Below are 41,829 nucleotides of genomic sequence, written 5' to 3'. Positions count from 1 at the left end.
TTGCGCTTGTCTAGTTCATCTCGTACGGCTTTTCTGACTACGAAATAGAGGGCTATAAGGGTAATTACCAATAAAATAAGAGGTACAAGAAAGTACCCTAGTATGACTATTAGCTCTGCCGAACCTATCATGGCTTTTCCTTAACAAGATATAAGTTACGTTCAAACAGTTATCACCAGTCGGCCCAAATTCGCTGTGAAGTCTAAGAGCGTGGGCAAAAACTGGTGATGCTGTCTTAATGCTTGTTTGAGTCTATGAATATACATAGATATCCTCTGTATAGATATTTTGTGAAATATTCCTATACCTTGCGGAAAATGTCAAACGCGCATGGACGTCCTCATAAACCAAGGCACGTTGCGTTGCTTGTGTACGCTTGGCGCAAACTTGGCTGCAGACTGCTGCAAGCTTGGCAGGATTGTGGGCATCTCTTGAACTTTTGCATCTTATGCAGCGAAAGTGACCTCTTGTGCAGTGCGAGAATTTGACAAGTAACTTCTTCAGGAACAATCGAATTCCCGAATCTGATTGTTTAGAAGAAGGAGAACCCTATGGATGCGTATGGTGCCAGCTCGAGTCTTGTTGTGGCTGAGGACGTTGTTGAGTCTGTAGATAAGAGAAGTCCTCTCTTACCTCCAATGGCTCCACCAGAGTTATCTCGAAGCGATATTGTGCTCATCGTGGGCGAGCCAGGGCTTATGAAAACTCAACTTGCAAAGCGTCTGATTCAGCGTCGATCTTCAGATGCTCCTCAACCTTTACTTGCCTTTCTCAAAGCCAATTCTCACGAACTTGCTAATAGACTTGAAAGCACGCTCTGCAAAGCTAGGACTACAGCCCGCAAGCAGAAAGATCAGTTAGTCTGCGTACTATTTGATGATTTCCCTGCCCTTGATGAAGAGACGATTGATAAGGCCGCAGAGCTTATACGGGCTGCTGCCGTAGAGGGAGTCACCATACTGATAACACTTTGTCCAGAAGCAGAGCAGCTCTGCGAGGAGCTTCCAGAAGCGTATGTGCTTGCTGGTCGTGAATTGCTTTACCGCATGCCACTACAACTTAGTGATTTAGCGCGGCGAGCTTGGAGTATGACTAACGGCATTCCATTGCTTGCACGTGCGCTTGCGCATGGGGTGGATTTGTATGCTCCACGCTACCTTGAATCGCTTCAGCGCATCGTCATGATGTCCTTGCGCAACGGAATACCTCTATCAGAGTTACGCATTCGCTATGCGATGATGCTGCTTGGCTCAGGTAATTTTGAGCAACTTCGCCAAATACTTCCAACAGCCGACGATGAAACCCTTGCTTGGATGCAGGCGGAAGCTCCTTTCTTTCAAGTCAATGTTTATACGGGCACATTTTGTTGCGCGGGAATTGACGATATTTCACTTTTTCGACTTTGCTTTCCGAGTCTGCGGCAGTATGCAGGACTTTATGCTGACGTTGTTGAGCGGGTTTTTAGTGTGTTGTGTCGAAGTCGCAACTTTGTGCGTGCTGGCATCTGCGGTGCTCTGCTTCCCACGACAGATAGCCGGAGCAAGCTGCTTATGCCTTGGGGAGCTGAGCTTTGTGCAGCAGGGGCATTGGGTGTTATCAAAGACTGTCTTGCAGCAGCTCGACAACTTTATATGAAAGAAGAAGTGGGCTACTTGGAAAGTGCTGCTGCATATGCCTTGATTGAGCAAAAGCAGATTATAGCTCGTCAAGCCTTTGCTGCAGTATTAGACCAACAGAAAGCAAAGCAAGCAAAACTGCAGTTTTGTAGCAATTCAGCGCTGCTGTTGCGTATGCTTGCGCAGGGCCGTAGTCTTGCTATGGGAGATAAGCTTGTAGGCATACATGAAAAAGCAGCAAAAGTGTATCCAGAGTTGTTGTTGCATCTAGAGCTGAGACAGCTGCTTTTTGAGGGTCAGTTTCATCGGGTTCTTGCGCGCTTTACCGAAGAGTCAGCGCAGCCAAATTGCAAGAGTCTGGTTGAGATGTTGCTGATTAATGATTTGCTACTTGCGACTGCTTTTGGTGGTGAGTCCGTAGGAGACGAGCTTAAAGCGCTGCTTGTCAAGGTGGAACAAACACTAGCCCATAGCAGATCCCAACGCTTGATGGACTACCAACTGGCGGTAAGTGAGTTGGTGGCGATTGCTGGTGGCTCTTGTAGCTCAGGTCGTTTAGAGCGTGCAGCAGCACGAGCGGAGAGTATGGGCGATCGTATGCTGCGAGCGGTGTTTTCTCTAGCTTTGGCACTTAGTGAGTTGAGGTGTGGCAATCTGTCGAGCGCGCACGTAAGAGCGCAACGGGCAGTTGATCTAGCACAGCCATGTGAGTTTGACTATATAGATAGCTGCGCGAGACTGGTTGAGGCTGTTATTGCGGCGCTCGCTGGAGACGCGGAGCCACTGCGCTGCATGGCAGAAAAGAAAGATGAGAAAAGCATTCCTCACGACCTCGCTCGTCTATTACTTTCGTTTGGCGCTGACGTTATAGCGGATGGTAGTTTTCATATTGAGTCTTCTTGCCCACAGGATGAAAAGACACATAAGATTGAGTTGCAGGTGCTCAGTTGGGGCAAATTGCAAAGTGATGCGTTGTGGCTAGTCAGTTGGCTTATCAACGGTTGTGCAGAGATCTCCCAACTTTGTAGACTCAAGATGCCTAGACACTGGATTGCGGCGCTGCCGCCACTCTCAGCTTCTACTCAAAAAACAATTTCTGTTGCAGCCACACGCCATAGTACTACCCCTCCTGCCCGGACAGATAGTTCTCACTTATCGCAAGGCTCGCACACCGCTGAGCAGCCACACTACCACGTTGTTATCAATCTATTGGGTGGACTCTCTGTTAGTGTTGATGGCCATCCCATTGAGATGCGAAAGTTTAATCGGCGTCAGTCAAAAGTGTTGCTTGCCCTGCTTGCGGCAAAAGAGAATCATCGTATGCGTCGTATAGAACTGGCAAATCAAATTTGGCCTGATGCAACTCTAGAGGTGGGCATACAAAGGCTCTACGAGGCTATATCTGGTGCACGCAAGGCAATGGAGTCGCGTTATCGCGGCTTTGAACCCTTTTTGACAAATAAGGCGGATGGCACCGTAGCACTTAACCCCGAGGTGGTTATTTGTGATATCGATCGTTTTGTAGAAGCAGTTCATAGTTGTGCGGTAAATGATGGGATTGCAGATGAGGTAATCAATGCAGCCTGTGAAGCTCGTGACCTTTATCTAGGTGATATGGACGTGACAACCATAAACCCTGAGCCTTGGCTTAGCTTGCGAGCAGAAAATCTTTGTTCGATGTTTGTTGCCACAATGGTTACTGGTTCTCGTACAGCACTTCTTCAGGGGAAATTGCAACTTGCCATACAGTTTGCGCGTAGTGCCGTCTCGGTGCAGCGTGACCGCGAAGATGCTGTTACGGTGCTTATTGAAGCTCTTGCAGCAGCGGGCCGTTCGGGAGATGCGCGCGATGCTTATCTGCGTTTCTGCAGCAGGGTTGTTGGCTCAACAGGACTACCGCCTTCTCGCGAACTCAGGCGACTTGTTGCCGATCTCATACCAGAGCCCAAGCAGTCCTCCCATAACCATATTGCTCGTGAAGATGACATAGGGGCATGATTTGAAACACAAAATAGTCAAATTAATGTCATAAGAACGAAGAAATTGCGTGATGAAAGCGCTTATTTGATGGGAACGCGCGTTTGTGGGTCGCATAGGTGTCCAAGACGCGATACCTTAGTGCTCGTTTGAGAAATTGGATGACCCTAGGGTCTCGGGCTTACGAAAGGCGCGTATGCCAAACTTCTTCTCCAGTCTCCTCAGCCGCGGAGCCAATAAGCAGCTTCGCGAGCTCGAGAAAATCGCTGCGCTCGTGAATGATCGCGAGTCAACATATCAAGCAATGGACGACTCTGAGCTCAAGTCCCAAACAGCGCTCTTTAAGGAGCGTATTGAGCAGGGCGAGAGTCTCGATGATTTGCTCCCTGATGCCTTTGCGGTTGTGCGTGAGGCGTCTAAACGTTCGATGGGTATGCGTCATTTTGACGTGCAAATCATCGGTGGTATTGCCTTGCATCGAGGCATGATTGCCGAAATGAAGACAGGTGAGGGTAAGACGCTTGTCTCTACGCTGGCAGGCTACCTGAATGCACTTGCAGGCAATGGAGTCCACATTGTTACCGTTAACGACTATCTAGCAAAGCGAGACTCCGAATGGATGGGTCGTGTGTATCGCTATCTAGGTATGAATGTGGGCTTGTTGCAAAATGGCATGTTGCCCGCGCTCAAGAAGCCTGCTTATAACGCTGATGTTACCTATGGTACCAACTCTGAGTTTGGCTTTGACTACCTACGTGACAATATGGTGATGCGTGCTGACCAGCGGGTCCAACGCGGTCATCATTTTGCCATTGTCGATGAGGTTGACTCCATCCTCATTGATGAGGCGCGCACGCCTCTTATTATCTCGGGCGCAGGTACCAAGTCAGCCAATACCTATAAGGATTTTGCTCGCGCTGTTCGCGGCCTGATTCGTGGTGAAGAAGCACCAGCTGATCCTCTGACAGGTGAAAAGCCCGAGCCTACGGGCGACTATGTCATGGATGAAGCAAAGCGCACTATTACTGTGACCGATCGTGGTCTTAAAAAGGTTGAGCGCGCACTGGGTATCGATGATATTTATGCTGATATGTCTGGTCAGCTGGTCAATCATTTGCAGCAGGCACTCAAGGCGCAGTATATGTTCCATCGCGACAAGGACTATGTCGTGATGGATGGTGAGGTCAAGATTGTTGACGAATTCACGGGCCGTATCATGGAAGGCCGTCGTTGGTCCGAAGGCTTGCATCAGGCAGTTGAGGCCAAGGAAGGCGTTGCTGTCCGCGAGGAAAACCAAACCATCGCAACCATTACCCTGCAGAACTATTTCCGCCTATACGAGAAGCTCTCGGGTATGACAGGTACGGCTGTTACAGAAGATACTGAGTTTCGCGAGATTTACAAGCTGCCCGTTCAGGCTATTCCACCCAACAAACCTGTCATCCGTAAAGATCACGACGATCTGATTTATCAGACAGTCAATGCAAAGTTTGATGCGGTAGCCGATGAGGTTGAGGAGCGTCATGCTCATGGCCAGCCCTGTCTGGTGGGTACGGTTTCTATCGAGAGTTCCGAGCGTTTGTCTCGTACGTTGAGTAAACGTGGCATTCGTCATGAGGTTCTTAACGCAAAATTCCATGAGCGCGAGGCACAGATTGTTGCCCAAGCTGGTCGCGAAGGTGCTGTCACCATTGCTACCAATATGGCAGGTCGTGGTACAGACATTTTGCTCGGCGGCAACCCCGAAGAGATGGCCAAGGAATCTCTGCGTGAGCAGGGCATTGATCCTGAAGAAGTGAGCGCCGAGCAGCTTGCTGCGGCCACCGCAGAAGCAAAGAAAGTTTGCGAGATTGAACGCGAGCACGTACTTGCAGCAGGCGGCCTTTGCGTTATCGGTACCGAGCGTCATGAGAGCCGTCGTATCGACAACCAGCTCCGCGGCCGTGCTGGTCGTCAGGGTGATCCTGGTGAGACGCAGTTCTACCTCTCACTTGAAGATGATCTAATGCGCCTCTTTGGCGGCAACCGCATGGATCAGATTTCTGCTTTGATGACCAAGGCGGACTTGCCTCCCAGTACACCCATTCAACATCGTATGGTGTCCAAGGCGGTTGAGGGTGCCCAGCGCAAGGTTGAGGAAGTCAATTACGCAATGCGCAAGAACGTCCTTGACTACGACGACGTTATGAACAAGCAGCGCCAAGTCATCTACGAGGAGCGCAATAAGATTCTGGATGGCAAAGACTTGGTTGCTCATGTCAATGAGGTTACTGAGAGCACGGTCAATAGGGTGGTAGCAGAGCTTTGTCCTGCTGATGCTGAACCCGAAACCTGGGATCTAGGCGGTCTACGCTCTTGGATTGAACAATTAACGGGCCGTGAGGATACGCCGGTAACTGATGGCGAGCTTGACATTGATGAGCTTGAGGAAAAAGTTTGCGCTTTTGTGAGTGATTGCTATCAGCGTAAAGCGGATACCCTTGGTGACGAGGTGCTCAAAGCGCTCTCTATGCAAGTTATGCTGCGCGTAATTGATACTCGCTGGATGGGCTATCTGCAAGACATGGATTACCTCAGGACTGGCATTGGTTTGCGTGGCTATGGTCAGCGTGATCCGTTGGTGGAATATAAAAGCGAGGCCTATGCTGCTTTTACCGATCTGGTGAATACGATGTACGAGGACTTCCTTCGTACCATCCTGCGCCTACAGATTCGCCAGGCTCCCACCCAGCCCGTCGCGCAGCCTGCAGCCGAAGAACCCGAGACCTTGCGCGGTGCACATTTCTCTGGCCCTTCTGAGGTAGATGGAGATAATGGCAGCACAACAATGCGCCACGCTCGCCATTCTTCGTCAAATCCGCATGCAGATGCAAAGCCTGCCACCTATCGCAAAAGCGATGATCCCTACGCAGGCGTTGGTCGCAATGATCCTTGTCCCTGTGGCTCTGGTAAAAAATTCAAGAATTGCCACGGTAAGAACCGCTGACACAGCTAGTTGACTTTGTTGCAAGCCGGGTGTGGCGTCGACTCTGACGTCAAGCCCGGCTTGTTTGGCGCTGTGAAAGTTGGGGAGAGGGGCAAAAATGATAGATGCAGCTACGTTAAAAGAGCTTAAAAAACGCCTGGATGATATTGAGGGCTATCTGCATATAGATGAGAGACGCAAGCTTATTAGTGAGCTTGAAGAGCAGAGCGCAGTTCCTGGTTTTTGGGACGATGCAGATGCTGCCCGCCAGACCATGGAGCGTCTGACGCAGGCTAAGTCCGATGTCTCTGCTTTACAAGAAGCGCGAAGCCAACTTGACGATGCTGAAGCAGCGCTTGAACTGGGTAGTGAGTTGGAGGATGAAGAGACTCTTGCCGAGGCAGAGCAGCTCGCAGCAGACCTTGCCCACCAACTAGATGAGCTAGAGCTTGCTAGTTGGTTTAGTGATGAGAGAGATCATGGCGACGCTATCGTCTCTATTACCCCCGGCCAAGGCGGTCTTGAGGCGCAAGACTGGTGCCAGATGCTGCTGCATATGTACCTGCGCTATGGTGAGCGCAGGGGTTGGAAGATTACGGTTAACGACGCTCCTTCTGCCGACGTGATAGGCATCGATCACGCGACCTTTACCGTAAGCGGACATAACGCTTACGGGATGCTGCGTGCAGAGCATGGTGTGCACCGTCTGGTACGCATCTCTCCAACTGATGCAAAGAAACGTCGCCAGACTACCTTTGCAGGTGTTGAGGTGTTGCCTGTTTTGCCTGAGGATATTGAGTTTGAAATTGACCCCAACGATCTTCGTATTGATGTGTACCATTCATCGGGCCCTGGTGGTCAGGGAGTCAATACGACCGACTCAGCCGTGCGTATTACCCACCTCCCTACAGGGACGGTAGTTACCTGCCAAAACGAACGTAGTCAGATTCAAAATAAGGCAACTGCAATGGGTATTCTTCGCAGCCGTCTCTATGAGCTTGAACAAGCCAAGCGTGCAGCAGAACTTGATGAGCTGCGTGGTCCCAAGCGCGATATTTCTTTTGGGAATCAGATTCGCAATTATGTCTTGTATCCCTTCCAGCTGGTAAAAGATCCACGCACAGGAGTGGAGACGGGCAACGTAGAAGCAGTATTGGAAGATGGTGATTTGGATCGCTTTATTGTGGGTTACCACAGATGGGCGGTTGGGGGAGGCGAAACCTCATGAGTAGAGTAACAACACGGACTCCCGTGCCTGTAGCAAAGCTGCTAAAGGATGCAGCCTATATCTTTGTGGGATCGCTGATTTACGCCATCGGTATCGACTGTTTTGAAGTGCCTAATGGTCTTGCCGCAGGTGGTCTTACGGGCGTGGCAACAATTTTTTATGCGATCGCCAAGGACTATGGCATTCACTTGCCCGTGGGTATTCAAACTATCGCAATGAATGTGTTGCTTCTTATCTATGTGGAATTTCGCACGCATGACCGTAGCTATGTAGCTCGCTCGATTGCAGGTATTTTAATCTCGGGTATTCTTACGGACGCCCTGGCGCCTATTTTGCCCAACCTTGCGTCAAATGATTTGTTGCTTGCTTCACTTTGGGGCGGCGTGCTTGTAGGTGCAGGTATTGGCATTGTTTTTCTTTCGGGAGGAAATACCGGAGGCACAGATATTATTGTGCAGATGATCGCCAAACGTACTGGATCGCCTGTAGGCACTGTTGCCATTGCGGTTGATGGTGCCATTATTTTGGCATCGATCCCGGTTTTTTCGCTCAGCAATGCATTGTATGCAACGATTGCGTTGTACATTTCTGGTCAGCTGATGGACATGGTAGTCGATGGTCCGCGTACCGAGCGGGCAGCTTATATCATCTCTGAATACCACGATCGTATTGCCAATGAAATTATGTATAACCTTGGTCGTGGCTGTACCGAGTTGCAAGCACGTGGTGTTTGGAGTGGTACGAGCCGTCCGGTACTTTTGTGCGTTCTTGGTCGTAGTGAGACCATGCGTCTCAAAGATATTGTGGCGCACATTGATCCAGATGCGATTGTTATCATCTCCGAAGTGCACGAAGCATTTGGGCAGGGATTTGGCCGCATAGGGAATTAAGCCTCCCCTTTGCAGAAGCTGCGGGTCAAATGGCCTTCGATGAAGATACTATTGTGGTGCTTTGTAACCATCGCCAGAAATGCTGGCGATGGTAGTACATTTTTGTTTAGTTTTGTTTAGGCAAGATTCCTGTGAAAGGGGACCGCAATGAAGTTTTTCATCGATACCGCAGACCTAGACGAGATCCGTACTGCGGAAAGCTGGGGCGTCCTGTCTGGTGTTACCACCAATCCGAGTCTTTATGCTAAGACTGGTGGCAAGCTCGCTGATTTCCAGGATCACATGGTCAAAATTTGCGAGATTTGTGCCGGCCTTCCTGTTTCGGCAGAGTCTCAGGCAAAGACCACAGAGGACATGATTCGTGAGGGCCGTGAGCTTTCCGCTTTGGCTCCCAATATTGTGGTTAAGCTTCCCATCTGCGAGGAGTCTCTTCCTGCAACTCATGTGCTTGCCTCTGAAGGTGTTCGCATCAATATGACATTGGTGTTCTCACCCACGCAGGCTTTGCTCGCCGCTGCTGCTGGTGCTCGTTACATTTCGCCTTTTGTTGGCCGTTTTGACGATATTGCTGAGGATGGTATCGAGCAGCTGGCCAACGTTGTACAGGTTATCAACAACTACGATTGGTCTGGTAAAAACGTCGACAATCAGGTTGAGATTATTACTGCTTCCGTTCGTACTCCCAACCACATTACCCAGGCAGCCCTTCTTGGTGCCGACATTGCTACGGTGCCTTTTGGTGCCTTGAAGAAGGCTATCAAGCATCCTTTGACCGATCAGGGTCGTGCTAACTTTGACAAGGATTGGCAGAAGGTTTTGGATGCCCAGTAGAATTTGTACGCGCTTCTCTTACGAAGGGATGTGTCCTGAAATGGACAATATCGAGCTCAAGAGGCGTGCAAACGAGATTCGCAAAGGTATCCTGACAGGCGTTCATGCCGCAAAGTCGGGGCACCCTGGTGGATCTCTGTCTGCGACCGAGATTTTTACTTACCTTTACTTTGAAGAAATGCATGTTGACCCTGCAAATCCTGTAGATCCAAAGCATGATCGCTTGGTGTTGTCCAAAGGTCATTGTGCGCCGGGTCTATACGCTACGTTGGCAGAGAAGGGCTTTTTCCCTAAGGATTGGCTGTTGACTCTGCGTCATGTTGGCTCTCGCCTACAAGGTCATCCCAATATGAATGACACGCCAGGTATTGATATGTCGACAGGTTCGCTGGGGCAGGGCATCTCTGTGGCTGTAGGTATGGCTCTGTCTGCTCAGATGTTTGGCGATACCAATCGCGTGTATGCGCTGTTGGGTGACGGCGAAATTGAGGAGGGTCAGGTGTGGGAGGCTGCAATGCTCGCAGGCAACCACAAACTTGATAACCTCTGCGTTATTGTTGATAACAACAATCTGCAGATAGACGGACCTATCACTGAGGTCAATCCAGCTTATCCTATTGATGAAAAGTTCCGCGCATTCAACTTCCATGTAATTAATGTTGCTGATGGCAGTGACTTTGATCAGCTGCGAGCTGCCTTTACTGAGGCTCGTGAGATTCAGGGTATGCCCACCGCAATTATTTGCAAGACGGTCAAGGGCAAAGGCGTTTCCTTTATGGAAGACCAAGTGGGCTGGCATGGTAAGGCTCCCAATGATGAGCAGTACGCCGAGGCTATGGCTGAGCTGACGAAGGCAGGTGAGGAACTGTGAGCGATGTGCAAAAAATTGCTACCCGCGCAAGTTATGGCGCCGCTCTCGTAGAGCTTGGCAACGAACATGACGATCTTGTAGTTCTTGATGCTGACCTTGCAGCGGCTACTCAGACAGGGAAGTTCAAGGCGGCGCATCCCGAACGTTTTGTAGATGTGGGTATTGCTGAGGCCAACCTCATTGGTGTTGCCGCGGGCATTGCGACAACAGGGCGCGTACCTTTTGCAAGCACTTTTGCGATGTTTGCAGCTGGTCGTGCGTTTGAACAGATTCGCAACTCTGTGGGATACCCTCATCTCAACGTAAAAATCGGTGCTACGCATGCAGGCATTTCTGTTGGCGAAGATGGAGCTTCTCATCAATGTAATGAGGATATTGCCCTTATGCGCACCATTCCCGGCATGACAGTTGTATGTCCTGCCGACGATGTTGAAGCTCGTGCCTTGGTTAAGGCGGCCTACGAGTTTGTGGGTCCCATGTATATGCGCTTTGGACGTCTTGCAGCTCCTGTGATTCACGATGAGACAACTTATAAGTTTGAATTGGGTCGTGGAATTGTCGAGCGCAAAGGCACAGACGTTACCGTTGTGGCCACTGGACTGATGGTAGGCGAGGCTTTACAAGCGGCAGAGGAACTTGCCAAAGCAGGTATCGATGCCGAGGTTATTAATATTCACACTATCAAACCGCTTGATGAGGAACTCATCGTTTCTTCTGCAAGCAAAACAGGTAAGGTTGTTACGGTAGAAGAGCATTCTATTATTGGCGGTTTGGGTAGTGCGGTATGCGATGCTTTAGCAGAGAAGTGCCCCGTGCCTGTGCGTAAAATTGGCGTGAACGATACCTTTGGTGAGTCTGGCCCTGCTGTGGAACTGCTTGTCAAATATGGTCTAAGCGCCCAGAATATCGTTTCCCAAGTTACTGATTTTCTGAAATAGCTTTGTGTCAAATGTGATACGACAGCCTCCTTCGTATATGACGTGCGGAGGAGGTTTTTTTGTTGCTTTATGTCTTAGGGCCTTGCGAGATAGATGGTTCAAGTCTCGACAGTACATTTCCCAAATGGTTCATACTTCGCAGTCAGATGCAGTAAAAGGGCAGGTCATTTTTTCTCAAAGACCGAAGCATGAACCATCTGGGGAAGAAGAGACCGAAACATGAACCATCTGGGAAGACGTATGCACACGAGGCGGTCTGGGGAAACTTTCTTGGGGCTAAAGGCGAGGAAGAAGAACTACTGCGGTGGTAAATGATGCAGAACTACAAAAGAGCTATGTCGCATCCATATGGACAGATTGCTGTTTGCATGAATTACATGCATTTTTGGTAACATATATCAGTCTGTCCATGTCGCGAACAAAACAAAGGAGATCTTGTGGCTCAACACTTTCGCAGCTCAGAGCGACAGGGGATGACGGACCAAGATGTGACAGCTAACGACGAGAAGGTCGTGTCTGAAGTCACGGACCAGACTCCCGTCGAAGAGGTCACACCAGCCCCTGAGGCCGCTCCCGTAATGGATTCTGTTGCTACTGCTGATACTGGTGTCTTTACAAGCAGTGTGTCTGATGAAGAGGTGTCGGCAGCGTTCGATTCTCTCTCATCTGTATCGTCTCATGCAGCAGAGCCTGAAACTCCTGCCTATAATATGCCTGAGACTACTTCGGCAGTGGCTCCCGTAGCAGTTCCTCAGGTACCCGTTGTCTCGACTGTCGAGACTCCTGCCGCACCTGCTTATAGCGATGCCTTCATAGACTCGCCAGCGGTGCCAAGGAATGGTACGCCTACCATCTCGATGCGTGGCGTCACAATGGTCTACCCTGCCCAGCCTAATAAGCCCGCCCTCGAAGATGTGAGTGTCGATATCTATCCTGGCGAGTTTGTCTTTATTGTTGGACATTCTGGCTCAGGTAAATCCACCTTTATCCGCCTTTTGACCCGCGAGCTTCGCGCTACTCAGGGGCAGGTTTTGGTTGCAGGTCAGGATCTCACCAAGATGCGCAATAGCAAGGTGCCCTATCTGCGTCGTCAGTTGGGCTGTGTTTTCCAGGACTTTAAACTTCTGCCTGATAAGACTACCTACGAAAATGTTGCTTTTGCTCTTGAGTGTATCGGCAAGCCCAAGTCTGTCATTAAAGCTCAGGTGCCCGAGGTGCTCCGACTCGTTGGCCTAGGCGAAAAGATGGATAATTATCCCGATCAGCTTTCTGGTGGCGAGCAGCAACGTGTGGCTGTCGCCCGAGCCATGGTTAATCGTCCGCCGCTTTTGGTTTGCGATGAGCCCACGGGTAATCTTGACCCTGCAATTTCGCTGGGCATCATGAAATTGCTTGACCGTATTAACCGTGCTGGTACCACTGTCGTGATGGCCACTCATGACCGCGAGATGGTCGACTCTATGCGCAAGCGTGTTATCGCGCTTGAGGCAGGTCATGTTGTCCGCGACCAGGAGAGGGGAGGCTACGGTTACTATGTCTAACCTCGGCTATTCCATGCGTGAAGCGGTTAAACATTTCCGCCGCAATTTTGGTACCTGTTTAGGTGCCACTATTACTATCTTTTTATCCCTTTTTGTTATCGGCGCTTTTGTGTTGGGCAGCGCCCTTCTTACAGGTCTCGTTGGTAGCGTTGAGGATCGCGTGACCATTCAAGCTTTCCTGTCTGATGACGCAGTCAACAAAAATCTTGATGAGGTCAAGGCTCTGCAAGCAAAGATTGAGGGCTGGAAAGATGTTGAGCCTCCTGTTGTCTACAAAGACAAGGAGACCGCGCTCAAAGAGTATCGTGAGACCATGAGCAATCGCAACGCTGAAGAAGCAGTTGCTGCCCTAGATGGCATCAATCCTGTGCCCGCATCGCTCGTTATCAAGTTGGATGACCCCGAGGAGGTTAAAAAGGTTGCAGATCAGTTGGCGGCTGATCCTGATTTTGCCAAGCTATGCGATGATGCTAAAGATCCCTCAGCTTCTGTCTTATATGGTCGTGAGACCGTTGAGCGTCTCTTTAGTGTAACGCGTTATATCCGTGTCGCAACTATTGCGCTGGTTGTTCTACTTACCTTTGTCGCCTTTGTCTTTATTAACAACACCATCCGTTTGGCCATCTCTGCGCGTCGTCGTGAGATTGGTATCGAGCGTTTGGTTGGCGCTTCTAATAGCTTCATCCGTGGGCCTTTTGTTGCTGAAGCAGCGTTGGAAGCCTGTCTCGGTGCCGTCTTTGCCATTGTTGCTTTGCACTATGGCAAGGCAGCTCTGCTTCCTCGCCTGTCTGCAGCCATGTCCTTCCTATCTTTCAAAATTGCTCCAAGGATAGTGCTGAGTACCTATGGCGCGCTGTTGATTATGGGTGTGCTGCTTGGCTTGCTGGGTTCTGCAATTGCTATGAGGCGCTATCTTAGGGTTTAGTAGTCGGTTGTGATGTGTTGAGCATCGCGTAGTTCAGAAGAGGGGCATATGTCCCGCAAGAGAACTCATAAAGGCCATCGTCGCAACTCCGGCGGTGGCCTTCACCGTTCCCATCAAACGATTCAGGGGACATTGCATGTGCAACGCAAAGGCGTTGCTACCGTGGATACTGCCGAGGGAAGTTTTGGTGTCGCTCGTGGAGGTATTCATGAAGCGATGGACGGAGACGAAGTTCACGTACTTTTTGTGCAGCGTGGCGGACACGAGCGTCTAGCTGTGGTTTGCGATGTTATTACGCGTGCCCACAGTGAGCTTGTAGGCCAATACGCGCCAGCAGATCCATTAGGAGTGATAACTCCTTTGGATGGTCGTCTGGCACGGGATTTTTTTGTATTGCCAGAAGATAGCTCTGCTATGCGTCTAGGTGTTAAGCCAGGCGATATAGTGCGTGCACGCATTTTGGAATATCCTAGCCGCCGTTCGGCAGGTGTTGTGACGATTGATGAACGTCTAGGTACGAGTTCCGAACTCGATTTGGATATCGAGGCATTGATTGCTTCTTATGGCTTGCCGGGACCTTTTCCGGAAGCAGTGCTTACTGAGGCTAAAGCTTTGAGCTTTGATGCTGAAAAGCTTTTGGCAGAGGATGCGTTGCGATGTGACTTGCGGCACTTACTTGCAGTGACGATTGATCCTAGCGATGCCCGTGACTTTGATGATGCAGTTGGTGCCCGCAGGCTGGATGATGGTGGGTTTGAGCTCGATGTGCATATTGCTGACGTGAGCCATTTTGTACCTTGGGGATCTTCAATTGACATTGAAGCGCGAAGTCGTACTTGTTCGACGTATTTGGTTGATCGCGTTATTCCTATGTTGCCCGAAAAACTCTGCAATGACCTGTGTTCGTTGATGCCTGAGACTGACCGCCTCAGTATGAGTGTGTTAATGCAACTCAATGCCCGCGGTGAGACCATATCTTGTAAGGTGACACCTGCTGTTATCCATTCGTCGGCACGCTTGGATTACGACAGAGTTGATCAATTATTGACAGGAGAAATTGCAGCAATAGACCTACCTTGTGCAGAAAAGCTACAGCAGCCAGTGTCAGAAATGCTGCAAATACTCAACCAAATTGCGGAGCTCAGGCGCGAGATGCGTCAATGTCGTGGTTCAATTGACTTTGAGACAAGCGAATCTAAGGTTCTGCTTGATAAGGCGGGACATGCGATTGGCGTTAAAGTGCGCCGGCGCACCGCTGCAACAAGTCTTATTGAAGAAGCCATGCTTGCAGCTAATGAGGCTGTGGCACAAATGCTTGTACAAGCCCAGCTTCCTGCGGCATTTCGCGTACATGAGGCACCAACGAGTGAGGATCTCAAGGCGACCGTGCCCGTCTTGCGCGAACTGGGTGTGCTCAGCGCAGGAGATGAGTCTGCGTTGGTGGCGGGTAGCCCCCATGCTATTCAGGCGGTACTTGATGCTGCGAGAGATAAACCTTCGGCTCCGCTTGTATCAGCCCTACTGTTGCGTGCTCAAAAGAGAGCAATCTATAGGCCCGAAAATCTAGGCCATTATGCATTGGGTGCCGATGCATATTGTCACTTTACCTCGCCTATCAGGCGCTATCCCGATTTGGTGGTGCATCGGGCACTCAAGGCTTTGCTTGCTAAGCAAATAGAAAGTAGGGGGCAACACCAAATTGCCCAGGCACTGCCCCAAATTTGTCGGAATTGCTCTGACCGTGAGCGTACAGCAGATGCGGCAGGAAAAATGTCGCAAAAGATAAAGATGGCAGAGTACTATTCCGACCATATAGGTGAAGCTTTCTCAGGAGTCATTATGGGCGTTGAACGCTATGGACTCTTTGTGACGCTTGACGATACCTTGGCGGAAGGTCTGTTGCCCGTGCGAGCGCTGGGGACAGAATGGCATCTTTTTGATGATGCGCACATGACGCTGCGGGGAGAGGCAAGCGGTCGTGTGTGGCGTGTGGGGCAACGCGTGGCCGTGCGCGTTGTGCGCACTAATTCTGCACGTGGGCAGATTGATTTTGCCTTGGCAAGCGATGCGTGCTGAAACACTGCGAGTCCAGTCGGGTAGACTGTCCTCACATGATGAGAGGAACAAGATGAACGCACCTACTACATTAGAAGAAGAACTCCTGCGAGCAGAAGGTTTGCTTGTCCAAGGTGAGGCTGAGACTGCTCATGCGTTGTTGGTACGTATGGCTGAAGATGCGGAAAGCTATGTTGATGCTAATTGTGTGACGACTGATGAAGTGCAATGGTTTAGCTTTCCGTCGCTGTTTGAGCGCTTGGCATATCGTCGTGTTGAAGAAGATCCGCGCGAATTGCGTGATGTGGGTGAACCGCTGGAGCACTTGTATGGTGACTTGGGACTTGCTGAAGTGCATCTTGGTGACTACGAAGCGGCGATGCGCGCGCTTACTCAGGCTGTGCGATGGAATCCCATGGGCTGTGAACACAGGCTTAATCTTGCAGATTTACACCGCATAGCAGGGAATATGCAGGAGTATCTGGCGCTGACATATTCGGTATTTGAACGCGCATCTGATGTACAGCATCTTTGCCGTGCGTTTTTGAATTTTGCAAATTGGTTTGCAGAGACGGATAAGCCCCAGGCCGCAGCAGCTGCGCTAAGGGCGGCGCGTCGCTTGGATGCACAAGACGGCTCACTTGCTGCAGCGCTGGAGCAAGCACAAGGTACTGATCGCGATCCCGATACCCTAAGTGATGCTGAGGCGCACAAGCTTTTGGCCGAAGAAGGGCTGCCCGATGGTGCAAATGCAGAGATTGCTATTTGCTTGCTGATGTGTGCAACAGATGCGGCGGATGCTGGCCAGCGTGGGCTTGCAACGCAGTTGACTCTGCGTGCTCGCGACTTGGTGGGTGAAGATGCAGCGATGGCCCTGCTACAGCTTATTCGTGCGGATAATACAGCGGATGAGGTTTAGCAGTATGGCTCAAAAGACAAACAAGCGTGATATAAAACTTATCTCGCGCAATCGTTCTGCTCGACATGAGTATGAAATTGAAGAGACCTGGGAAGCGGGCATTGAGCTTACGGGTACCGAAGTGCGCAGTCTGAGGGAGCGTGCTTGTCAGATTTCGGACTCCTACTGTATTGTCCGCAATAGGCAGCTATGGCTGGTGGGGGTGCATATTCATCCTTTTTCTCATGGTACAGTATGGAATGTTGACCCCGATCGACGCCGGCGTCTGCTCATGCACAAGCATCAGATTAACTACCTTGATGAGAAGCTGCGTATTCGCGGTATGGCTATTGTGCCGTTGCAACTTTATTTTGATGAGCACAATCGCGTAAAGCTTCAAATTGGTCTTGCTCGCGGCAAAAAGCTCTATGACAAGCGTCATGATTTGGCTCAGCGCCAGTCCGACTGCGAGATGCAGCGCGCGCTGAAGGAACGTAGTCGGTATTAGAGGGCATGGCGAGTACGTCATAGATACAAGTAAATGCACAGGTATTGCCGCCTTTTTGTTGGCGGCATTTTTTATACCACTTACCGAGTTGGAGGTGTATGTGAAGAGATAGCCCCTCTATACTTTAACTCATCATGACAACCTAACAACATGATGTCTAGAAGATACAAGATTGACACGTGGGGACGCAAACCATGGACAATGGAAAAGTGGCTACCAAACGGGTACTGAGGAACGGCGCGGTAGTGGTTAACTCTATCCAGTCTCAGCCTTATGTTCCAAAGTATTACACGGTTAAAGAGCGTATCTCTAAGAACATAGCTTCCAATAAATATAGGTCAGGTGATGCAATACCTAGTGAGCATGACTTGATGGAGTACTTTGGAGTTAGTCGAATTACGATTCGTCGCGCAATCGACGATCTTGTCAATGAGGGGCTCCTCTATCGCGTTCAAGGTAAAGGTACCTATGTTAGTGGTGAGAGCTTTAGTGAAGATTTACTTTCGCTCATGAGCTGTACTCAAGATATTCAAAACTTAGGAATGACCCCCACGAGGAAAGTCATATCGAGTTCAATTATTGAGCCAGATGCTGAGCGGCGAGCAGTGTTAAATCTTGGTGATGGCGAGACGGTATTTCGACTGGAACGTGTTTACTATGCGGATGATCTTCCCGTGAACCATACGACCACGTATCTACCTAGCCGTCTTTTTCCTGAAATTGAGTATATTGACTTTTCACAAAGCTCTCTTTATGAGGTACTTCAAAAACGATATGAAGTGCAATTGGTTGAGGCGTTTAGGACAGTACAGGCAGTTAGTGCAAATAATGAAATTGCGCAATACCTGCAAATTTCAAAAGCTTCGCCCGTACTTTTCTTTAGCTGTGTAACTACAGGTGAAGTTCGCGGTCGAAAGATTCCAATTGAGACTTTTGACTGTCATTATCGCAGCGACACATTCAAGTTTTATATCAGACAAGTCGCAGGTAATTAGACAGATATTTTTTGGCAGATGGACATCAAGCGAGATGTCTGGTTTTAAACGATACAAAAAGCAGCGAAAGGAAGAGAGAGATGAGAAAAACTAATGTTAGCAGGCGTTCTTTCTTAGGCGGATCCGTTGCATTGATTGGTCTTGGTCTTGCAGGCTGTGGCTCAAAAGATAATTCCAAGACAAAATCTGGTTCAGCAGCTAAAGCTAGTGACAAGAAAGTAGCCATTGTATGCGATGCGGCAGGAAAGAACGATAACGGCTTTAACCAGCAAGCCATTGAGGCTGCTCAAGCAGTCTGCGATGAGAATGGCTGGGAGCTCAATGTTATTGAGCCTACCAATGGCCTACCCGCAGCTCTTGAGACGTTAGGAGAAGAAGGTTACAACCTCGTCTTTAATATGCAATATGATTTTGAAGCTCTCATTAACGGTACTGGTGGTGCAAGCCCCTTGGCGGAGCAGTATCCAGATACCACGTGGGTGGTATTCAACGATAATCCTAATGTTGATAAATCAGGCAAGCTTATTCATAAGAATGTGATTTCTGTTCTCTTCAATATGAATGAAAATTCTTATCTTGCTGGCGCTCTTGCAGTTTTAGTTAATGAGAACGCAGATAAGATCTTTGCAGGCGGCAATTACAAGTTTACCGCTCCAGACAAAACACGTGCAATGGGCTTCATTGGCGGTACCGAATCTAACGGCATTACAGTATTCTCCTATGGCTTTGTTCAGGGTATGCAGCATGAGGCGGAGAAACTTGGTGTGAAATATGACTATTACACCAAGTATGATGCTGGCTTTACAGATACCGCTGCTGGCTCAACGACAGCGGGTACCTACTATGACAACGGTGCAAATATTGTATTTGTTGCAGCAGGCAGCGTGGGTACGGGTGTGACCTCCAAGGCAAAAGAGGTTGGTAAGTTAGCTATAGAGGTTGACGCCAATAAGGATGAGGATCAGCCTGGTTATATTCTTACGTCTGTGCTGAAGTCAACCAATGTGCCCGCGCAGGCGCTCTGTGAGGCGCTCGGTAATGGCAGTATTGCTGAGGTTGAGCGCGTGCAATATTACAACCTTGAATCTGGTGCAGTTGATCTGACCGATTTTGCAACGATTGAAAAGTCGATTACTTCTGATGAAGGCAAGGCAAAGTGGGAAGAAGCAAAGCAGGAGATTGCAACTTTAAAGAAGCAAATTATTGATGGCGACATTAAGGTTGTAAATGCTCAAGAAGGCGAAACATTTGATCCTGCCACTTGCCCCAACGTGAATATTAAGTAGCTAGCTACCTATAAGAGGGGATGATTGCGCTATTGGCATCCCCTCTTATTTGATGCGCTTTTAAGTCCATGTTTTCCACCTCAACCATACGGAGATGTGTGGAGGATGAATATTATCCAAACAATTGGCTTAACAAAGAAGTTCGGTGACTTTGTTGCTAATGATCACATTGACCTCTCGATCGAAGAGGGAGAAATCCGTTGCATCGTCGGTGAAAACGGTGCAGGCAAATCAACATTGATGAATATGCTCTATGGAATGTTACGTCCTACGAGTGGGACACTTCTGCTTCGCGGTAAAGAAGTTCAGATTGATAGTCCTACCGATGCGATTAACCTGGGTCTCGGTATGGTGCACCAACACTTCAAGCTTGTGCCTAGTCTTACGGTCTATGAGAATATTTTGCTTGGAGCCGAGATTAAGAAATCAGCAAATTCTCCGTTGATTGATACACGAAAAGAAATTGAAGTTGTACGCGCATTGATTGACGATTATGACTTTGAATTGAATCCCGAGGATAAGGTTGAAGACATTTCCGTTGGCGAACGCCAGCGGGTAGAGATTCTCAAAATGTTATATCGCAATGTTGATATCCTTATTTTGGACGAACCAACGGCGGTGCTTACTCCTCAGGAAGTTGACGGACTCTTTGAGAACCTTCGCAAGTTACGTTCTCAGGGCAAAACTATCATCGTAATTACGCACAAGTTGCGTGAGGTTATGGCGTTGTCCGACAACGTCACAGTCATCAAAGCTGGAAAAGTTGTTGGCCAGCTTAAAACAAGCGAGACAAATGAAGCAGAACTTGCCCAACTAATGGTGGGCCGTAAGGTGGCCCATGCGGTTAATGACGGCTCAACCCAAGCACCCTCTGACAAAATTATGTATTACGTCGAAAATCTACGTACGATTGATGGGTATGGCAACGAAGTTCTCTTTGGAGTTTCTTTTGAGGTTCATAAAGGAGAGATTCTTGGCATTGCAGGCGTTGAAGGCAACGGCCAATCTGAATTAGTAAGCCTTTTATCAGGGACGATGGAGGCTACAGCAGGAAAGGTCTTTCTTAAAGGCAATGAGATTACCAATTGGTGGCCTGATCAGCTCCGCCATGTTGGGGTGGGTATCATTCCGGAAGATCGAGGTCTGGAGGGCCTCTGTGGAACAATGAGCATTGCTGATAATGCAATAGCAGGCTATCACGATCGGTCTGAAGTTTGTCATCATGGTTTTTTGGATAGCAGAGCGATTAAGGCAAAGCGCGATCTCCTTCTTGAAGCCTTTGCTGTTCGTACGGGTGACGTTAATGGTGATGTAGGCGCTCTTTCTGGTGGAAATGCGCAAAAACTCATCGTTGCTCGCGAGCTCGAAAGTAACCCAGATTTCCTTATTGCATGTCAGCCTACGCGCGGCGTTGATATTGGGTCAGAAGAATTTATCCATGCTAAATTGCTTGATTTTCGTAATGCTGGCCATTCAGTGCTGTTGGTGTCTAGCGAGCTTTCTGAGGTGCTAGGCCTTTCGGACAGAGTGCTTGTTATGTATCGCGGAAAAATCGCCGGTGAAGTGGATCCTAAAAAGGTTACGAGTCGAGAGGTGGGCCTGTTGATGGCTGGCATCTCGGTTGAGGAGCAAAAATCAGAAGGAAAGGAGGTGGGCGATGAAGAGTAATAATCTGAAAAAAGCCGTTTTAAACTCAGCCCTTCCTGTTCTATTTGCCCTCATAATCGGTGCAATTATTATTGCTTACATTGGTGAAGACCCCTTGGCTACATATGCCCTTCTTTTTGAGAAATCTCTACTGACGCCAAAGGGCTTTATGAACACCTTGCACTATGCAATGCCATTAGTATTGACGGGCCTAGCAATTGCAGTGACATTCAAGGCAAATATATACAACATGGCAGTTGAAGGCTCATGTGTTCTTGGCGGATTCTTTGCGGGAATTGTAGGAGCGAGTCTCTCTGCACGGATGGATGCTCTCTCTATGCAGGCTATCTGCCTTTTTACAGGCATACTTTTTGGTGTTCTCTTTGCCCTGCTTCCTGCAGTACTTAAAGCAGTTTTTCATGTAGATGAGATGGTAGTTACCTTGATGCTCAACTACGCTCTCCAGAAGATTTTGGAGTACTTAGCAACTGGTGTATTTCGCGATACTGCCTCAGGTTATGTGTGCACTCCTACAATTCATGCAAATGCAATGTTCAATCGAATGGGCAATTTTCGCATCACGCCCTTTGTATTTATAGCTTTGGCTGCTTTTATCATCATATATTTGGTGATGAAGCACAGTAAGCTGGGCTATGAAATTACCGCAATGGGGAAGAGCGCGACGTTCTCTGAGGCTATGGGTATGCGCACTACCCGCAAAATAATTATTTTAATGATAATCTCTGGGGCACTTTCAGGTCTTGCGGGTGCCGGCTGGATGATGAGTGAAAAATTCAAGTATACCTTGGACTTTTCAGGTAATCCTGGTCTTGGCTGGGATGGCATGTTGGTATCTCTGCTTGGCGGGCATTCACCTATGGGAATTTTGGTAGCAGCTATTCTTTATGCGGCGCTTAAAACTGGAGCAGATAGCATCAATATTTACTCCGCCGTTCCTAAAGAGATAGTTTCAGTTATTCAAGGTCTGATTATTCTTTTCTTGGCCATTAAGTTTGTTGATGAGCGTTTTGGAGTGAGCGGCAAAATCTCCGAAGCAATATATACATATAAAGCTCGTCACAAACAAACTACTTCTGATCAAACTTCAATCCAAGAGGAGGCCTAGTATGCAGCTCCTCAGTAGCATTCTGTACGACACTATTTACCATAGTGCCCCCATTATTTTGTGCGTTATTGGCGGTGTATTTGCCTTTAAAGCAAATGTACTCAATATTGCGCTCGAAGGAATGATGGGTATTGGCGCATTTTTTTCAGTATATGTGACATTTATTACAGGCAATTTATTATTGGGATTTATTGCTGGGGTAATTATGGCGTTGCTCTTTGGTGTGATGTTTTCTTTATTTGGAGTGACTTTCAAGGGCAATGTTATTGTTGTAGGCCTTGCACTTAATTTGTTAGCAACAGCAATTGCAAGTTTCATTTTGGTGCAAATGGGCAAGTCAAACCTCACACTTTCTCATTTTAGTGTGGCAGATCTTCAGATTCATATCCCTTATATCGAATCCATACCACTTCTGGGCTCACTTCTTTCTGGGCATCCCTTCTTGACGTATGTTGCATTCATTGGTGTCTGGCTGACATGGATGCTGATGTATCGTACAAAATTTGGTACCTATGTACGTGTTGTCGGTGAGAATGAAGATGCGGCAAAGAGCCTTGGTCTTAAGACAGATTTGTACAAGTGGTGTGCTGTGCTTATTGGGGCGCTTTGCTGTGGTCTTGCAGGCGTTAATCTCTCTACCGAGCGTTTAGGCCTTTATACGAATGGTATGACTGCGGCACGAGGGTTCATTGCAATTGCCGCTATTTATTGTGGCAGAGGCGATCCTTTTATCTCCTCGATCTATGCTGTTCTCTTTGGATTAGCTCGTTCCCTAGCAATTAATTTGGCTGTTTTTGCAGGCCCTGCAGCAGGACTCTTTGATGTTATTCCCTACATCGTGATGGTGGTCGCGCTCTTTGTGGCCTCCGTTAGCCAGCGCCGTCACGTCAAAGTTAGGGGGTTTGCAAATGGCTAGTAAAACAGCCCTTGCGGCGGTCAATGCAAAAAATCATAACCAGACTGCTCTTTTGATTGTAGATATGTTGCGTGACTTTACTAATCCTGAAGGGCTGGTTTATTACCCACAGAATAGGGAAGTGCTCCCTCGTATCGCTGAAGTTCTAAAGAAATTTCATGATAGTAAGAGGTTGGTAATTTTCCTAAGGCATTTTACCCGTGCAAATAAACCCGATGCCAAATCTTCATCCATGCGTCCTAATTCTATTGAGGGTAGTTGGGGTGATGAGATCGATGACATGCTCAGGGTGGATCCTGAGTGTGATTACATCATCAATAAAAGACGATATAGCGGTTTTTTTGGAACTGATTTGGATTTGGTCTTGCGCGAGCACGGCATAAAAAACCTGGTCATTGTAGGCACCAAGACAAACTGCTGTATTCGAGCTACGGTTACCGACGCGTTCAATCTTAACTACGAACCAATAGTTGTAAGGGAATGCGTAGCAACTAATTCCCAGATAGTAAATGAAGTAAACCTACAAGATATTGATAAATACCTAGGTAGCGTCATTACTCAAGAGGAGCTATTTGAAAAGCTGGAGAGGGGGGAACTGTAATGGCAGGTGATGTTTTGCCAATAGCCACTGAAGTACTGACAAGTGGTTATGTAAGCATGGATCACATGATAAGAGTAAAGACACCTGTGCGCGTTGGATACACTTCCCTCATTTCTAACGCGAGCTGCAACACCATAAATTACGGCGGATGTTCAGTAAATATTGCCTATGCCTTAGCAAAACTCGGTGTTACAGCGGCACCTGTGTTGCGGGTTGGTAATGATTGGGAGAACAATGGTTTTAGGACTTTTCTTGAGAAGGGAAATGTCCGTACACATGCAATTGAAGTTATACCTCATGAAATTACCTCCCTTTCATACATGGTGGAAGACCCAGAAGGGCAACATGTTTGTCTCTTTTATCCGGGCTCAATGGATGCTTCCTATGCTCACAAGTTGCCTGACAAGTTTTTTGAGGGAGTTAGTTTAGCTGTTATTACAGTTGGCTCTCGGCCTGATAATGAAGAATTCTTTCACAAGTGTAAAACGCATAACGTACCAGTGGTGTTTGGTATGAAGTGTGACTTCGATGCTTTCCCGCAAGGCTTTCTTCTCCAATTACTCAGGGGAAGCCAAGTGATTTTCTCCAATGAAGGCGAGCGCGATTATCTTGTAGATCAGTTTGCTCTAGGGAGTATCGAAGAGCTTTTTGAATATGAAGCAAAAGTCATTGTGACTACAAAAGGGGCGAATGGCTCTAGCTATGCTGCAAAACTTCCTGATGGAACGATTGAGCGCGGTAGCTTGGGTTGTTGTCCTGTAGATGAAATTGTGGATGCTACAGGTAGTGGCGATGCTTATATGTCGGGATTTATCTATGGCTATCTGCGTGGCTATGACCTCAAGGATTGCTGTGCTTTAGGAGCTACCCTTTCGGCATTCGTACTTGAAAAAGAGGGTTGCTGTGTAGGAGTGCCCGATGAGGTAGCGCTGCTTGAACGCTTTACGGCTTTCCGCAAGTCAATGTCGTTCAATGAAGGCAAGAATAGGTAAAAGAGGTTTCATATGGGAACACTGTATATGGGCGGAGATTCTAGTACGATTGCGCCTACAGTTATTTTTTCAGGTGACCCTTGGCGCGTTGAAGTTGTTAAAGATTATCTTGATAAGCCCAAGAAGGTTGCTTTTAACCGTGAATTTAATACTTATACCGGCAGTTATAAAGGTATGCCTGTAACAGTGACTTCAACTGGTATGGGAGCTCCTACAGCGGCGGTTGCGGTGGAGGAAATGTATGCATCTGGCATGCGCGTGGCCATCCGTATGGGGACTATTATGTCGCTGGATGATGATATGCTTGGCGATTTTTTTGTGCCCGTAGCTGCTATGAGGCGCGAAGCGACAAGCGATACCTATGTGGATAAATCGTTTCCTGCTGTTGCTGACATTGGTCTTATCAACGTGATGAATGAAGTGGTACATGACTATGGTCATCGCAGTAGCAATGGGATTTCATGCTCTATGGATGGCTTTTATACCCAGATGCATGACTCAAAATTTTCGCGTGAGTTTGGCCGCGATATAAGCAAGACCTTTAACGAGCTTCATAACTTGCATGTAGGCGGGGTCGATATGGAAACATCCTGCATGCTTACGGTTTGTCGTCTCATGGGCGTAAAAGCTTGCTCCCTTACTGTGGCAACAGTTCTTGAAAATCTTAAAGATGCACTCCAAGGGAAAGCGCGCACCGATGCGGAAGATCTGCTGTGTCGTGTCGCCCTAGAAGGTGCTTACCGTTATAACAAGCGCTTTGGCGCATAGAAGAAAGGACATCTTATGAGTAAAATACTATTCCCGTTAAACGGAAAAACTGCCATTGGAATGGTTCATTGCCTAGCTCTTCCTGGCGCTGCGAATTTTGATGGCAATATGGATAAAGTTGTTATGCAGGCAATTGAGGATGCGCGTACTCTTGAGCGTGCTGGTGCAGATGCAGTTATTGTTGAAAATATGAACGATTTGCCTTTGCCAGCAGAGCTTAACAAAGTGGAGGTTGCCGCACTTGCAGCTGTCACTTCTTTGGTCCGTCATGCAGTGTCTATTCCCGTAGGAGTTGATGCAGCTTTCTCCGATGGTGAAGCCGCAGTTGCGGTTGCCGTGAGCGCTGGGGCACAGTTTGTGCGCTGCCCAGTCTTTGTTGATACGGTAGTCAACTTTTGCGGAACGATTGGTCCGTCTGCCCAAATCGTTATGCAGACAAAGGCTCGCCTGCATGCTGAGGATATTTTTGTTTTGGCAGATATCCAAGTGAAGCACTCACGCATGTTGTTGCCCGAGATCTCTATCGAGGAATCTGCAGCTAATGCGGTTGCCTGCGGAGCTGATGGCATTGTTGTTACAGGTTTGACGACGGGCATGGCGACTCCTATGGAGCTCGTCACGCGAGTAAAAGATGTAGTGCAAGTTCCTGTTTTTGTGGGCTCAGGCGTTACCGCCAAGTCCATTGCAAATCAATTGTCTATCGCAGATGGTGCCATTATCGGCACAAATACTAAACCTGGCGGTGTGTTATCGGCACCCGTTGACTATGACCTTGCATACGAGCTTTTTTCAAGTCGCTAGGAACAAAGTTGAGTTTGTAAGCAGTGACATAGCACTGTAAGAACGGAGAGAAGAATATGATGCGTCCCATGAAGCTTGCGGGAAGTGAGCTTATGTTTGGCAAGGGAAGCCTTGAATACATCAAGACTTCCGTATATTGCAAGCGAGCAATCATCGTCATTGGTGGTAAGAGTGTTGAGAAAAATAGAACTCTTGCAAAAGTGGAAGAGTATTTTCACGCTAATGGCGCTCAAACTACGGTCTTTAAAGGTGTTGAGCCAGATCCTCATTTTGCGACTGTTAAAGCTGGCGCGAGTGTAATGGCTGAATGGCAGCCAGACTTAATTTGCGCGTTGGGGGGTGGCTCAGTAATGGATGCTGCAAAGACGATGTGGGTTATGTACGAACATCCAGAACTTGATACGCTCGACAAAATATTGAGTACCAAGCCATTGCCCAAACTGCGTGCGAAGGCACGTTTTATGTGCATTCCTTCTACCAGCGGCACCGCAAGTGAAGTCTCTCGTTCAGTGGTAATTTCTGATGACGAAACAGGTCATAAGCACGGCCTTGGCGATATGGAAATGATGCCAGATATCGCAATCGTTGATCCTTTGGTATCCTGCTCAATGCCCGCACATGTTACTGCGGAAACTGGCATGGATGCGTTGACCCATGCAATCGAGGCACTCGTTTCTAATCGCGCCAATTATGTGTCCAATATTCTGGCAATAGCTGCTGCAAAAGATATCGTTACGTGGCTTCCCAAGGCCTATGCCGATGGCAACAATATGGAAGCTCGCGAAATGATGGCAAATGCTTCTATGACGGCAGGGCTCGCTTTTACTAATGTCTCTCTTGGCATTGACCATTCGATGGCACAAACCATTGCAGGGTTTTTCCCCATGGCTCATGGTCGTATTTGTGCAATCTTGCTTCCTTATACCATTGAATGGAATAGCCAAGATTTAAGAGCAAAGCAAATCTATACCGATTTTGCCGCTCTAATTGGCACTGATAACCTTGCGCAGTATGTGCGTGAGCTGAATGTAGCGGTTGGCATTCCTAATTGTATTCGTAAAATTGTGCCTGATAGAGATGCCTTTATGGCAGTTCTTGACGAGATGGCACGTCTGTCGCTTGCCGATGGTTGCACCAAGACCAATCCCATTATCCCAACGATTCCTCAATTTGCCGAGCTTATAGAAAAAGCTTATCTTGGCTAGAGAAGAGAAAAAGATGAAATTGATTTGTTATTTCTCAGGTGGATACCCCGATTTTGAGAGTGCGGATCGATTAGCTCACGCATATGCTGATGCGGGTGTAGATACCCTTGAGATTGATTTTCCTTCTCGTAATCCCTTTGTAGATGCTCCGTATATTCAGCAACGTATGAAAAAAGCTCTTGAGCATTGTGACGATCTGGATAAGTATCTTGAAGCCGTTGCTCAAATTAAGAGTGAACTGCCAGATAACACTATTTTGCTGACTATTTATGAAAGCAGCATTTTGGAAATTGGCGTTGAAAAATTCTGCGCGTTCTGCCGTGAGAATGATTTGCTTGATGTTATCGTTACTGGTCTTACAGGTAGTGATGTAAAAGACGCTCTGATTGCAGGTGGCATACGTGTTAGCTGCTATGTTCCCTTTGATTTGCCAGAGACTGATGTTGAGTTAGCGCTTTCATCTAATGGTTTTTGCTATCTTCAGGCAGTTCCCACACAGACTCAGACCAATGCAAAACACCCCGATCTTGCATCTTGTATCAACTATCTGAGGAGCTGTGGCTTAAAGAATCCAATATATTGTGGCGTGGGTGTACGCAGTCCAAAAGAAGCAAAAATGGTACGCGATGCTGGTGCGGACGGTGTGTTTGTGGGAAGTGCTGTTCTCAAACTGACCGATGATTTGCCAGCAATGACTGAGTTGATTGGAAAATTCAAGGCAGTTTGTTAATTACATCTACCAAACCATTTTCTTTGTGGGATGTGGTGTGCGCTGAAGGAACGTAGTCGGTATTAGAGGGTGGGAACATTTTTGGTCTGTGTTTAAGAATTGCTCATACGTGGTATCCTACCTGCAAGCGCAAGGTGCGCTAACCGTCAAGAGAGGAGCCATTATGGCTGACGAGAAGACCTACACGTTCCGCTGCACCGTCTGTGGCTATGAAGTTACCATCGATACCCCCGAGCTGCCTGAGGACTATATCTGCCCCGTCTGCGGTGTCGGCGCTGATATGTTCGAGCTGGTTGAGGACTAGTACTTCTTACAATGTGTACGGTAGAGGCGGCCCTACGGGGTCGCCTTTTTTCAATACGGGTGGTTATGATTTTGGCGGCGGTGTGACGCATGACAACAGATAGACTTGAAGCTTTCTCTGATGGCTGCATTGCAATTTTTATTACGATTACTCTGCTGACACTTCAACTGCCAGCAGGAGATACTTATGCTGCTCTATTGGTGCAGGCTCCTGCTTTTTTCTGTTATGCATTGAGCTTCATTGTGATTGGCATCTATTGGGGCAACCACCATCATCTGATTCATACCATCGAACAAGTCTCTGCAAAGATCATGTGGGCAAATTTAGCATGGCTTTTCGCACTGAGTATGGTGAGTTTTGCGACGGGTTGGATGGCATTCCATATGCTGGCTCCACAGACGGTGTCATTTTATGGTGTCATTTTGCTGGCATGTAACCGGACCTATGTTTACCTTGAGCACTGTGTGGTTGAACGCGAACGTGAAGAGGTAAAGCAACGCGGCGCAATGTGTAGCCTTGATGACAAGCTGGGCGAACGCATCAAGGAGCGTGTCGCAATGTGTCTCTATGTGTGCGGCGCTGTGGTAGCGCTTTGGCTTCCTTGGGTTGCTATGCTTTTTTACTTTGCAGTCAACGTTATCTGGTTTGTACCCGACCGTCGCATTGGCTCCGCTGCGGAATAGAATTTTGCAATGGTTTGGCGTGCAATTGCCTTCCTTTTCCCATGGACGGTTCAGCAGGCATCCTCTTGCTCGCAGACGGTTCAATAAGCACCCTTTTACCCACATCGGGTTCAAGAAGCACCCCCAGCAAAAAATTTATCTGCGAAACGCCAGAGCGCAGCGACGCTTTTGAACCTTCTGTGGGAAATCGACTACAACGGGTTCACAATACACCCTTTTGCTTACATCAGGTTCAATAAGCACCCTTGCGGAAATTTTTACCAGCAGTTTTGTGGCGTGTAAGGTACGGTTTTGAACCGTCTGCAATAAACGTTATACAGTGGGTTCAAGAAGCACCCTCTTAGCTACATCCGGTTCAATAAGTACCCACAAAAGAGTAGGCAGCATTTTTGTTGAAGCAGAGCAACGCTTTCGAGCCGTCTTTGGTAAATAGTATATATCGGGGTTCGAAAGGTAGCCTTTGTCTTATGTGTGCGGTTTTATCGCAAAAACGGGGACCGTAAGTTGTTTAGGAGTAGAGACTGAGATTGTGGGAGTGTTTTTCGAGCTGCATAGTGATAGATGGTTCAAGTTTCGACTTTTAAAGGTCCGCCAACTGGGCTTCTATGAGGAGCAATGTCGAAGCTTGAACCATCTGTTTTAAAGCTGCTATAAGACACTAAGCAGCGCTCGGCTATTTCGTAATAACAAATACGTAATCGTATATATTGTCTTCAGGTCCGTTTCCTAGCCGCTTCATACACCTTTGAACTGGCCATATAAGGGAGCCGTCAGGAAGCCTAACTGCAATATTTAATTCCCCTTGTGGGTCTGTGTCATTTGTTTCCCAATGGCCTCCATGTATTTTTATAATAGTTTGTCCAATTAGGCATCCCAGGCCAAATAAAATGGAACCCGATTTACCACTGAGCACGCCACCGGCCTTTGACTGCTCATTAAAAAATCTTTCGATTTCTTTCATGCTGTCCAAGTCATAATCAACTTTATAACCTGTTTTGTTTAGGTTGCTTTTTGTCCACTCAGCATAAACTGGGATATCGTTTATTAACATAGGGCTTTCTTCTTTGGAACTTCTTTCCTTAGAGATTTCTGTTTGCGTGTTTGCGCTTTCGGCTTTTTCTTTTTTCTTGAACTTATCAAATAATCCCATAGCTTTCCTTTCTTCTGGAAGCAAATTTTAGATTGTTCAATTCGTGCTTTACGCGCTGAATGGCGTGTTATTGTTTTGCGGCCGACGGTTGCCCTGCGTGTGATTGATCCATAAAACGAGCTTGAGCATTTAAGAGAAATGCTATACGTGTGGTTTTTACCGTCTAGGATTCAAAGGTGTTTGATTTACAGAGCTGTGATATATGAGCAGAGCTATCTGTATTCACTAGCTTAAAAAGTGCAGTTATGATCTACATTTTTTAGATGAGGCTGCTGAGCAACTGACTGAGGGTAACACGCTTGATATGAGATACAAAAACATATACTCCGAGATTTTTGGAGAAGCTCTTCGGAAATGCCATATTCACCCTGATTGACTTTGGTCTATCTAGCAGCCCGCGTATAGCCTCGCGACGCGGTACGTATTACGGCGTGAAGCTGCAACGTCAGAATTGGTGTGGGGCATATTGTCTTCCGGAGGAGATGGCGAACAGTGGACTCTTTTCGCGAGGGAGCGATGCGCGATGGGCTTTTTCGAGTGGGGGCGGTGGCTCTTTTCCCGCGCTGCCAAAATTTCGCTAGATGGTTCGTTTCGCTAGATGGTTCATCCTTCGGACTTGCGAAAAAAATGACCTGCGATTACGCTTGCTTACCTCGAAACTTGAACCATCTGTGGTTTGTGTCCCACCCATATTCCAAATAGCGAAACTTACATGTGTCAAAAACGCTTTTCATTGGCCAGACGCATGCGTGGCTATGTTGCTGCATGCAGTTTATATATCTTTACAAAACAAGGCTCCTACCAGCGGAAACACTGATAGGAGCCTGAAACGTCATGGTGGAGGCGCGGAGGATCGAACTCCGGTCCAAAGCAACTCCCTGACAGGTGTCTCCAGGTTCAGTCAGCGATTTAATCTTGGATGCTGTACACACGCTGACCAGCGCGCAGTATCCCAGTCGGTTCGGTCTTTGCCTGCGGCATACCGACTACGTCCGCAAACGCATCTCCCTAGATGACGTCACACCGGGGGCGGGAGTATTCCCCGGATAGACGCGCCAGGCTTAATTAAGCGGCGAGAGCCATGGAAGGCTCAAAAGAAAGAACGTTGTCGTCAATTCAATTTTGACTGTACCCCTGTTTTACGTGGCGAGGAGACCACGACCTGCTGCCCATCTCAGAATTACCCTGTCGAAACCAGTCGCCCCCAAAAAATAAGCCGCTGGCACGCAGTTGCGCACCAGTTAAAAAGGGGCACAGGGCCACCATGCGAATTTCAAAGTACCATCGCAGCATAACGCTTTGACGTAGTTTATTCTACCCAAGTGAGCATATATATAGACAGGAGCCAATATGGATACGCAAAATCGCATCGCTTTGGTGCTTGAGGGCGGAGGGTACCGCGGAATTTTTACTGCAGGCGTCATTGATGTGTTGATGGAACGGGGACTTGGCGGGGAGTATGTCAGCGTGTGGGGCACATCTGCTGGTGCAATGAATGCTGTCAATGTAAAGAGTCGCCAGATTGGGCGCACCATGCGTATCATGCTCGCCTTCCGCGATGACCGCCGTTTCATGTCCTTTATGTCTTTGGCAAAAACGGGCGATTTGGCTAGCGGCGAGTTCATCTACGATGAGGTTCAAAACAAGCTCGATCCTTGCGATTATGATGAATTTTTTGATAATCATATTGAACTTTATGCAGTGGCAACTGATGTAGTGTTTGGTACGGCTGCCTACCTATCTGTACGCAGTAAAGAAGACCTTTTGGCAGTGCGCGCTTCTGCATCATTGCCCGTGGTTTCTCGTATGGTGGAGTTTGGTGGTCATCGCTATCTTGATGGCGGTACGAGTGATTCGGTTGCCTTTGAAGCAGCGCTTGGACTTGATAGTGCAACGGGCATATTGCCCGAGGGTTATATTCCTGCAGACCGTGCAATTGTTGTACTGACTCGAGACCGCACGTATCAAAAAACTTCCTCATCACAACGCATTGCCATCCGCTCACACCTCTACGATGACTACCCCTACTATCTTGAGGCTCTTCGTACACGTCATACCCGCTATAACGAGCAGCGCAAGCGTTTGTGGCAGCTTGAGGAAGAAGGGCGGATCCTTGTTATCGCTCCCGATAAGCCTGTAGAAGTTTCTGTCAATGAGCATGATGGAGCGCCCTTGCTCGACCTCTATCTTCAGGGTCGTCGTCAGACAGAGGCGCGCCTTGCTGAGATTGATGAGTTTCTACATCCTGTCGAAAAGAATTAAAAAAATTTATAAAAATGAATAAGTGAAGAGCTGGTTGAATCAACCTAATATTTTGCTAGGTAATATAAAAGCGGTATCCAATAATAGTACCAGTTGATGAGCTTGTATTCCGTTCATGGCAGATTACGACCGTCTGCCGAAATCCACTCGCGGTGACATCAAAGTTGTTTGCATCATTAGGACAAATGCGTGCGCAAAAAGCGCTCGTTCAGTCATCGACGATAGTCGTCGGGTAAGCCCATTCGAAAGGGGTATGCATGTCAACCATCTCTCGTAGGCAGTTTATTGGTACGTCCGGTGCGGTAGCAGCTATGCTCGGTCTCGCAGCATGCGGTGGTCAGCCTGCTCCTTCTGGTTCTGGTAGTGCAGCTGCACCTGCTGGCAAGGGTGGCGGCACCATCACTGGTGGCTCTGGCTACGCAGGTAACAACTTCCACCCTGATACGACTTCCTCTGCATTTTGCATGGGTGTCAACATCAATGTGATGGAAGGCCTGTACGGCTTTGACTTCCATGACTTCTCGGTCTACAACCAGCTTGCAGCTGATGACCCCCTCAAGGTTGACGATACTACGTATGAAATTACCCTGCGCGACGGTGCAAAGTTCTCCGATGGTACTGATGTCAAGGCAGAAGACGTTGTCTCCTCCTTTAAGCGTGCAAGTGCTGAGGGCAATATCTATCAGTCCTTCCTTACTCCCTTCTCTGCACTGGAGGTCAAGGACGACAAGACAGTCACCGTCAAACTTGCTTATCCGTTTGGCCTTATCAAGCAGCGCCTAGCGGTCTTTGGCGTTATTCCCACGTCCATGAGCGACGATGACGCTACTGCAAAGCCGATTTGCACGGGTCCTTGGAAGTTTGACGAAATCAGCGCTGATGGTCTTACTGTTACCTTGGTTCCCAACGAGTATTACAACGGCAAGTTCCCTGCAAAGGATGAGAAGCTTACCTACACTTCTATGGTCGACGATACCGCTCGTGTAACTGCAGCCATGGATGGCACCACGATGGTTATGGAGAACGTCCCTGCTGACTCCATCGATCAGCTTACCGGTGCTGGCCTCAAGGTTGACTCCATCCAGGGCTTCTCTCTGCCCTTCTTGGCATTTGACTGCGCTAAGGATCCTTGGAAGAACAATGTTGCTCGCCAGGCTATCCTCTACGCTCTTAACGTTCCCAAGATGATTGAGAACGTCCTGCTCAACCAGGCAACTGCAGCTAGCTGCTATATCCCTGAGACTTTTGCTAACTACAACAAGGCAGCAAATGTCTATACCTATGATCCCGAGAAAGCAAAGAAGCTTTTGGCTGATGCAGGCGTGACCCCTGGCGATGTCACTCTGAACACCACCGACCATGGCTGGATTGTCTCTATGGCCGCACAGGTCAAGGAAGACCTTGATGCTATTGGCTTTAAGACTACCATCAATACCCAGCAGTCTTCTGCCATCTACGCTGACCTCGTCAGTGCTGAGGGTTGGGGCGACTTCCTGTTGGCTCCTGGTGACCCCTCTTGCTTTGGTAATGATCCTGACCTGCTTATGTGCTGGTTCTATGCCGATGGCGCCTTTACCAAGACCCGTACTTTCTGGCAGACGGGCAACCCCGATCAGTTCAAGGAGGTCAACGACCTCATGGACAAGGCGCGTCAGGAAGTCGACGCAGACGCTCAGCAGAAGATTTGGAACGAGTGCTTCGACAAGATTTCTGAGTATGTACCTCTGTATCCTCTCCTGCATCGCAAGGTTTCCACCGCTTATCAGGCCGAGAAGATTGCCGACTTTGCCGGTATCCCCATTCCTGGCATGGATTTCCTTGGCGCAGCTACCACCGGAGCATAAACTTCCGGCGTATATACGCTGACAGAGAAAGGGTGCCAGTCTCTGTGGCTGGCGCCCTTTTTTCGCAAGAACCTTAGAGGTTTTTGCGTTCTCCCACGGGGGAGACGAGAGTAGACGCGGACAGAAAGGGGCCTCATGAACAACCTCCTGCGTCTCATTGGTAGACGTCTTATTGCATTTCCCATAATGATTATTGGTGTGTCGTTCCTTGTTTTTTTCCTTATGTCATTCTCGCCGGTAGATGAGGCGTATGCGGCCCTTGGAGAGAGTGCCACCACAGAACAGGTGCAGGCATACCACGAGCAGTATGGGCTTGATGATCCTTTGCTGGTGCGTTATGGCCGCTACATGAACAATTTTTTGCATGGTGATTTGGGCACTTATGGTGTCAATAGAGCATCGGTTGCTGAGCGTATTGCCTTGGCTTTGCCAGTCACTTTGCAGCTCACTTTTATTGGTTTGATTATTGGTGCAATCATCTCGTTCATCTTAGGCGTGATTGCAGCACTCTATAGAGATAAATGGCCCGATCAACTGTTGCGTGTTTTTTCAATTGCGGCATTGGCTACACCCTCATTTTGGTTGGGCGTCATGCTCATCTTGATGTTCCTAGGCAAGCTACCCGTTTCTGGTCCTTTGCCACCCTTTGGTACAGCGGGCTACTGGGGACGTATGTTGCTTCCTGCTGTTGCGCTGGCAACTCCGCTTATTGGTCAGATGATTCGTATTGTGCGTACATCTATGGTTGAGGAGCTCGATCGCGATTACGTGCGTACTGCTCGTGCGGCAGGTATTCCCTATGCCACCATCATTAGTCGCAATGTTCTGCGCAATGCTTTGATTACTCCAGTTACCACCTTGGGTATGAAGATTGGCTATCTCATGGGCGGTGCTGTTGTTATTGAGGTTGTATTCAATCTGCCAGGAATGGGCATGACGCTACTCGCAGGTGTTCAGGGCAACATTCCTACGCTGGTACAAGGCGTCACTACCGTGGTCGCCATCGCCTTTATCGTTATCAACATTGTGGTTGACATGCTCTACCTGCTAATCAACCCGCGCATTAGGTCGGTGTAGCCATGAGTAGAAAAGAACAGACAGAAAAGCTGGAGGCATTGGCTGGCCGCAAGCCGAGACTTGGTGGCTGGAAACGTCTCGCTACTCCTTCGAAAGTCGCTTTGATTCTCCTTGCGATTGTTGCAGTAATTTCTATCTTGGCGAGTGTGCTTGCGCCACATAATCCAACGGAGATTTTCTCTGCACGAACCGCTCCTTCCGGTCAGTTCCTCTTTGGTACTGATGACAAGGGGCGCGATGTACTATCTCGCCTTATGTATGGCGGCCGCTACTCGCTTGTTATTGGCTTTGGTTCGGTAGCATTTGCTCTTGTACTGGGCTCAATCCTTGGCGCCCTTGCTGCAGTTACGCGCAAATGGATCTCTGAAGTCATCATGCGTATCTTGGACATTATTATGTCCATCCCAGGCATTGCTCTTGCCGCTGTTTTGGTTTCAGTGTTGGGCAATAGTGTGCCGGCAATTATTGCGTCCATTGGTCTGATGTATACGCCACAGATTGCTCGCATTGTGCGTGCAAATATCATCTCTGAGTATGGTGAAGACTATGTACGAGCAGTCGTGGTGTCGGGCGCTCGCGCACCTTGGATTTTGTGGAAGCATGTCCTGCGCAACTGCATTGCTCCTATCATGGTATTTACGGTGACACTGGTTGCAGATGCTATTGTTTTTGAGGCATCTCTTACCTTTATTGGTGCTGGTATTGTTGAGCCAACTCCTACCTGGGGCAATATTTTGTCTAACGCTCGTGGAGGCGTTTTAGCAGGTCGTTGGTGGCAGGCGCTCTATCCTGGTCTGGCAATTATGCTGACCTCGCTTGCCCTCAATATCTTGGCTGAGGGCATCACTGACGCAATCGTTGCAGCTCCTACAGCTAGTGTTGATGCAAACAACGAATCCACTCGTGAAAAAGATCGTGTTCTCGCTGATCCTGTCTCTGCTTACAAAGCTCAGGCTCCCGCTCTTGCCGCCTCGCTTGCTGCATTGCATGATGTAGAGCTTCAGCGCACCGATCGTCATAAGCCTGACTACAGTGTGAAGCCTTTGCTTGAGGTTAAGGATCTTTGTATCCGCTTCCCACGCCATGGTGATGTCAATGTGGTTGACCACGTAAGCTATGCCGTTCGTCCCGGTCAGACCATGGGTCTGGTGGGCGAGTCTGGTTGTGGCAAATCCATCACAGCTCTTACGGTGATGGGTCTGCTTGATCCGCGCGCAACGGTTTCGGGTGAGATTCTTTACGATGGTCGCAATCTGTTGGATCTGAGCGACAAGGAACGCGAAGCCCTGCGCGGCCACGAAATCGCTATGGTGCCTCAGGACGCATTGTCCTCACTTAACCCGTCAATGCTTATCCGAGCTCAGATGAAGCAGCTCACCGATCGTGGTGGCACGCGCTCGGCTGAAGAGCTTCTTGAGCTTGTTGGTCTTGATCCCAAACGTACGCTTGAAAGTTACCCGCATGAGTTGTCCGGTGGTCAGTGCCAGCGCGTGCTTATCGCTATGGCTCTGACGCGTGATCCACGTTTGGTAATTTGCGATGAGCCTACAACAGCGCTTGACGTTACGGTGCAAAAGCAGGTCATCAAGCTTTTGAATGAGCTGCGTGAGAAGCTTGGCTTTGCCATGCTCTTTGTCAGTCACGACTTGGCCTTGGTTGCTGAAGTTGCTAACTACATCACGGTTATGTATGCCGGTCAGGTTGTCGAGCAGGCTCCTACAAGCGAACTGCTTGCCAATCCGATTCACGAATACACCCGTGGTTTGCTTGGCTCGGTCCTTTCCATCGAGGCAGCAAGTGGCAGGTTGCATCAGGTGCCAGGAACTGTGCCCTCGCCCAAGGACTTCCCCACAGGCGATCGCTTTGCTCCGCGCTCGAGTCATCCTGAGCTTGGTTTGGATATCAGGCCTATCCTCAAGACTGAAGCGGGTCAGCCCAACCATGTGTATAACGAAATTCCCGATGAGGACATGATTGCTGCTGGTCTTGTACCACATGCACAGCAAGTCAAGGGAGGTGTTGAGTAATGAGCGAAACCATTCAGAACACTGCGCCTGATGGCACGGTAGATGGTGTTACCCCTATCATCTTTCTTGATGACATCAAGGTGACTTTCCGTACACGTACAGGTCCCATTCTGCATCCTAATTTGGTGCAGGCGGTGAAAGGTGTCACGCTGCGCTTGATGCCAGGGCGTACGATTGGTATTGTCGGCGAGTCTGGCTGTGGCAAGTCCACGACCGCCAATGTTATGTGTGGTCTACAGACGCCTACTGAGGGTAAAGTATGGTTTAAAGGCGTAGACGTGACAAAACGCTCTGCCGAGGATCGTATGAAGATTGGCCGTGTCATTTCGGTGGTCTTCCAAAATCCTGCCACTGCGCTTAATGCTCGCATGACTGTGCATGACCAGCTAATGGATCCATTGTTGGTACATCACATTGGCAGTGCTCCCGAGCAAGAAAAACGTGTGCGCGAATTGTTGGATATGGTCGGCTTGCCCTCAAGTAGTCTTGAGGCTTTGCCGGGTCAGCTCTCAGGTGGCCAACGTCAGCGTGTGGCTATTGCTCGTGCGCTTTCGCTGGGACCCGATGCAATCATCGCTGATGAGCCTACTTCTGCACTGGATGTGTCGGTGCGTGCACAGATTTTGAACCTATTGACTGACCTTAAACGCGATTTGGGTCTAGCAATGGTCTTTATCTCTCACGATATTTCTTCGGTGCACTATGTCTCCGATGATATTGCTGTTATGAACAAGGGCAAGGTTGTTGAATTTGGACCTTCGGACGAGGTGTTCCATAACCCGTCAGATGAGTACACAAGGACTCTTCTTGCCGCTGCGCCTTCGTTGCTCCACCCCAAATTGGGAAGATAAACACTTGATTGTCTTTGACGCGGCGTCTCATACGAGATGCCGCGTCTCCGCTCATTGGTCTGGTATATCTGGAGGTGGCTTGTGCCTGTAACTGCATCTCAGCTTGCAGAACTCAAAAAAGCACATGGCGCTACCGTGCTGCCGCCTGACTTTGATGAGTTTTGGGCGGAGAGGATGGCTGAGGCCGATGCCATGCCGCTACGTTATGACATCTCGCCTGCAGACGAGGTGCTCCAGTATGATAGCTGCCATTTCTTTGATTTGTGGTTTTATGGGATGGGCGAAGCGCGGCTATATGCAAAGTACGTCTTGCCGGTTACAGATGCGCGGGTGCCTCTAGTATTGCAGTTTCATGGTTATCCAGGAGCTACACGTAGCTGGTTTGAGCAGGCCTCTTTTGCGGGCTTGGGATATGCGGTGCTCGCTATGGATAACCCTGGACAGGGTGGCAAAAGCGAAGATGTCGGTGGATTTAAAGGCACAACGGTTTCAGGGCATCTCATTGCAGGCATTGATGGAGATATGAAGGACAGTTACTACGTGCGTCTTTACCAAGACGTGCGCATACTTTGTCGGATTGTGCGTCAGTTACAGGGTATTGATTTTGCTCGTGTCTTTGTGAATGGCGCATCCCAAGGCGGCGGAATGGGCATTGCGTGCTGTGCGCTTAATTCCGATTTGATTACACGTGCCTCTATTTTGTATCCCTTCTTGTCGGATTTTCATCGGGTCTTTGAGCTGGGTCGAGATGAAATTGCTTATGAGGGACTACGTTATTACTCGCGTTGGTTTGATCCAGATGGCACACGCCAAGACGAGATCTTTGGCAAACTTGCCTATATCGATACGCTGAGCTTTGCTCATTTGGTGCGCTGCGAAGTGCTGTTTGGGTCTGGCCTTTCCGATACGGTTTGCCCTCTGCCTACGCAATATGCCGTCTACAATGCACTCAACTGCCCCAAGACTCATGTAACGTTTCCATCTTTTGGTCATGAGGAAATCCAAGCTTACGATGATTTGATTAATGATTTTTATCAGTTGGGTCTTGTAGGCATAAGGGGAGGTGCAAACGTATAATGAGTGCTCCCCGCGATTTTGAAGAGTACTGGCGTGTGCGGGCAGGTCGAGTTTTGCTTGATCAAAACGTGCAGCGCCATCCCGCAGATGTCATAAAAAGCAGTTCAAAGCTTAGATGCGAGTATCTGAGCTATCTCGCAAGCGATGGAGCAGAACTGCACGCACGCTATCTCCAACCAAAGCAGCTGTCACAAGGACCTTGTGTGGTGGTTTTTCATGATGTAGGTCGACCACAGCGAGGCTGGTTTCACCTTTCTCGTTTTGTGTCCCTGGGGTATTCGGTATTTGCGCCAGAGATGCGCTCATGGTCAGGCGATGTTACTCGTGGTTGGCAAAATGGCCCCAACGCTTTGGAGTTGGTCCAGATTATCGAAGATGCGCTAACTGCTGTAAGCATTGCGGCAACTCAAACATTTTGTGCTCGTTCGGGACTCATGCTTTGGGGCGAAGGCTTGGGTGGAGCGCTCGCTGTAGACGCCGCTGCTTTAAACTCGATAATTTTGAGTCCAGCAACGCTACTTAAATGCGCTGCACTCAACCCTTCTGCGGCAAACTGGCAACGTCTGTGGGAGAGCGATGCTGATGGGGATTTGACTGTAGGATTACGGCGACATTTTCGCGAAGCTGACCCAAGTGGCGCAACTGCGGAAGCGTTGTTTAACACACTGAGTTATGTAGATACGCGTTCATTTGCAGCGCTTGTGACCACGCAGACATTGGTGGGGCGTTGTTTGATAGATACAGAGGCATTGCCATCTGCTACCAAAGAGGTGGTATCTGCTCTTGCAGGGAATGTGACCTGCGTGGATTATCCAAAATATGCCCACGAACGAGTCAATGACTTCGAAAATAAACTTTTGGCGTTTATGCACTTGTAGGCTTGCATACAGAGAAGAAGTACTTCCAACATAGGAAAGGAAAGACAATGTCAGATTTCAAACTTCGTGGTGTTGTACCTCCTGTGGTTGTTCCCGATACTGATGATCGTCAGCTTGATGTTGAGTCTTTCGAGCGTAGCATCAACCGCATGATTGATGCGGGTGTTGATGGTTTGTTCTTCTTGGGCTCGTCGGGTGAAGTTGCTTTTGCTACGGACGAGCGTCGTGACGAAATTGCGCGCGAAGCTGTACGGATTGTTGACCACCGCGTTCCCGTTTTGCTTGGCATCATTGATACTGAGACCGAGCGCGTACTTGAGCAGGGCAAGCGCGCTCAGGAGCTGGGCGTAGATGCTCTGGTGGCTACAGCGCCGTTCTATGCCTTGGGTGGGCAAGCCGAGAATGAAGCGCATTTTCGTGCCCTACACGAGGCGCTCGATTTGCCGATTTTTGCTTATGACATTCCTGTATGCGTACACACCAAGCTTGATTGGAAGATGCTCGTTCGTTTGGGTGAGGAGGGCGTGCTTGCTGGTGTCAAGGACTCCTCTGGCGATGACATTTCCTTCCGCTATCTCTGCCAAGCAAATGAGAAAGCAGGACATCCTCTGTCACTGCTGACAGGCCACGAAATTGTAGTTGATGGCGCATATCTTTCTGGTGCTGATGGCTCGGTGCCTGGTCTTGCTAATGTAGAGCCTACGGGCTACGTCCGCATGTGGAAAGCTGCTGAGGCAGGGGAATGGGCAACAGTTAAGGCCGAGCAGGATAAGCTAAACGAAATTAGCCACATTTTTGATGTCACTTCAGGTGTTCAGGGCTATGCGGGTGGCGTTGGCGCCTTTAAGACTGCGCTGCAACTCATGGGTATTTTTGCTACCAATCAAATGCTTCGCCCGGTAAAGCGGCTTGAGGGTACCAAGGTAGAAGCTATTCGCACGGTACTTGCGAATAACGGTCTGCTCTAAGGAGGTTGACATATGTCAAAAGAAACTGCAGTTGTAGGCGTTGATATTGGCGGTACCAAGATTGCGTGTGGGATTGTATTGCTGAGCGAGGATTCAGTCCGCGTTGAGGCAGTCGAAAAAGTTCCCACTGAGGCCAAACGCGGCGGCGAGCACGTCTTGGCGACAGTCATCGAGCAGGTCAAAGCTGCTCAAACGCGTGCTTGTGAGCTGGGTGTCGAACCTATTGGTGTGGGTATTTCCAGCGCAGGTGTGGTTAATCCTCGCAACGGGGACATTACCTTTGCAAATGATCTTATGCCTGGGTGGGGCGGTACGCATCTGGGAGCAGAAGTTAGCGCTGCCTCGGGTCTGCCTTGCCGCGTTTTGAATGATGTACATGCTCATGCTCTAGGTGAGGC

General features: G+C 48.7%; 35 protein-coding genes and 1 other RNA gene (1 of these 36 cut by a window edge). 34 read left to right on the top strand and 2 right to left on the bottom strand.

Annotated features, from left to right (window positions below; all coding sequences use genetic code 11):
* Positions 1–551: 551 nt before the first annotated feature.
* The 25 genes from ACO5JD_RS07420 (at position 552) to ACO5JD_RS07300 (ending at position 29,297) form a co-directional block, all read left to right on the top strand.
* Complete coding sequence (locus ACO5JD_RS07420; protein WP_484988823.1) at positions 552–3,614, top strand: AfsR/SARP family transcriptional regulator; 3,063 nt, start codon at positions 552–554, stop codon at positions 3,612–3,614.
* A gap of 175 nt (positions 3,615–3,789) precedes the next feature.
* Positions 3,790–6,579, top strand: a complete 2,790-nt coding sequence (gene secA, locus ACO5JD_RS07415; protein WP_484988821.1) for a preprotein translocase subunit SecA — start codon at positions 3,790–3,792, stop codon at positions 6,577–6,579.
* Between the two features lie 97 nt (positions 6,580–6,676).
* Positions 6,677–7,786: a peptide chain release factor 2 gene (gene prfB / locus ACO5JD_RS07410; RefSeq protein ID WP_484988819.1), complete on the top strand. Its 1,110-nt coding sequence runs from the start codon at positions 6,677–6,679 to the stop codon at positions 7,784–7,786.
* Positions 7,783–8,676 carry a YitT family protein gene (locus ACO5JD_RS07405; protein ID WP_484988817.1) on the top strand — a complete coding sequence of 298 codons (894 nt, stop codon included), beginning with the start codon at positions 7,783–7,785 and terminating at the stop codon, positions 8,674–8,676. The genes prfB and ACO5JD_RS07405 overlap by 4 nt, the downstream gene beginning before the upstream one ends.
* Positions 8,677–8,823: 147 nt before the next feature.
* On the top strand, positions 8,824–9,507 hold the full coding sequence (locus tag ACO5JD_RS07400; RefSeq protein WP_021626515.1) for a transaldolase family protein: 684 nt from the start codon (positions 8,824–8,826) through the stop codon (positions 9,505–9,507).
* Positions 9,508–9,547: 40 nt separating this feature from the next.
* The gene (locus ACO5JD_RS07395; protein WP_484988815.1) at positions 9,548–10,378 is read left to right on the top strand and encodes a transketolase; all 831 of its coding nucleotides are present in this window, start codon (positions 9,548–9,550) and stop codon (positions 10,376–10,378) included.
* Positions 10,375–11,316, top strand: a complete 942-nt coding sequence (locus ACO5JD_RS07390; RefSeq protein WP_021626513.1) for a transketolase family protein — start codon at positions 10,375–10,377, stop codon at positions 11,314–11,316. The genes ACO5JD_RS07395 and ACO5JD_RS07390 overlap by 4 nt, the downstream gene beginning before the upstream one ends.
* Positions 11,317–11,753: 437 nt before the next feature.
* Positions 11,754–12,857, top strand: a complete 1,104-nt coding sequence (ftsE, locus tag ACO5JD_RS07385) for a cell division ATP-binding protein FtsE (RefSeq protein ID WP_035438758.1) — start codon at positions 11,754–11,756, stop codon at positions 12,855–12,857.
* Positions 12,850–13,782, top strand: coding sequence for a permease-like cell division protein FtsX (locus ACO5JD_RS07380; protein ID WP_021626510.1), 933 nt, complete (start codon positions 12,850–12,852; stop codon positions 13,780–13,782). Before ftsE ends, ACO5JD_RS07380 begins: the two co-directional genes overlap by 8 nt.
* Before the next feature lie 48 nt (positions 13,783–13,830).
* On the top strand, positions 13,831–15,858 hold the full coding sequence (gene rnr, locus ACO5JD_RS07375; RefSeq protein ID WP_035438755.1) for a ribonuclease R: 2,028 nt from the start codon (positions 13,831–13,833) through the stop codon (positions 15,856–15,858).
* A gap of 52 nt (positions 15,859–15,910) precedes the next feature.
* Positions 15,911–16,756, top strand: coding sequence for a hypothetical protein (locus ACO5JD_RS07370; RefSeq protein WP_035438753.1), 846 nt, complete (start codon positions 15,911–15,913; stop codon positions 16,754–16,756).
* A gap of 4 nt (positions 16,757–16,760) precedes the next feature.
* Entirely contained in the window at positions 16,761–17,243 is a 483-nt protein-coding gene (smpB, locus tag ACO5JD_RS07365; RefSeq protein ID WP_035438751.1) for an SsrA-binding protein SmpB, read from the top strand.
* A 194-nt stretch (positions 17,244–17,437) separates the two neighbouring features.
* Positions 17,438–18,238 (top strand): GntR family transcriptional regulator, encoded by an 801-nt coding sequence (locus tag ACO5JD_RS07360; protein ID WP_021626506.1) that lies wholly within the window; start codon positions 17,438–17,440, stop codon positions 18,236–18,238.
* A gap of 80 nt (positions 18,239–18,318) precedes the next feature.
* A complete protein-coding gene (locus ACO5JD_RS07355) occupies positions 18,319–19,524 on the top strand; it encodes a BMP family lipoprotein (RefSeq protein WP_021626505.1) in 1,206 nt (401 codons plus the stop codon).
* Between the two features lie 105 nt (positions 19,525–19,629).
* The gene (locus ACO5JD_RS07350; RefSeq protein WP_484988813.1) at positions 19,630–21,192 is read left to right on the top strand and encodes an ABC transporter ATP-binding protein; all 1,563 of its coding nucleotides are present in this window, start codon (positions 19,630–19,632) and stop codon (positions 21,190–21,192) included.
* A complete protein-coding gene (locus ACO5JD_RS07345; protein WP_484988811.1) occupies positions 21,182–22,297 on the top strand; it encodes an ABC transporter permease in 1,116 nt (371 codons plus the stop codon). The genes ACO5JD_RS07350 and ACO5JD_RS07345 overlap by 11 nt, the downstream gene beginning before the upstream one ends.
* A gap of 1 nt (position 22,298) precedes the next feature.
* Complete coding sequence (locus ACO5JD_RS07340) at positions 22,299–23,213, top strand: ABC transporter permease (protein ID WP_484988809.1); 915 nt, start codon at positions 22,299–22,301, stop codon at positions 23,211–23,213.
* The gene (locus ACO5JD_RS07335; protein WP_484988807.1) at positions 23,206–23,814 is read left to right on the top strand and encodes a cysteine hydrolase family protein; all 609 of its coding nucleotides are present in this window, start codon (positions 23,206–23,208) and stop codon (positions 23,812–23,814) included. Before ACO5JD_RS07340 ends, ACO5JD_RS07335 begins: the two co-directional genes overlap by 8 nt.
* A complete protein-coding gene (locus ACO5JD_RS07330) occupies positions 23,814–24,806 on the top strand; it encodes a carbohydrate kinase family protein (RefSeq protein WP_484988805.1) in 993 nt (330 codons plus the stop codon). The genes ACO5JD_RS07335 and ACO5JD_RS07330 overlap by 1 nt, the downstream gene beginning before the upstream one ends.
* Positions 24,807–24,818: 12 nt before the next feature.
* A complete protein-coding gene (locus ACO5JD_RS07325; RefSeq protein WP_484988803.1) occupies positions 24,819–25,574 on the top strand; it encodes a nucleoside phosphorylase in 756 nt (251 codons plus the stop codon).
* Between the two features lie 15 nt (positions 25,575–25,589).
* On the top strand, positions 25,590–26,375 hold the full coding sequence (locus ACO5JD_RS07320; RefSeq protein WP_484988801.1) for a BtpA/SgcQ family protein: 786 nt from the start codon (positions 25,590–25,592) through the stop codon (positions 26,373–26,375).
* Between the two features lie 56 nt (positions 26,376–26,431).
* Entirely contained in the window at positions 26,432–27,580 is a 1,149-nt protein-coding gene (locus tag ACO5JD_RS07315) for an iron-containing alcohol dehydrogenase (RefSeq protein WP_484988799.1), read from the top strand.
* A gap of 13 nt (positions 27,581–27,593) precedes the next feature.
* Positions 27,594–28,310, top strand: a complete 717-nt coding sequence (locus ACO5JD_RS07310) for a tryptophan synthase subunit alpha (RefSeq protein WP_484988797.1) — start codon at positions 27,594–27,596, stop codon at positions 28,308–28,310.
* A 163-nt stretch (positions 28,311–28,473) separates the two neighbouring features.
* Positions 28,474–28,614 carry a rubredoxin-like domain-containing protein gene (locus tag ACO5JD_RS07305; protein WP_035438750.1) on the top strand — a complete coding sequence of 47 codons (141 nt, stop codon included), beginning with the start codon at positions 28,474–28,476 and terminating at the stop codon, positions 28,612–28,614.
* A gap of 89 nt (positions 28,615–28,703) precedes the next feature.
* Entirely contained in the window at positions 28,704–29,297 is a 594-nt protein-coding gene (locus tag ACO5JD_RS07300; protein ID WP_484988795.1) for a TMEM175 family protein, read from the top strand.
* A gap of 673 nt (positions 29,298–29,970) precedes the next feature.
* Here ACO5JD_RS07300 and ACO5JD_RS07295 read toward each other — a convergent pair.
* Positions 29,971–30,447 carry a hypothetical protein gene (locus ACO5JD_RS07295; protein WP_484988793.1) on the bottom strand — a complete coding sequence of 159 codons (477 nt, stop codon included), beginning with the start codon at positions 30,445–30,447 and terminating at the stop codon, positions 29,971–29,973.
* A gap of 835 nt (positions 30,448–31,282) precedes the next feature.
* Positions 31,283–31,653: a transfer-messenger RNA gene (gene ssrA, locus ACO5JD_RS07290) on the bottom strand.
* A gap of 144 nt (positions 31,654–31,797) precedes the next feature.
* Here ssrA and ACO5JD_RS07285 point away from each other — a divergent pair.
* The 9 genes from ACO5JD_RS07285 to ACO5JD_RS07245 all read left to right on the top strand — a co-directional run.
* Positions 31,798–32,709: a patatin-like phospholipase family protein gene (locus ACO5JD_RS07285; RefSeq protein WP_484988791.1), complete on the top strand. Its 912-nt coding sequence runs from the start codon at positions 31,798–31,800 to the stop codon at positions 32,707–32,709.
* A gap of 257 nt (positions 32,710–32,966) precedes the next feature.
* Positions 32,967–34,553 (top strand): ABC transporter substrate-binding protein, encoded by a 1,587-nt coding sequence (locus ACO5JD_RS07280; RefSeq protein WP_484988789.1) that lies wholly within the window; start codon positions 32,967–32,969, stop codon positions 34,551–34,553.
* Between the two features lie 135 nt (positions 34,554–34,688).
* Complete coding sequence (locus tag ACO5JD_RS07275) at positions 34,689–35,630, top strand: ABC transporter permease (RefSeq protein WP_021626489.1); 942 nt, start codon at positions 34,689–34,691, stop codon at positions 35,628–35,630.
* 2 nt (positions 35,631–35,632) lie between these two features.
* Positions 35,633–37,657 carry a dipeptide/oligopeptide/nickel ABC transporter permease/ATP-binding protein gene (locus ACO5JD_RS07270; protein ID WP_484988787.1) on the top strand — a complete coding sequence of 675 codons (2,025 nt, stop codon included), beginning with the start codon at positions 35,633–35,635 and terminating at the stop codon, positions 37,655–37,657.
* Positions 37,657–38,508: an ABC transporter ATP-binding protein gene (locus ACO5JD_RS07265; protein ID WP_021626487.1), complete on the top strand. Its 852-nt coding sequence runs from the start codon at positions 37,657–37,659 to the stop codon at positions 38,506–38,508. The genes ACO5JD_RS07270 and ACO5JD_RS07265 overlap by 1 nt, the downstream gene beginning before the upstream one ends.
* A gap of 81 nt (positions 38,509–38,589) precedes the next feature.
* A complete protein-coding gene (locus ACO5JD_RS07260; RefSeq protein WP_484988785.1) occupies positions 38,590–39,585 on the top strand; it encodes an acetylxylan esterase in 996 nt (331 codons plus the stop codon).
* Positions 39,585–40,463 carry an acetylxylan esterase gene (locus tag ACO5JD_RS07255; protein WP_484988783.1) on the top strand — a complete coding sequence of 293 codons (879 nt, stop codon included), beginning with the start codon at positions 39,585–39,587 and terminating at the stop codon, positions 40,461–40,463. Before ACO5JD_RS07260 ends, ACO5JD_RS07255 begins: the two co-directional genes overlap by 1 nt.
* Before the next feature lie 47 nt (positions 40,464–40,510).
* Positions 40,511–41,431, top strand: coding sequence for a dihydrodipicolinate synthase family protein (locus tag ACO5JD_RS07250; RefSeq protein ID WP_484988781.1), 921 nt, complete (start codon positions 40,511–40,513; stop codon positions 41,429–41,431).
* A 12-nt stretch (positions 41,432–41,443) separates the two neighbouring features.
* Positions 41,444–41,829, top strand: the 5' end (the start) of a protein-coding gene (locus ACO5JD_RS07245; protein ID WP_484988779.1) for an ROK family protein. 589 nt of this gene lie beyond the right edge of the window; the window shows 386 of its 975 coding nt (coding positions 1–386); its start codon is at positions 41,444–41,446; the stop codon falls past the right edge of the window.

The organism is Olegusella sp. (genome assembly GCF_057238325.1).
The sequence above is the reverse complement of the archived record's forward strand: the minus strand, read 5'-3'. Positions and strand labels throughout refer to the sequence as shown.

Excerpts from the sequence above, each read along its gene's own strand:
- ACO5JD_RS07280 (WP_484988789.1), top strand. The coding sequence starts at position 32,967 with ATGTCAACCATCTCTCGTAGGCAGTTTATTGGTACGTCCGGTGCGGTA.
- ACO5JD_RS07270 (WP_484988787.1), top strand. The coding sequence starts at position 35,633 with ATGAGTAGAAAAGAACAGACAGAAAAGCTGGAGGCATTGGCTGGCCGC.
- ACO5JD_RS07300 (WP_484988795.1), top strand. The coding sequence starts at position 28,704 with ATGACAACAGATAGACTTGAAGCTTTCTCTGATGGCTGCATTGCAATT.
- ACO5JD_RS07255 (WP_484988783.1), top strand. The coding sequence starts at position 39,585 with ATGAGTGCTCCCCGCGATTTTGAAGAGTACTGGCGTGTGCGGGCAGGT.
- rnr (WP_035438755.1), top strand. The coding sequence starts at position 13,831 with ATGTCCCGCAAGAGAACTCATAAAGGCCATCGTCGCAACTCCGGCGGT.
- ACO5JD_RS07360 (WP_021626506.1), top strand. The coding sequence starts at position 17,438 with ATGGACAATGGAAAAGTGGCTACCAAACGGGTACTGAGGAACGGCGCG.
- ACO5JD_RS07380 (WP_021626510.1), top strand. The coding sequence starts at position 12,850 with ATGTCTAACCTCGGCTATTCCATGCGTGAAGCGGTTAAACATTTCCGC.
- ACO5JD_RS07350 (WP_484988813.1), top strand. The coding sequence starts at position 19,630 with ATGAATATTATCCAAACAATTGGCTTAACAAAGAAGTTCGGTGACTTT.
- ACO5JD_RS07330 (WP_484988805.1), top strand. The coding sequence starts at position 23,814 with ATGGCAGGTGATGTTTTGCCAATAGCCACTGAAGTACTGACAAGTGGT.
- ACO5JD_RS07340 (WP_484988809.1), top strand. The coding sequence starts at position 22,299 with ATGCAGCTCCTCAGTAGCATTCTGTACGACACTATTTACCATAGTGCC.
- prfB (WP_484988819.1), top strand. The coding sequence starts at position 6,677 with ATGATAGATGCAGCTACGTTAAAAGAGCTTAAAAAACGCCTGGATGAT.
- ACO5JD_RS07345 (WP_484988811.1), top strand. The coding sequence starts at position 21,182 with ATGAAGAGTAATAATCTGAAAAAAGCCGTTTTAAACTCAGCCCTTCCT.
- ACO5JD_RS07265 (WP_021626487.1), top strand. The coding sequence starts at position 37,657 with ATGAGCGAAACCATTCAGAACACTGCGCCTGATGGCACGGTAGATGGT.
- ACO5JD_RS07295 (WP_484988793.1), bottom strand. The coding sequence starts at position 30,447 with ATGGGATTATTTGATAAGTTCAAGAAAAAAGAAAAAGCCGAAAGCGCA.
- ACO5JD_RS07325 (WP_484988803.1), top strand. The coding sequence starts at position 24,819 with ATGGGAACACTGTATATGGGCGGAGATTCTAGTACGATTGCGCCTACA.
- ACO5JD_RS07405 (WP_484988817.1), top strand. The coding sequence starts at position 7,783 with ATGAGTAGAGTAACAACACGGACTCCCGTGCCTGTAGCAAAGCTGCTA.
- smpB (WP_035438751.1), top strand. The coding sequence starts at position 16,761 with ATGGCTCAAAAGACAAACAAGCGTGATATAAAACTTATCTCGCGCAAT.
- secA (WP_484988821.1), top strand. The coding sequence starts at position 3,790 with ATGCCAAACTTCTTCTCCAGTCTCCTCAGCCGCGGAGCCAATAAGCAG.
- ACO5JD_RS07275 (WP_021626489.1), top strand. The coding sequence starts at position 34,689 with ATGAACAACCTCCTGCGTCTCATTGGTAGACGTCTTATTGCATTTCCC.
- ACO5JD_RS07320 (WP_484988801.1), top strand. The coding sequence starts at position 25,590 with ATGAGTAAAATACTATTCCCGTTAAACGGAAAAACTGCCATTGGAATG.
- ACO5JD_RS07285 (WP_484988791.1), top strand. The coding sequence starts at position 31,798 with ATGGATACGCAAAATCGCATCGCTTTGGTGCTTGAGGGCGGAGGGTAC.
- ACO5JD_RS07370 (WP_035438753.1), top strand. The coding sequence starts at position 15,911 with ATGAACGCACCTACTACATTAGAAGAAGAACTCCTGCGAGCAGAAGGT.
- ACO5JD_RS07395 (WP_484988815.1), top strand. The coding sequence starts at position 9,548 with ATGGACAATATCGAGCTCAAGAGGCGTGCAAACGAGATTCGCAAAGGT.
- ACO5JD_RS07305 (WP_035438750.1), top strand. The coding sequence starts at position 28,474 with ATGGCTGACGAGAAGACCTACACGTTCCGCTGCACCGTCTGTGGCTAT.
- ACO5JD_RS07420 (WP_484988823.1), top strand. The coding sequence starts at position 552 with ATGGATGCGTATGGTGCCAGCTCGAGTCTTGTTGTGGCTGAGGACGTT.
- ACO5JD_RS07335 (WP_484988807.1), top strand. The coding sequence starts at position 23,206 with ATGGCTAGTAAAACAGCCCTTGCGGCGGTCAATGCAAAAAATCATAAC.
- ACO5JD_RS07400 (WP_021626515.1), top strand. The coding sequence starts at position 8,824 with ATGAAGTTTTTCATCGATACCGCAGACCTAGACGAGATCCGTACTGCG.
- ACO5JD_RS07250 (WP_484988781.1), top strand. The coding sequence starts at position 40,511 with ATGTCAGATTTCAAACTTCGTGGTGTTGTACCTCCTGTGGTTGTTCCC.
- ACO5JD_RS07315 (WP_484988799.1), top strand. The coding sequence starts at position 26,432 with ATGATGCGTCCCATGAAGCTTGCGGGAAGTGAGCTTATGTTTGGCAAG.
- ACO5JD_RS07355 (WP_021626505.1), top strand. The coding sequence starts at position 18,319 with ATGAGAAAAACTAATGTTAGCAGGCGTTCTTTCTTAGGCGGATCCGTT.
- ACO5JD_RS07310 (WP_484988797.1), top strand. The coding sequence starts at position 27,594 with ATGAAATTGATTTGTTATTTCTCAGGTGGATACCCCGATTTTGAGAGT.